This window comes from Aphanizomenon flos-aquae FACHB-1287 (genome assembly GCF_014698755.1).
GTDB lineage: Bacteria > Cyanobacteriota > Cyanobacteriia > Cyanobacteriales > Nostocaceae > Dolichospermum > Dolichospermum flosaquae.
The window spans coordinates 1-52,768 of the sequence record NZ_JACJTO010000032.1; the positions used below are offsets into that span (position 1 = coordinate 1).

Annotated in this window: 46 protein-coding genes and 1 pseudogene; 13 read left to right on the top strand and 34 right to left on the bottom strand. The window is 36.7% G+C overall.

Annotated features, from left to right (window positions below):
• Nucleotides 1–108: 108 nt before the first annotated feature.
• The 14 genes and pseudogenes from H6G44_RS14725 to H6G44_RS14790 all read right to left on the bottom strand — a co-directional run bounded on the left by H6G44_RS14725 (nt 109) and on the right by H6G44_RS14790 (nt 11,946).
• On the bottom strand, nt 109–888 hold the full coding sequence (locus tag H6G44_RS14725) for an FkbM family methyltransferase (RefSeq protein WP_190387257.1): 780 nt from the start codon (nt 886–888) through the stop codon (nt 109–111).
• A 44-nt stretch (nt 889–932) separates the two neighbouring features.
• Nucleotides 933–2,186 (bottom strand): ABC transporter ATP-binding protein, encoded by a 1,254-nt coding sequence (locus H6G44_RS14730; protein WP_190387256.1) that lies wholly within the window; start codon nt 2,184–2,186, stop codon nt 933–935.
• A 21-nt stretch (nt 2,187–2,207) separates the two neighbouring features.
• Entirely contained in the window at nt 2,208–2,663 is a 456-nt protein-coding gene (locus H6G44_RS14735; RefSeq protein WP_190387255.1) for a DUF29 domain-containing protein, read from the bottom strand.
• Between the two features lie 91 nt (nt 2,664–2,754).
• A complete protein-coding gene (locus H6G44_RS14740) occupies nt 2,755–3,393 on the bottom strand; it encodes a hypothetical protein (protein ID WP_190387254.1) in 639 nt (212 codons plus the stop codon).
• Nucleotides 3,383–3,868, bottom strand: a complete 486-nt coding sequence (locus H6G44_RS14745; RefSeq protein WP_190387260.1) for a DUF29 domain-containing protein — start codon at nt 3,866–3,868, stop codon at nt 3,383–3,385. The genes H6G44_RS14740 and H6G44_RS14745 overlap by 11 nt, the downstream gene beginning before the upstream one ends.
• 43 nt (nt 3,869–3,911) lie before the next feature.
• The gene (locus H6G44_RS14750) at nt 3,912–4,724 is read right to left on the bottom strand and encodes a Uma2 family endonuclease (RefSeq protein WP_190387253.1); all 813 of its coding nucleotides are present in this window, start codon (nt 4,722–4,724) and stop codon (nt 3,912–3,914) included.
• 70 nt (nt 4,725–4,794) lie between these two features.
• Nucleotides 4,795–5,544 (bottom strand): Uma2 family endonuclease, encoded by a 750-nt coding sequence (locus H6G44_RS14755; protein WP_190387252.1) that lies wholly within the window; start codon nt 5,542–5,544, stop codon nt 4,795–4,797.
• A gap of 83 nt (nt 5,545–5,627) precedes the next feature.
• A complete protein-coding gene (locus H6G44_RS14760) occupies nt 5,628–6,464 on the bottom strand; it encodes an ABC transporter permease (RefSeq protein ID WP_190387251.1) in 837 nt (278 codons plus the stop codon).
• Nucleotides 6,465–6,558: 94 nt separating this feature from the next.
• Nucleotides 6,559–7,011 (bottom strand): DUF29 domain-containing protein, encoded by a 453-nt coding sequence (locus tag H6G44_RS14765; protein ID WP_190387250.1) that lies wholly within the window; start codon nt 7,009–7,011, stop codon nt 6,559–6,561.
• 105 nt (nt 7,012–7,116) lie between these two features.
• Nucleotides 7,117–8,103 (bottom strand): GDP-mannose 4,6-dehydratase, encoded by a 987-nt coding sequence (locus H6G44_RS14770; protein ID WP_190484370.1) that lies wholly within the window; start codon nt 8,101–8,103, stop codon nt 7,117–7,119.
• Between the two features lies 1 nt (nt 8,104).
• Complete coding sequence (locus H6G44_RS14775; RefSeq protein ID WP_190387248.1) at nt 8,105–8,530, bottom strand: hypothetical protein; 426 nt, start codon at nt 8,528–8,530, stop codon at nt 8,105–8,107.
• Between the two features lie 182 nt (nt 8,531–8,712).
• A pseudogene (locus tag H6G44_RS14780) lies at nt 8,713–10,013 on the bottom strand (glycosyltransferase family 4 protein).
• A 176-nt stretch (nt 10,014–10,189) separates the two neighbouring features.
• Nucleotides 10,190–11,470: a competence/damage-inducible protein A gene (locus tag H6G44_RS14785; RefSeq protein WP_190387247.1), complete on the bottom strand. Its 1,281-nt coding sequence runs from the start codon at nt 11,468–11,470 to the stop codon at nt 10,190–10,192.
• 176 nt (nt 11,471–11,646) lie between these two features.
• Nucleotides 11,647–11,946 carry a 30S ribosomal protein PSRP-3 gene (locus tag H6G44_RS14790; RefSeq protein WP_190387246.1) on the bottom strand — a complete coding sequence of 100 codons (300 nt, stop codon included), beginning with the start codon at nt 11,944–11,946 and terminating at the stop codon, nt 11,647–11,649.
• Between the two features lie 217 nt (nt 11,947–12,163).
• On the opposite strand from H6G44_RS14790, the gene H6G44_RS14795 reads away from it, so the two are divergent.
• Entirely contained in the window at nt 12,164–12,964 is an 801-nt protein-coding gene (locus H6G44_RS14795; RefSeq protein WP_190387245.1) for a tetratricopeptide repeat protein, read from the top strand.
• 1 nt (nt 12,965) lies between these two features.
• Here the strand turns inward: H6G44_RS14795 and H6G44_RS14800 are convergent, their stop codons facing one another.
• Nucleotides 12,966–13,499, bottom strand: coding sequence for a dihydrofolate reductase (locus tag H6G44_RS14800; RefSeq protein ID WP_190387244.1), 534 nt, complete (start codon nt 13,497–13,499; stop codon nt 12,966–12,968).
• A gap of 16 nt (nt 13,500–13,515) precedes the next feature.
• Complete coding sequence (gene era / locus H6G44_RS14805; protein WP_190387243.1) at nt 13,516–14,490, bottom strand: GTPase Era; 975 nt, start codon at nt 14,488–14,490, stop codon at nt 13,516–13,518.
• A 362-nt stretch (nt 14,491–14,852) separates the two neighbouring features.
• Here era and H6G44_RS14810 point away from each other — a divergent pair, with 362 nt between their 5' ends.
• On the top strand, nt 14,853–16,226 hold the full coding sequence (locus H6G44_RS14810; RefSeq protein ID WP_190387242.1) for a carotenoid oxygenase family protein: 1,374 nt from the start codon (nt 14,853–14,855) through the stop codon (nt 16,224–16,226).
• A gap of 34 nt (nt 16,227–16,260) precedes the next feature.
• On the opposite strand, the gene H6G44_RS14815 is transcribed toward H6G44_RS14810, so the two are convergent.
• Both H6G44_RS14815 and H6G44_RS14820 read right to left on the bottom strand, forming a co-directional pair.
• Entirely contained in the window at nt 16,261–17,100 is an 840-nt protein-coding gene (locus H6G44_RS14815) for an alpha/beta hydrolase (RefSeq protein WP_190387241.1), read from the bottom strand.
• 153 nt (nt 17,101–17,253) lie between these two features.
• Nucleotides 17,254–19,119 (bottom strand): tetratricopeptide repeat protein, encoded by a 1,866-nt coding sequence (locus H6G44_RS14820; protein ID WP_190387240.1) that lies wholly within the window; start codon nt 19,117–19,119, stop codon nt 17,254–17,256.
• Between the two features lie 151 nt (nt 19,120–19,270).
• Between H6G44_RS14820 and H6G44_RS14825 the strand changes: the two genes are divergently transcribed.
• Nucleotides 19,271–20,827 carry a DEAD/DEAH box helicase gene (locus H6G44_RS14825; protein WP_190387239.1) on the top strand — a complete coding sequence of 519 codons (1,557 nt, stop codon included), beginning with the start codon at nt 19,271–19,273 and terminating at the stop codon, nt 20,825–20,827.
• Complete coding sequence (locus H6G44_RS14830) at nt 20,757–21,971, top strand: DUF790 family protein (RefSeq protein ID WP_190387238.1); 1,215 nt, start codon at nt 20,757–20,759, stop codon at nt 21,969–21,971. Before H6G44_RS14825 ends, H6G44_RS14830 begins: the two co-directional genes overlap by 71 nt.
• A gap of 57 nt (nt 21,972–22,028) precedes the next feature.
• On the opposite strand, the gene H6G44_RS14835 is transcribed toward H6G44_RS14830, so the two are convergent.
• Complete coding sequence (locus H6G44_RS14835) at nt 22,029–23,687, bottom strand: DUF3352 domain-containing protein (RefSeq protein WP_190387237.1); 1,659 nt, start codon at nt 23,685–23,687, stop codon at nt 22,029–22,031.
• 563 nt (nt 23,688–24,250) lie between these two features.
• On the opposite strand from H6G44_RS14835, the gene H6G44_RS14840 reads away from it, so the two are divergent.
• The 3 genes from H6G44_RS14840 (at nt 24,251) to H6G44_RS14850 (ending at nt 30,131) form a co-directional block, all read left to right on the top strand.
• A complete protein-coding gene (locus H6G44_RS14840) occupies nt 24,251–26,824 on the top strand; it encodes a M1 family metallopeptidase (RefSeq protein ID WP_190387236.1) in 2,574 nt (857 codons plus the stop codon).
• A 204-nt stretch (nt 26,825–27,028) separates the two neighbouring features.
• On the top strand, nt 27,029–28,363 hold the full coding sequence (locus H6G44_RS14845) for an AAA family ATPase (RefSeq protein ID WP_190387235.1): 1,335 nt from the start codon (nt 27,029–27,031) through the stop codon (nt 28,361–28,363).
• A 25-nt stretch (nt 28,364–28,388) separates the two neighbouring features.
• Complete coding sequence (locus tag H6G44_RS14850) at nt 28,389–30,131, top strand: tetratricopeptide repeat protein (protein ID WP_190387234.1); 1,743 nt, start codon at nt 28,389–28,391, stop codon at nt 30,129–30,131.
• Between the two features lie 52 nt (nt 30,132–30,183).
• Here the strand turns inward: H6G44_RS14850 and H6G44_RS14855 are convergent, their stop codons facing one another.
• From H6G44_RS14855 to H6G44_RS14870, 4 genes are all read right to left on the bottom strand, one after another.
• Nucleotides 30,184–30,582: a type II toxin-antitoxin system VapC family toxin gene (locus H6G44_RS14855; RefSeq protein WP_199291837.1), complete on the bottom strand. Its 399-nt coding sequence runs from the start codon at nt 30,580–30,582 to the stop codon at nt 30,184–30,186.
• A complete protein-coding gene (locus H6G44_RS14860) occupies nt 30,583–30,879 on the bottom strand; it encodes a hypothetical protein (protein WP_190387233.1) in 297 nt (98 codons plus the stop codon).
• Between the two features lie 40 nt (nt 30,880–30,919).
• Nucleotides 30,920–31,612, bottom strand: coding sequence for a Uma2 family endonuclease (locus H6G44_RS14865; protein ID WP_190387232.1), 693 nt, complete (start codon nt 31,610–31,612; stop codon nt 30,920–30,922).
• A 69-nt stretch (nt 31,613–31,681) separates the two neighbouring features.
• Entirely contained in the window at nt 31,682–32,101 is a 420-nt protein-coding gene (locus tag H6G44_RS14870; protein ID WP_190387259.1) for a hypothetical protein, read from the bottom strand.
• A gap of 328 nt (nt 32,102–32,429) precedes the next feature.
• On the opposite strand from H6G44_RS14870, the gene H6G44_RS14875 reads away from it, so the two are divergent.
• The 3 genes from H6G44_RS14875 to gloB all read left to right on the top strand — a co-directional run bounded on the left by H6G44_RS14875 (nt 32,430) and on the right by gloB (nt 35,505).
• Nucleotides 32,430–34,106, top strand: a complete 1,677-nt coding sequence (locus H6G44_RS14875) for an ABC1 kinase family protein (RefSeq protein ID WP_190387231.1) — start codon at nt 32,430–32,432, stop codon at nt 34,104–34,106.
• A gap of 46 nt (nt 34,107–34,152) precedes the next feature.
• A complete protein-coding gene (locus tag H6G44_RS14880) occupies nt 34,153–34,533 on the top strand; it encodes a hypothetical protein (protein WP_190387230.1) in 381 nt (126 codons plus the stop codon).
• A 198-nt stretch (nt 34,534–34,731) separates the two neighbouring features.
• A complete protein-coding gene (gloB, locus tag H6G44_RS14885) occupies nt 34,732–35,505 on the top strand; it encodes a hydroxyacylglutathione hydrolase (protein WP_190387229.1) in 774 nt (257 codons plus the stop codon).
• Nucleotides 35,506–35,656: 151 nt separating this feature from the next.
• On the opposite strand, the gene H6G44_RS14890 is transcribed toward gloB, so the two are convergent.
• From H6G44_RS14890 to H6G44_RS14900, 3 genes are all read right to left on the bottom strand, one after another.
• Entirely contained in the window at nt 35,657–35,905 is a 249-nt protein-coding gene (locus tag H6G44_RS14890; protein WP_190387228.1) for a FitA-like ribbon-helix-helix domain-containing protein, read from the bottom strand.
• 132 nt (nt 35,906–36,037) lie between these two features.
• Entirely contained in the window at nt 36,038–38,563 is a 2,526-nt protein-coding gene (locus tag H6G44_RS14895; RefSeq protein ID WP_190387227.1) for a nuclease domain-containing protein, read from the bottom strand.
• Nucleotides 38,564–38,577: 14 nt separating this feature from the next.
• On the bottom strand, nt 38,578–40,599 hold the full coding sequence (locus H6G44_RS14900) for an AAA family ATPase (protein ID WP_190387226.1): 2,022 nt from the start codon (nt 40,597–40,599) through the stop codon (nt 38,578–38,580).
• 427 nt (nt 40,600–41,026) lie between these two features.
• On the opposite strand from H6G44_RS14900, the gene eno reads away from it, so the two are divergent.
• Nucleotides 41,027–42,316: a phosphopyruvate hydratase gene (gene eno, locus H6G44_RS14905; RefSeq protein WP_190387225.1), complete on the top strand. Its 1,290-nt coding sequence runs from the start codon at nt 41,027–41,029 to the stop codon at nt 42,314–42,316.
• A gap of 129 nt (nt 42,317–42,445) precedes the next feature.
• Here eno and argC read toward each other — a convergent pair whose 3' ends face one another.
• The 5 genes from argC to H6G44_RS14930 form a co-directional block, all read right to left on the bottom strand.
• Nucleotides 42,446–43,504 carry an N-acetyl-gamma-glutamyl-phosphate reductase gene (gene argC, locus H6G44_RS14910; RefSeq protein ID WP_190387224.1) on the bottom strand — a complete coding sequence of 353 codons (1,059 nt, stop codon included), beginning with the start codon at nt 43,502–43,504 and terminating at the stop codon, nt 42,446–42,448.
• Nucleotides 43,505–43,829: 325 nt separating this feature from the next.
• Nucleotides 43,830–46,109, bottom strand: a complete 2,280-nt coding sequence (locus H6G44_RS14915) for an ATP-dependent helicase (RefSeq protein ID WP_190387223.1) — start codon at nt 46,107–46,109, stop codon at nt 43,830–43,832.
• Nucleotides 46,110–46,126: 17 nt separating this feature from the next.
• Nucleotides 46,127–46,324 (bottom strand): type II toxin-antitoxin system HicA family toxin, encoded by a 198-nt coding sequence (locus H6G44_RS14920; RefSeq protein ID WP_190387222.1) that lies wholly within the window; start codon nt 46,322–46,324, stop codon nt 46,127–46,129.
• Between the two features lies 1 nt (nt 46,325).
• The gene (locus H6G44_RS14925; RefSeq protein WP_190387221.1) at nt 46,326–46,571 is read right to left on the bottom strand and encodes a type II toxin-antitoxin system HicB family antitoxin; all 246 of its coding nucleotides are present in this window, start codon (nt 46,569–46,571) and stop codon (nt 46,326–46,328) included.
• A gap of 302 nt (nt 46,572–46,873) precedes the next feature.
• Nucleotides 46,874–47,950, bottom strand: coding sequence for a RuBisCO accumulation factor 1 (locus H6G44_RS14930; RefSeq protein WP_190387220.1), 1,077 nt, complete (start codon nt 47,948–47,950; stop codon nt 46,874–46,876).
• Between the two features lie 324 nt (nt 47,951–48,274).
• Between H6G44_RS14930 and ilvA the strand changes: the two genes are divergently transcribed.
• Nucleotides 48,275–49,801, top strand: a complete 1,527-nt coding sequence (ilvA, locus tag H6G44_RS14935) for a threonine ammonia-lyase, biosynthetic (protein WP_190387258.1) — start codon at nt 48,275–48,277, stop codon at nt 49,799–49,801.
• A 64-nt stretch (nt 49,802–49,865) separates the two neighbouring features.
• Here the strand turns inward: ilvA and H6G44_RS14940 are convergent, their stop codons facing one another.
• Entirely contained in the window at nt 49,866–50,327 is a 462-nt protein-coding gene (locus H6G44_RS14940; protein WP_190387219.1) for a pyridoxamine 5'-phosphate oxidase family protein, read from the bottom strand.
• A gap of 242 nt (nt 50,328–50,569) precedes the next feature.
• The gene (locus tag H6G44_RS14945) at nt 50,570–51,472 is read right to left on the bottom strand and encodes an alpha/beta fold hydrolase (RefSeq protein WP_190387218.1); all 903 of its coding nucleotides are present in this window, start codon (nt 51,470–51,472) and stop codon (nt 50,570–50,572) included.
• 205 nt (nt 51,473–51,677) lie between these two features.
• Between H6G44_RS14945 and H6G44_RS14950 the strand changes: the two genes are divergently transcribed.
• Nucleotides 51,678–52,544, top strand: coding sequence for a shikimate dehydrogenase (locus H6G44_RS14950; RefSeq protein WP_190387217.1), 867 nt, complete (start codon nt 51,678–51,680; stop codon nt 52,542–52,544).
• 12 nt (nt 52,545–52,556) lie between these two features.
• On the opposite strand, the gene H6G44_RS20545 is transcribed toward H6G44_RS14950, so the two are convergent.
• The gene (locus H6G44_RS20545; protein ID WP_313885308.1) at nt 52,557–52,742 is read right to left on the bottom strand and encodes a zinc ribbon domain-containing protein; all 186 of its coding nucleotides are present in this window, start codon (nt 52,740–52,742) and stop codon (nt 52,557–52,559) included.
• Between the last annotated feature and the right edge of the window lie 26 nt (nt 52,743–52,768).

The window sequence follows — 52,768 nt, forward strand, 5'->3', positions numbered from 1 at the left end:
GTTGTAATTGCAATGGTCTTTGAGTTATTTCTTCATAGGTTTCCTTGGCAATTTCTTGTGCTAAAACTGCACTTTTATCCGCAGGAGTAACAATCAGTTTTAACAACTTCAGATATCACTTTTAGATGATACATAAATACCATCAATTTGAAGGACTTTTCCATCAACTCCACTATGAATTTGTCCTAAATTTCCTTGATACTTAAAACCTAAATCCGTCAAAATCTTGTGCATATCATCGAATAATAATTGATTTTCATATAAAATTTCTAACGATAACTCAACTATTAAAATATCTGCTTTTTTAATTGTTTCTAAACCACCTGAAATAACTTTATCTTCAAATCCTTGAACATCCATTTTGATTAAAATGGGTTTTTCTAAAATCATCTGATTGGCAACTTCGTCTAAACGACAAATATCAATTTCTTGTATTGATCCTCCTTTTGAAAATGGAAAAGCTTCTTCATGTAACTGCTTCATAGGCAGTAAAGATGAAGATTGAGAAAAATTACTGCGATTAATATTGATTTTGCCTGAAGAATCTCCTAGTGCTATATTAAATGACTGAAATTTATCAATACTTGAACTATTAGCTACTAACTTCTCATGACAATCAGGTAACGGTTCAAACGAATAAATCATTGCTTTTGGCAGGATTTGATTTATATATTTTGCAAATTGCCCTTCATTAGCACCAATATCAATTACTGTTTTAATTCCATAATTTTCCAGCCATAATGTTTTTTGCCTTTCTGCTCTAATAACATATTCACTTTTAGATAATTCATATCCCATCAAACGTAAGGATCTCAAAATTAAAGACTTTATAAAATTTACGGGTTTCATTTGTTTAAAATTCACGCTAGGTATAAAAATCTCAAACATATTTTATATGTTTACTTTAATTAAAGTATTAGTCTTTACTTTAACTAGGACTGGAATGCAAGATGTATCCTTTCTAAAGGGATTTCTATAGAACCTCGTCCCCAAGATTGAGGAAGCACACAGCTTGCACCATTTATTGGAGAACGAACTATTTCTAAATATAGAGCGTTATCAATACGATCAAGATATTCAAGCATTGGTAAAGCCAAATCTAAACCTATATAGTAAGACCCAATAGCAAGTTGATTAATAGGAAAAGAGAAAGAAACAGAAGTTAACCCTTCTTTTAATTCAATTATTTGACTAGGATGATACACTCCTAAATTACCAAAGCCTACTGGTATACCCATAGAATCATAAAGTCTCATTTCTATGGAAACCTCACAGACTTTTTTGCTGTAAATACCAACATTGATTTCGACTTTTTCAGATTCAATCATACTGTTATGAACAATCTTTCCGTATGTTAATGTTGGGTTGCCATTTTCCTGATTTGGGCGAACAAATGAGTCTGATACATGGGTATCTTCTAAGTAAGCCTGCACAACTATGGCAGTATTTTTGTCTAGAGCAATACTACCTGACTGAAGAAGAATACATCGTGAGCATAGCGATTGAATTGTACTCATATTATGACTAACAAATATAACCGTTCTTCCTTCCTTCCCCACATCCTCCATTTTCCCCAAACACTTCTTCTGAAACGCTGCATCCCCCACCGCCAAAACCTCATCCACAATCAAAATCTCCGGCTCTAAATGCGCCGCCACCGCAAACGCCAACCGCACATACATCCCCGAAGAATACCGCTTTACGGGCGTATCCAAAAACTTCTCCACCTTCGCAAAAGCGACAATCTCATCAAACTTCCGTTTAATTTCCTCCTTACCCATTCCCAAAATTGCCCCATTGAGAAATATATTTTCTCTCCCCGTCAATTCTGGATGAAACCCAGTTCCCACCTCCAATAAACTCGCAACCCTACCCTTAATTTTAATACTCCCTTTTGTCGGTTCTGTAATACGGCTTAAAATCTTCAATAGTGTTGATTTTCCCGCCCCATTGCGCCCAATAATCCCAACTCTGTCACCTTGTTTAATATCAAAAGATACATCCTTTAAAGCCCAAAATTCCTCAAAAGCAGGATTTTCATTCTTAGCTTGAGGATTTAGTAAACTACCAATAGATTTAACTTTATTAGTAATTACATCCCGCAAAGAAGTATAGCGTTCCTGCTGTTGATGTCCAATAATATATTTTTTACCTAGATTTTCAACGCGAATAACTGTATCAGACATAGTTTATTAGTAATATTCTTTTTATAATGGCAACCATTCAGGATTGAGAATTTCTGTTAAAGAATAAGGGCAATTTTCGGGGAAGATTGCCGGAGATAATTCAGATTTACGAATTGCATTATTTCTAGCTTTAATGTAAATCTTATCTAGGATTTTTGCACAATGATTATAAAGAACTTTAGACTCCAATAATAAATCTAATTCAGACCTAAAATTATCAATTTCTTCAATCCATCCTTTAGCACAATAGGATTTCTCAGTTTCCCAATATTGATAAAGAAGTAAGTGTTTAATAAGTTGTCTCAAATAACTTTCTACTTTACGCCTTTGTTCGTTTCCCAATGCAGTAATTTCCTCAATCAAATGTTCCCAGTCAATATTTTCTAAATCCCGATTTTGTAGTTGGTTAAGGGTAATATCTAACCATTCAGGATAATCTTGTTCATAAATCTCATAATTTGCTTGTGTAGGTTGCATTTTACTTACTCAGCTACAGTTTAAATATTGATATTTGGTTGACAGAAATCTCTAGAAATTAATTCCCTGTTCTGCTAGTAACTAGCTTAATTTAGATAATTCCACTGATTTGTTTTAGATTCAACTCTAACTCTGACTTAATTAGACTCACAAATACACTAATAATTTTTTCTGGTTGATTTATATAATACTCATCTAAATCAACTACCACTAGATTACCAGTTAATTGTAAGAATACCCATTGATTACCATTCGTAACACAACCATAAATATTTTCAACATTATTTCCCTCTGATTGATTTAATTGAGCAGCAGCAATCATTTCTGCAATACATTGAGCGAATCCTTGTTTCAGATTATCATTTTTTGCCTCCACCAAAGCAATCACAGGAGATGTTACATATAACTGTTGAGATGATAGACCAATTAAGAAATCGCAAAATCCATTTAAACCTTGCTCAATATTAACATTAAAATCAATTCCTGAGAATAAACTAATTTTATTATCTAATAATCTTCTGACTTCAATTAAAACAGGCGCAATAATCATTTCTGATTTGGCTTTCTCTGTACTAATTGCTTGCGCTAAGGGAATATTATTTTGTAAGTATTTGATAAAAAAAGCATCAACTGTCAACTGGTCGAAAGCAGTGAAAACATTTGTTCTTTCTTCAATATTAATGCCAAATATTTTAGTGATTCTGTCTAAAGTAAAGTCACTATAAGCCATTTTTTATAACCTTAATAGCTCTCTCAAAATCATCTGTAGTGTTACACAAGAACTCAGGATTTAATATTTCTTGTATATCATAAGGACAAATTTCTGAAAACGTACTTAATACTAAACCTGTTTCTGCCGATACTTCTCTTCTCGCATTTCGATAAGCTTTGGGTAAAATATCAGGAATATATTGTTTTAAACTTGGTTTTTCATTGAGTAAATCCTGTAAATTATCTCTCTGGTTAGCAATAGTGGTAAACCAACCAATAGAACGTTTAGAAGATTGATATTGCCATTTTAGTAAATGAGTTAATAAAATTATTAACCGATTTTTTAACTCATTTTTTTCACTAATGCCCATACTATCTAACTCTTCTGCCAAATTCTCCCAATCTAAAGCTGTGATATCTCGACTGGCTAAGGCTAATTTTTGTTGAGTTAACCAATCCATGAAATCTGTTTCGTAGAGAGGTGATTTAGGCATAAAATTAGTAATAATGACTTTCAGACTGGACAATTTTTCAACTCTATTGATCATTAGGTAAGCTGATACCTTGTGCCAATAACAATTGTCGTAATTTAGCTACTTCTAATTCAGCTGAATCTGCCCGTTGCTTTTCTTGTTCTGCCCGTTGCTTTTCTTGTTCTGCCCGTTGTTTTTCTCGTTCTTCTGGTGTAGGCAACCAGTTATTATCTCGATCATACCAACGTAACCATTGTCTAGTTAGTCCTTGATATTCTCCCTCCCATAATCCTAAACCTAACTCAGCTTCTTCCAGCCATACCCCTAATCCATTCATAGAGAGCGGTTGATAACGGTTCATTACCAAGCCAAAACAGTGAAACTCATCAGTATAACGGTTATAGACAAAATAATAGGGGATTCTGAGAATTTGCTCATATACTATCCATTTATTGGGAGGTTGATTAACTTCCCGCAAACTTCTCCCCAAATCTTCCGCTTCTGTACCCGGTGATATCAACTCTACTACAACAAAAGGATTAGTTCCCTCCTGCCAAGAAACGTAACTCAACCGCAGTTCTTTTTCTTCATAGAAACGGGATACTCCTAATACCCCAAACCAATCTGGTCGTTTATACCATTGTGTATGCTTGCTGTCATAATATAAATTCAAGTCACTACCTGTAAATACATTATCTTCTGTATAAGAAGGCGGACGAAAGGTGCTACGCAATAATTCTGGTTGTAAAAGGTGAAATTCGTCTGGCAACCCTGGCTCCTCTGGATCTTCGCTAGGTAAATCATACATCGTTGGCAGTGTTTGTTGAGGAGGTAATGGCTCATAGCTAGGTTTGCTATACACATCACTTTGATACATTGTTAATTATCTCCTGTATTTAATCGCTAAATTAGTAATGATTACCTTCGTACCGAACAATTTTTCAACTCTATTGATCATTAGGTAAGCTGATACCTTGTGCCAATAACAATTGTCGTAATTTAGCTACTTCTAATTCAGCAGAATCTGCCCGTTGTTTTTCTCGTTCTTCTGGTGTAGGCAACCAGTTATTATCTCGATCATACCAACGTAACCATTGTCTAGTTAGTCCTTGATATTCTCCCTCCCATAATCCTAAACCTAACTCAGCTTCTTCGAGCCATACCCCTAATCCATTCATAGAGAGCGGTTGATAACGGTTCATTACCAAGCCAAAACAGTGAAACTCATCAGTATAACGGTTATAGACAAAATAATAGGGGATTCTGAGAATTTGCTCATATACTATCCATTTATTGGGAGGTTGATTAACTTCCCGCAAACTTCTCCCCAAATCTTCCGCTTCTGTACCCGGTGATATCAACTCTACTACAACAAAAGGATTAGTTCCCTCCTGCCAAGAAACGTAACTCAACCGCAGTTCTTTTTCTTCATAGAAACGGGATACTCCTAATACCCCAAACCAATCTGGTCGTTTATACCATTGTGTATGCTTGCTGTCATAATATAAATTCAAGTCACTACCTGTAAATACATTATCTTCTGTATAAGAAGGCGGACGAAAGGTGCTACGCAATAATTCTGGTTGTAAAAGATGAAATTCGTCTGGCAACCCTGGCTCCTCTGGATCTTCGCTAGGTAAATCATACATCGTTGGCAAGGTTTCTTTTGGGGAGACGGGAGGATTAGTTTGATACATTTTTATCTCCTTTACTTGAAATTCCGATAGCGTAGCGATAGCCATAATTACTAATCGCCCAGAATTTTTTTAAGTCTAACAAACTAAATCACATCTGCAAATGTCCGTTCCATCTTGCGGAAATACCAAATTCCACTTACTAATAATAAAAACACTAATCCCATGGAGAGCAGAAAACCGGGTAAATATAACTGGGAATTCCCACCCAAAATTGCCCACCGAAAACCGTCAATCACTCCCACCATTGGATTTAAGGAGTAGAGAAACCGCCACTTTTCAGGAACAATAGTGCTACTAAATCCTACGGGTGAGATATATAAACCAAACTGCACTATAAATGGCACAATAAACCGGAAATCTCGATATTGCACATTCAAAGAAGCTAACCATAAACCCGCACCTATTGAAGCAGCAAAAGCGACACCGATAAATAAGGGCAACGTTAAAATTCGCCAAGTGGGGATAAAGTTATACCAAGCCATTAAAGCTAACAAAATTATCCCAGAAATCATAAAGTCTACGAAGCTGACTACTACCGCGCTAGTGGGTACTACTAATCTAGGAAAATAGACTTTTGATAATAAATTGGCATTGCTAATTAAACTATTGCTACACTCTGAAAGGGAATTGGAAAAGAATTGCCAAGGCAACATGGCGGAAAATACGAGAATGGGATAGGGCGCACCTTCAGAAGGTAATTTTGCTAATTGCCCAAATACAACTGTAAATACTACCATTGTTAAAAAAGGACGAATTAGCGCCCAAACAATACCAATGGCTGTTTGTTTATATCTAACTAAAATATCTCGCCAAGCTAGGAAGTAAAATAGTTCTCTATATCGCCATAAATCTTGCCAGTATTGCTTTTCTGTCCGCCCTGCTTCAATTATCAATTCTGAAGGAGAAGTGGTTTCTTTCATGATTTTGACTTAGCTAACCTCGCATTTACAATCATTCTCACGATATCCTGCATTTTATATTTATGTTTCTGTTGATAAGTTAGATTTATTTTGATTATGGCAACCATTCAGGGTTGAGAATTTCTGTTAAAGAATAAGGACAAGTTTCAGGGAAGATTTCTGGAGATAGTTCAGATTTACGAATGGCATTATTTCTAGCTTTGATGTAAATTTTATCTATAATTTTTTGACAATAATTATAAAGAACTTTAGATTCTAATAATAAATCTAATTCCAGCCTAAAGTTATCAATTTCTTTTTCCCAACCCCTCCCTGACCAATCTTTTTCTAATTTCCAATAATTATACAATAGAAGATGAATTAAAAGTCTTAGTAAATAACTTTCTACCTTTCGCCTTTGTTCGTTTCCCAAGGCAGTGATTTCCTCAATTAAATGTTCCCAGTCAATATTTTCCAAATCCCGATTTTGCAGTTGGCTAAGGGTAATATCCAACCACTCAGGATAATCTTGTTCATAAACCTCGTAATTTGCTTGTGTAGGTGGCATTTTACTTACTCAATTACAGTTCTTCGTTAGTCCACGCAGGTTGACTTTGCTTGTGTAGTAGCGAATTTTAGTCACCCAAAACTTTGAAAACATCCTTTGACCATTTTAGCAAAAGTTCCCGATTAGATTAGATTTCTTTGATTCTAACCTCGCTTTTACCATCATTTTCACCACCTCCTGCATTTTATACTTAGCTTCCCATCCTAATTGGATTTTTGCTTTATTGGGATTACCTTTACCTATAGCTAAATCTGTAGGTCTAAACAGGCTACTATCAACAACTACATGATCATGCCAATCTAAATTTACAGATGTAAATGCTGCTGCTACAAAATCTTCTAATGAACTACTTTCTCCCGTGGCAATTACATAATCATCAGGCTGTGCTTGCTGCAACATCAAATACATGGCTTCCACATATTCCTGAGCCCAACCCCAGTCCCGCTGAATTGACATATTACCTAAATATAATTTTTCCTGACTACCCTGTGCAATACGACAGGCAGTAGCCACAATTTTTTGTGTGACAAATCTTTCTGGACGCAGGGGAGATTCATGATTAAATAAAACACCGGAACAGGCAAATAAACCGTAAGCTTCTCGGTAATTAGCCACTTCCCAAAAAGCGGTGGCTTTAGCTACAGCATAAGGACTTCTAGGACGAAAGGGAGTTGTTTCTTCGGCCGCTATATTGCCGGTATCACCAAAGCATTCACTAGAACCTGCATTGTAAAATTTAATGGGCGCGCCCAAAAAGCGAATGGCTTCTAATAAGTTAAGTGTCCCTGTCGCTATACTTTCTAAAGTTTCTACTGGTTGTCCAAAAGATAAACCTACAGAAGTTTGTCCTGCTAAATTATAAATTTCATCTGGTTGGATTTTTGTGAGTACCTGTAAGACACTACGGAAGTCAGTCAAGGACATGGACTCCAGTTTTACTTGATCTTTAATACCTAAGTAAACTAAATTCTGGAAAGGTGAAATTTGGGCATCTCTAGAAGTTCCACAGACTGTATAGCCTCGCTCAAGAAGTAATTGTGCCAAATAAGCTCCATCTTGTCCAGATACTCCACAAATGAGGGCTTTTTTCATATCAATTCATTATTGAGAAGTCTTTAACACTATTACCACCAGGTGTCCGGGATTGCCTATAGGTAAATTCCCCGACTGATGGGTTACGATCAGGATGAATCACTCCTGTTGCTTGTTGCCAAAGTTCAGCAGGGGCAACAGATAAATCATATTTAGATCCCTGTTTACGCAAATGATACCATGTTGTTTCTTGGCACTCTTCGCACCAAAAAGCCTCTAACCACTCACCCTGTAAAGAAACTGTGGTTTTAGCTGCTACTAAAAGCATCGCTTCCCTTCTGGGAATACCTCGCGCTTGTAGTTGTCCAGGTTGTTCGGCAAATAGTCCGTATTTCTGGCTAACACTATCTATATAACAGTTATGTATAGGACAATGGATAGCTCTCCTTTGAGAACGTTTCCGATTTCGATCACACCTTTTCTGCACTTTGGCCTCCTGATCAGTAAACAATAGATCATTGTAAGGTTGCTTGGGAGGGACTGAGATCAATAAGACCATCAAAGCCCAACTCCTAATTTAATGTCGTCTGAGGTATTAAATTTTGTTAACTTGGTTGTATTAAATTTCCTCACCCTGTTTACATACTAATGCTGATTTTGGTCAACAGTTCAATTTATAGCTTGTTCTAGCGCCTTGATGTATTGTTTAGCTATAATTTCCAATGTAAAATGTGACTGTAAATATTGGCGGGAAGCATTGCCCATTTTTTCTGCCAGTTGGCGATCGCTTTTCAACTTGAGAATAAACATAGATAAACTGTTACTATCCCCATTGTCAACGCTGGCACCAAACCCACCATCTGCTACTAGCTGGCGCAAGTAGGAGTTTTTTGGGCAAATAGCTCCTATGGGTCTTCCCGCAGCTAAGGCTGGATAGAGTTTGCTGGGGGTAATTAGGCTTTCAAGACGTGCCTCTATACTAACCAATGACAAATCACAAGCCGTTAGGGAATACGGTAACACATTCTTATCTTGATAGGGAAGAAAGAGAAAGTTTTTTAGTCCTAAACGGTTGACATTTTCCATAAAACTTTCTCGTTTTGGTCCACCACCAATAAAAACAAATTGAATCGGTTCATTTTTCAATTGTTGAGCAGTTGCTAAAATCGTGTCCATATCATGACACCTACCCATATTCCCAGAATAAAGAACTGTAAATTTACTGTCTAAGTTATGTTCTTTAGCGAACCAATTATCTTTTTTGGCAATGGGTAAAATGAAATCCGGATCTCCCCAACTTTGAATTACGGATACCTTATCGGCTATCTGTGGGCAGATTTCTACTACTCTCTCCTTCATGGTAGGACTCAGAACAATTATACCCTTGGATTTTTGCCAAATTTTCCGGTTGATTGTCCACCAAAACTTGGCTAACCAGTGATTTTTATTAACTACTCCTAAAGCGATCGCAATATCTGGATAGATATCATACATTAGGCATACGTACGGAAATCCTAATAATAAATGACCGAGATATCCAGCTATTGATAAAAATGGCGGGGCTGAGGTTAATAAAACTACATCATTTCCTTTGACATTTTTAATAATGTGAAGAAACGACCTCAATGTAAATAAAATCCCATTTATAGCCTTACCACGAATCCTCCCGGACCAAACTTGGGTAGATCGAGATCTTTGAATGTTAATGTTGCCCAGTTGCTCTAATGCTGGAGCTTGATCATTAGTAAAAGCGTACCCTGGTTGTCCTGTGAATACTCTAATCTTAACACCTTGTTTTTTAATTGTTTGACTAGCTCTTCGATTAACTGTCCTGTAGCAGCATAGTCTGGCGGAAAAAACTCAGTAATTATGGACAATTCAGTTAACTTATGATACATACTCCTGTCAGTTTCCCATGACCCAATCTCCCTTGGTGAATAGGATTTTATAAATTCATGATTATTTTGCATTGTTTTTTTGGCATTATGCTGGGTTTTTTGCCTGTTATTATCTTCTAGAGGTGAATAACAATAACTTGAAATTTTTGGCGTTTCCTGACATTAATTTTTCTGTTATGATTTGACTCTCAACATTTACCCAGAAAACTTATATGGAATCAAAAGTAAATAATTGTTAAGTTACTTGATCACAAAAATCCTGGGTTTAATTTTTTAAAGATTGTACTCAGTAACCGTCGCCGTAAATTATCCAAGGCTGAATTTCCCCCCACATAACGAATTAAAGACCGTCCGCGAATTGTTCCCAAGTGATGTTCAAAACTGGTTACCTCATCTCCCGGTCCAGCTAATCCAATATAGACTAAACCTACTGGCTTGGTTTCTGTTCCCCCGGTTGGTCCGGCAATTCCTGTAATACTCAATCCCCAAGTGGTTGAGAGACGATTCTTGACACCAGCAGCCATTTGTTCTGCAACTGTTGCACTCACCGCGCCAAATTTCTCCAAATCCTCTGGGTTAACTCCTAATAATCCAATTTTTACAGAATTGTCGTAAGCAATTACTCCACCCCAAAAGTAATCAGAACTACCAGGAATTTCTGTTAACATTTGCCCTAGTCCTCCACCTGTGCAAGATTCCGCTATTGATAGGGTTTCTCCTGAAGATCTTAACAAATTACCGACCACGGAGGCTAAGGTATCATCATTAGCTCCATAATAATCTAAACCTGCAATTTCTATGAGTTGTTTTTCAATAGGTGTAATTAAAGCCTCTGCTGTGGTTGAGTCTGTAGCTTTAGCTGAAATTCGTAGTCTGACTTCTCCCTTACCTGCATAGGGGGCGACTGTGGGATTAGTTAAGTTAAAATAAGGGGCTACTTTTTCCGCTAAGGCTGATTCCCCAATTCCCCAAAATCTTAAACTGCGACTATAAATAATTTCTTTTCCCCAACCTTGACTTTTCAGAAAAGGTACGGCGGTTTGAGTCCACATTTGATACATTTCGCTGGGGACACCGGGGAAGGTGAAAATCGTTAACCCAGGACGAGGTTGCCAAATAATACCGGGGGCTGTTCCTGTGGGGTTGGGTAAAATTTCCGCACCTTGGGGTATTAAGGCTTGTTTGCGATTATTTGCAGACATTACTCGTCCCCGTTGGGCAAATTTTTCGGCGATATCTTCAATAATATCGGCTCTTTCTTTTAAAGGAACGCCAAAAAAATCAGCGATAGTTTCGCAGGTAAGATCATCGGGTGTTGGCCCTAAACCACCTGTAAAAATGAGAATTTGTACTCTGGAAGCAGCAATTTCAATAACTTCTTTTAGTCTCTCTGGATTATCCCCGACTACGGTTTGATAGTAGTGGGGAATGCCTAACTGTGCTAACTGTTGGGCAAGATATTGGGCATTGCTATTAAGAATATCTCCTAGTAGCATTTCTGTACCGACACAAATAATTTCCGCAGTCATGAGTATTACATGGGGGTTAGAACTGGGATTTGATACTAAAGCGTCCGAGATTTACGCTTAGTAGGTATTAAAAGTAAATGCGTTAATAATATAGCTAAGTTTTAGCGCTGATAACAAGTGATAATTGATAATTATCACTTATCACTTGTCAATTACCCATTAGTAAATTGAAGTCATCAGGCGCTACCTGTGAAGGCAACTTCTGGAAATTTCAATTGTGCTTCTGTCATGGGACGTTTTCTGCCTTCTTCTTGCCAGTAGTTAATCACTTCTGTGGCTTTGTTGAGCAACTCTACCCGATCCAAATCATTAATCCAGTGTTTGGATTCTAACTCTTTTTTTAGCTCTTCCCAGGCATCATTTCTAGGCCAGAAAAAGTATTTGGTTAGGGGGCTAGAACCTTTACCAACAACCTGATCTACTGCTAGGGCAACGTTTTCGTCTAACCAGAGAATTTTCAAAATGAATTTGGTCAATTACACCTCCGGGGAATATCCGGGTTTTACTTGCTTTGCGACCCCTCATTTTAACTTAATCTTTGACTAATTGACCAATGAGTAAAGAAATTTGCAAATCTTCTTTGTAAGCGGGAGTGAGGAGTTGAGAGGTCTGAGTTTTATTATATCCTCATGACTGTGGCGGTTGGTTGATCTGCTATATCATTAATTTTGTTGCATATCACGTCAGAGTTAGATGATCAAACTAATTGGTATTTTTCTGGGTCTATTACTGGTTTTTGGCTGGAATGCACCAGTTATGGCAGAGTCTCAACCTATTACCGCTCAAGAGTTGCAAGCAGGGGATGAATTAGCGACTAAGGCTTTTGCAGCTACGAATCAAGGTGATTTTGCGAGTGCGGAGGCTTACTGGACAGAAATTATTGAAAAATTCCCTACTAATGCCGGAGCATGGAGTAATCGGGGTAATTCCCGTGTCAGCCAGAATAAGTTACAGGCAGCATTGATAGATTATAACAAAGCCATAGAACTTGCTCCCAATGTAACAGATCCTTATTTAAATCGGGGAACGGCCTTAGAAGGTTTGGGAAGATGGGATGAGGCGATCGCTGATTATAATCATGTATTAGAATTAGATCCGCAGGATGCTATGGCCTATAATAATCGTGGTAATGCTAAGGCAGGTTTAGGGAAATGGCAAGCAGCGATTCTAGATTACCGAAAAGCCACGGAATTTACCCCAAATTTTGCTTTTGCTAGGGCTAATTATGCCCTGGCTTTATACGAAACTAATCAAAGGGATAAAGCTATCCGGGAAATGCGGAATATAGTCCGTAAATATCCCCAATTTGCTGATATGCGGGCGGCTTTAACGGCGGCTTATTGGGTGACAGGAAGTAAGGGAGAGGCGGAAAGTAATTGGGTAGCAGCTTATGGACTGGATAACCGTTATAAAGATATGAACTGGGTAATGAATATCCGTCGCTGGCCGCCGAGTATGGTGGCTGCTTTGGATAAATTTTTAAAGTTACAATAAGTTATCCAATTATCGGAGGTGACGTTACCTCGTTAACGCGCCTTTCAATTTCTACAAATTTAAACTGAAAACCATTTTCCTGCATTTTCTTTTCTTTTATGAATTTTCCAAAATCGGCAAATTCGGGGAAGTATATGTCTCCTACAAAATTACCTTCAATAATAGTTAAATAAAGTCGATCAGCAAATTTGATTGCTTCAGTGTAAATCTGTCCACCACCTGCGATAAATATTTCTTCTGTTTCACTCATTTTAGCCCATGCAATTGCTTCTGGTAATGAATGCAAAACTACACAACCAAAGGCTTGAAAACTGGGATCTCTGGTAAGAATAATAGTTGTACAATTGGGAAATGGTTTAGTTAAGGTAGAATAACTTTTGCGCCCGATAATTACCGGATGTCTCAGGATCTTTTGCCGATAATAAAGTTCATCACTGGGAATATTCCAGGGACTACCCGAATGAATATGTTTTCTTGTTGAGTCTGCTAAAATTCGATTTTCAGAAATGGCAGCAATGAGACTAATCAAAGGCATAATTTACCCCTATTTATTATTCTTCTACCCGATAACCTAGTTCTGCTAACCGCACCCGTGAATGTCGCCATTTGGGTTGAACTTTCACAAATAATTCTAGATAAACTTTCCCAGTAATTAGCTTTTGAATTTGTTGTCTAGCTTGACTACCAATTGATTTGAGCATTGTTCCTCCTTTACCAATAAGAATCCCTTTTTGAGAATCTCTTTCAACATGGATAGTGGCGAGAACACGGGTGATTTTTGGGCTTTCTTCGACTAAATCAATGGCGATCGCTACGGAGTGAGGCACTTCTTGACGGGTTAATAATAATATTTGTTCTCGAATCAATTCACCCATGATAAACCGTTCTGGCTGGTCTGTTACTAAATCTGGTGGATAGTAAAATGGACCTGGTTCAATGTGACTAATTAATAAGTCCTGAAGTTGTAATAATTCCGCGCCGGTTTTAGCGGAAAATTTGACATTTTGCCATTGATAGTTATTAGCTAGTTGAATGTAACTATCATCTATTTTTTGAGCGTCTTCTGGTTGTTGATCAATTTTGTTAACCCCTAAAATTACGGGTGTTTGACTATTAATTAGTAATTCTGCAACATAGCGATCGCCTGGACCACAAGCAACAGTACCATCAACAACAAATAATATCACATCTACCGATTCAATGGCAATTTTCGCATTTTTTACCAGCACTTCCCCTAATTGATGATGGGGTTTATGAATACCTGGTGTATCTACAAAAATTAACTGGGCTGTTTCTGTAGTTAAAATCCCCTTTAAGCGATTGCGAGTAGTTTGGGATACGGGGGAAGTAATGGCTATTTTTTGGCCAACTAATTCATTCATTAAAGTGGATTTACCGACATTAGGACGGCCGATAATACCGATAAAACCTGATTTAAATCCCGTAGGTGCTTGAGGAATCATTGCCCCACCGAAATCAGTAAAAATATTATGATCAATATTAGAGACTTGTGATTCTACTTGCATTGTTTACAGTTATAATTAAGATATTATTTGGACTTTGATGAAAATTCTCTTGCAATTTTGGGCATTGGATGAGATCCAGTAATTCCCGGTGTTATGAAGTACATATCTAGAGGGCAAGATGCCCGCACCACAAGAGTTTTAAATCATGTTTCTTACTAAGATGCAAAGTTAGAGATAGTAAATTTTCTATTTTTATACTTCAATTTACTAACGCCTAAATTAGAGCTAAATTAATTATCGCATATTTATGGAAGCGATAAAAAATGAGAAAGTAATATTCTACTGTCTTTCTAGCATTAATAGCCAACCATAAATTATATTAAATAAATACAGTATCTTTGTCTAGCTTGCTAACTATAACTATGGCATCAACAGCGGTAAATCCTTATTTAGCAGGCAACTTTGCCCCGATAAACACAGAAATCAGCACTGATACCTTGGAAGTAATCGGAGAAATCCCTCCAGAATTATCAGGGATGTTTGTCCGTAATGGTCCAAACCCCCAATGGAGTCCCATTGGTCAATATCACTGGTTTGATGGTGATGGAATGTTACATGGTGTACAAATTAAGGACGGTAAAGCCACTTATCATAATCGCTATGTGAGAACTAGGGGATGGAATATTGAACATGAAGCGGGTAAGGCTATGTGGAGTGGAATTTTAGAACCACCCCAAATGGACAACCCTCACGGACTGTTCAAAAATCGCGCTAATACAGCCCTTGTGTGGCACAATCAACAGCTTTTAGCACTGTGGGAAGGAGGTGCACCCCATCACATCAGCGTTACTGATTTAGCAACTATTGGGGAACATACTTATAATAATAAACTAGTTTCGGCCTTTACTGCCCATCCGAAGGTAGATCCTGTGACTGGGGAAATGATGTTTTTTGGTTACGGTTTTAGACCACCTTATCTACAATATGGCGTAGTTTCTGCCCAAGGGGAGTTGTTAAGAACGATACCTATAGAAATACCCACAGCGGTAATGATGCACGATTTCGCCATTACGGAAAATTATACCATTTTCATGGATTTACCTCTGACTTTTAGTATGGAACGAATGCAGCAGGGAGAACCGATGATGATGTTTGAAAAAGATCGTCCCAGTCGTTTTGGTATAATGCCTCGTCATGGTGACAACAGCAATATTCGCTGGTTTGAATGTCCTCCTTGCTACGTCTTCCATACCCTCAACGCTTACGAAGCTGGAGACGAAGTGGTACTTATTGCTTGTCGCATGAATTCTACTAATGTGCTTGTTTCTGACGATACATACAGTCAGGAAAAAGGAGACATTCCTTATTTACACCGTTGGCGTTTTAACCTTTCTACAGGTGGAGTTACTGAAGAAAAACTAGATGATGTACCTGGAGAATTTCCTCGTGTCAATGAACACTTATTAGGAAGAAAAACTCAATATGGCTATGTAGGAAAAATGGCAGATAGTCAAAATCCCTTATTTTGTGGTGTAATAAAATACGACTTTGAAAGCGGTAAATCCCAAACCCATGAATTTGGTAAAAATCGTTATGGGGGAGAAACTGTATTTGCACCTCATCCTCGTGCTACTACTGAGGATGAAGGATGGTTAGTAACATTTGTTTATGATGAAAATTCCCAAAGGTCGGAACTTGTAGTTATTAATGCCCAAGATGTTACAAGGGAATCTGTAGCGCGGGTAATGATTCCCCAGCGTGTCCCCTACGGATTCCACGGTATTTGGATTTCCTAATTAAGTAGGTTGGGTTTCCTCGTGTCAACCCAACCTACATATAGATAATTTTCCGATTTTTCTCAACTAAATCAGCAAACTTTTTTAACATTTCCCAATATTTTTCACCTGCAACAAAGGATAAATCGTTATGGCCGGCTTTTTCTACCCAAAAAGAAAGTTTTGGAGATGATACAGCCGCAAATAATTTTTCTCCATGACTAAAAGGAATAATTTCATCAGATTTACCATGAATGATCAAAACTGGACATTTTACTTTCTTGATTTTATCGAGATTAGTAAATTTATCAAATGGTAAAAGTGGGACAGGAACAACTACTCGAAAAATCGAAGTAAAGCTACTTTCAACTATTAACCCAGCTACAGGTTTTTTAGATGCTAAATCTACTGCTGAACCACCACCAACGGAACGCCCAAAAACTATAATTTGTTGAGGAGAAATCTTTAAAATTTGGGTTAAATAATTGTAAGCAGTATCAATATCTTGATAAGCAGCTTTTTCTGTAGGAGTTCCTTCACTTGTTCCATAACCGCGATAATCATAAGCAAAGACACTAAAACCCAAATCTCGGATTTTTTCTAATTGTGGTTTTATATATCCCAAATCTTCAGCATTACCATGAGCATAAAGAATGGTATATTTAGCTTGAGAATTTGGTAAATAAATTGCAGAAATATTTTTATTCTCTGCGGTTTTTATCTTGAGAATATCCTGATTATCTTGATAACTAGATGGTTGCGGTAGAAAAATCATGCTGTCAGCGCGGAAATAAACATAGACAGCAAAGAATGCGTAAATAAAAATGAGAGATTTTAACATTCTTTTCCAAGTTAAATCGCCAATAAGCAATTTTTTTAATTGCTGTTTATCCATGATAGAGAAATAATAAATTACGGAGATTTTCGGGTAAATTTCCTAGGTTGGGCTGACGCAAGAAAACCCAACATTATTAATCTTTTTGTTAATTAATCCTTTTGTTGGGTTGCGCTGTTGCTTAACCCAACCTACAATTTTATTAACATCAAATTACATATCTTCTTGATATTTTACTAACAAGTTAGGAATATAATCATATCCGTCAACGCCAATAATGGCAATCATTTTAGGGCGATTTTCTTGTAGTAATAATTGAAATTTGTCTGTACCAATTTGTCCCCTAATAATTGTTAGTAAACTAGCGGGTTGTCGCCATTCATTGGAGGCAATTTGCTCTAAAAGATACATCCCTAAACTACCAGTATAAACTGCTTTTTCATAATTGGCTATAAGATAATTAGCTTCAGCTAAATATGCTAAATTTCTGCCTTGTAAATACAAATCACCAGAAACTTGAGCAGTTCTAAAGGCATTTTCTAAATATTTAATTGCTGTGGGGTATTGTGCGGTGACTAAATAAGCAATTCCTAGACTACTAAAACATAAAGCTTGACTTTGTAAATCGTTTAATTTTTCTGCGAGTTTTAATCCTTGTTCTAAATAGTTAATGGCTGATTCATAAACTTCAAGTTCACTAATTTCTGTTTGCTTGGCTTGCATAACTTCACTATAACCTAAATTTACTAAAGCATTGGCTTCTCCAGTTTTATCTCCTGTTTGTCTGCTGTAAATTAATGCCCTTTGACTATAATTAATGGCTTCACTATAGTTTTGCTGTTGTACATAGGTTCGGCTGAGGTGGTTAAGATTGGCAATTTCACAGGTTTTATCTTCTGCCTTTCTGGCTATTTCTAAGGCTTGTTGGTGAAAATCAAGGGAACGATCATATTTGCCTAAACCTCGCTGGGAATAACCCAATAATGTCAAAATCCGGGCTTTTTCCTGAGTACCTGCTGCTGAACTTAAGGGGGCATCTAAATAATCTAAAGCATCTCGTAAATAACTACCAGAAAATGAGGCAAAAATCCCACCGTAGAGAGGAAAATAAGGACGTTGGGCAAAGGTTCGCAAAATTTGCAGCATGATTTGCGTTGCACTATTACTATATATTATGGCTTGATTTTGAAAACCACTGGCTAATTGACTCCAAATTACGGCAAAGGTTAAAAATGTGGAAATAGATAATTTTGGACCGGCTTTAATATCATAAGCTTGTTGATAGCGAAGCGCTCCGTAGGAATCAAACCAATTAATTAAACCTCTTTGTAAAAGCTGTAAAACTATTGTTAATTCTACCCAATTACTCAAACTAATTTGCTGTTGTTTTTGGGCAAATTCTAAAGCTGATTGTTCTACTGCTAGGGTATGAAAAAATGCTTGGGGAATTTCACTATTGACTATTTTTGCCCAACTTGTCCAAGGGCTATTTTCTCCGGGTACACCCCCAAATCCCAAGGAATTTTTTTGTTCATACATCCAATTCAGTAAATTTGCTTGGATTCTTTGCCAAGAAATTATACCATTATTAATACCGTCAGCAATTTGTTGAAAGTCTTCGTTAGCAGTAGCAAATTGTTGAAGAGATTTAGCTAACTGTTGAAGTTGGGATAAATTTAAAGGATACTTTTGATTAGGATCAGTAGCTCGCCATAAAGCTGTTAATCGCTCATCTGCGGTGGCTGTGGTAATTTCTCGCATAGATAGGGATATCGCTTCAGTGGCTTTATTTTGTTCTTGCCACCGTTGCCATTGAGTTTGAATCGTTTTAGCGGCGCGTAAACTGCGGGTAGCTTTGGCTGTTTTGAGTTCGTCCGTTTCCGAGTCTACCTGAGATTGTATAGCATTGAGGCGATCGCTCAAAACTAATTCAAATACCTCCCCTGTCCCGGAAGTGATACCTTTGAGCAACATTTGATAAACCTGCTCTACAGAGCTAATTTTACCCTTGAGAGTGGTTTCGATAATGTCGTTAATTAAAGCTAGATAATGGTCGCGTAATGGTAAAGAGTCTGACACTTTAGTTAATAGAGAAGATCACAATAATTATCATTGTAGCCATAGCATATAATTATGAGATTGGGGATTAAAAGCAATTGCCACTCCCGGACAAATGGACGGAGATTGTCAAGGGTAGTTAAATCCCTGTCACCGTATTCAGAGAAAATAAATGGGTCGTCATCCCACCTTAACTTTTGATCGTGGTACATTAATTTTACATCCACCACCACGAAGTAAAACTTGGATAGATTATGCAGTTTGGGATGATAGAATCGAAAAGTTTCGGATTCCCGCTATTAGATACCGGTCCTTAGTTGAAGCATTGCAAGTAGAAGCAACGGATTTTATTGATGAAGCTAAGGCTTTTTATCCTGTGGAGTTGGTTGCGAGTTTAGAAATGACTCCCTATCCCCACCAAAATGAGGCGTTAGCGGCTTGGAAACTCGCAGGACGACAGGGGGTAGTTGTATTACCTACGGCGGCGGGAAAGACTTATTTGGCGCAAATGGCGATGCAAGCTACACCGCGCACGACGTTAATTGTCGTACCAACATTGGATTTAATGCACCAGTGGTATGCTCACTTAGTAGCGGCTTTTCCTGATGGGGAAGTAGGTTTACTGGGGGGTGGTTCACGGGATAGAACCGCGATTTTAGTTGCTACCTATGATAGTGCGGCAATTCACGCGGAAAGTCTAGGTAATAAATACGCTTTGATTATTTTTGATGAGTGTCACCATTTACCTACAGGTTTTAATAGAGTAATTGCAGAATATGCGATCGCCCCCTATCGTTTAGGACTTTCTGCTACACCAGAACGCACAGACGGAAAACACGCAGATTTAGATATTCTTATTGGTAAGGAAGTTTATCGCAAATGTGCTGAAGATTTAGCTGGTAAAGCTTTAGCGGCTCATGAAATTGTGCAAATTAAAGTTAAATTATCCCCATTAGAACGAGAAAAATATAGTCAATTAATTCAAACTCGCAATGATTTTTTAAAGCAATCAAAAATATCTTTAGGAAGTTTGCAAGGTTGGCAAATGTTTGTACAAATGAGTGCGCGTTCTCAACCTGGACGTAGAGCGATGTTAGCCCATCGTCAAGCCAAAGAAATCGCTTTAGGAACAGATGGGAAAATTCGGGTACTTGTAGACTTATTAGCTACCCATTATCCCGAAAGAATTTTAATTTTTACTGCTGATAATGCCACAGTTTATCGCATTTCTCAAGACCTATTAATTCCAGCAATTACTCATCAAACACCAGTTAAAGAAAGACATGAAATTTTAACTAAATTCAAGGAAGGTGAATATAATACTTTAGTGGCTTCTAATGTCTTAAATGAAGGTGTGGATGTCCCCGCAGCTACTATTGCCATTATTTTATCAGGAACAGGTTCAACCAGAGAATATATTCAACGTTTAGGGAGAATATTAAGAAAAGGCAACTTAGCAAATAAACAAGCAATTTTATATGAAGTTATAGCCGAAGATACCAGCGAAGAGGGAACTTCAGCCAGACGCAGAGGAGAAAATCATAGCCAAGAAGAAAAACCACAAAAAGCGAATTTACAAGTTATTTATAGTAGTGAAAAGAAAAGAGATTTAAAAGCAGCAGAACAATTAGAAATTAATTATTCAACAGAAAAGAAAGATGTTACCAACAGACCTACTGATACACCGCCAAAACGGCGAAGAGATTATCCCAAAAAGACTGAAACTTGATCAAAAACATTTGAATCTAGCGACGGAATTAATTAGTTTTTTTGAGGAAGCCGTGGGGAAAACTCAAGGATTACTAGAACGTCAGTTAGCAGACTTTGAAGGAGATACAACAGATTACCGCATGAAACGGGGTTTGGCTTATATTCTCAAAAGTAGTTTTTGCACCTTTGAAATAGTTAGTCCCCTCGAACCACCCATGTTAAGAGCAAAAGTATTTGCATTAGCAGCAAAATCCGTTTCTAGTCGAGAAGCAACTGATATTATTTTAAATAAAATTGCTGATGATTTAAGCCAAGAACTCAACCAGGAAATTTTACCTATTCAAATCCGCAATGGACTTTATGCTGATTTATTAGAAAATAAAATTTTAACTGCTTTTGATACTCCTAAACCAGAAGAAGTTTTACATCGTTATAATTTATCTCAAATTCAAGGAGTTTTTTACAAAGCTAGTCAATTAGTATTAAATGCTCATCGTAATGTTCCTGGAGAATATAAACTTTTATTTCGTTATTTAAAGCTATTTCAATTAATGGCTTATATTGAAGGTGATGCCGAGCATGGTTTTACAATTAGTGTAGATGGTCCGACAAGTTTATTTACCCCCAGTACCCGCTATGGTTTAGCCATAGCCAAATTAATTCCCGCTTTACTTCATGTGACAAAATGGAGTTTGTCAGCGACCTTACAAACCCGTGATTTTTACACAAATGAATGGAAAACCGGACGTTTTACCCTTAATTCTGAATGCGGATTAGTCTCTCACTATCCCCCTGGTAAACCCTATGATAGTATGTTGGAGGAATCTTTTGCGAGTAAATGGGATGCCTTAAAGAGTGGTTGGATTTTAGAAAGAGAAGTGGATTTAATTCCTATTCCTGGTAGTGTGATGATTCCTGATTTTCGGCTAGTTCACCCCGACGGGCGGGTGTTTATTTTAGAAATTGTTGGTTATTGGCGACCAGAATATTTACAAAAGAAATTTGCTCAAGTTAGACGGGCAAATTGTGATAATTTGATTTTAGCAATTTCCGAAAGATTGAACTTAGAAAAAGCCGGAATCAAGCTAGACAACTTACCCGCGAGAATAATTTGGTTTAAAGAAAAACTTATACCAAAATCCGTATTAGCCGTCATGGAATGAGTTTATATCTCACCCCAGGACTGGAGCACCTCTGCTTGAAAAAATTCATCAAGAATATTATTTCCCTTTACCAGATTTCAGAGACAACAACATTTCCATTTGCGTCATTGATTGACTAGGACTATTAATAGTCACACCAACACCGCGAATAGAATCAAAAATAGCTGTAGCGTCCGCAGATAAAGGCTGACTTTGAGCCGATAAACGCTCAATTATAGTTTTAGTTTTGTCCATATCTAAATAGAAATAACCACCATTAGGTTTTTGTAGAGAACCCGTGATATTTTTAAAATTATCACTTTGATCAAGTGCTGCACCTTTGCGATCTGCTAGTGTTTCCGCAATGGGTTCACCAATAGCTATAAATACTGTATTATCATTGAGCCAACCATGTGCCACCAAAGCGCCTTGTTGGGGAATTTGCCATTCTGTGACATTTTTACCACCAATGGTTTTTTGAGCGACATTCAGCTGTTGCTGTTTAGCAAAATTATCGAGTTTAGTGAGAGTGGCTTCGGCCGTTTTGCGATCGCTCGTATCCAATACTAACGCACCCCCAAAACCCACCCTAGCTAACAACCCTTGATTAGATTGAATTGCACCTAAGCCAAATTCTCCATTCATCCAACTAAAAATATCTTTATCTAAATCAATTTGCAGGGTTTTTGATTGAGTTCGTGCTTGTTGTATTCCTTGATTTAATTCAGGATAATCTTTAGACTGTTCCACAAAAGTTTGCCAACTTTTACTAATCCCCTGTCCACTGATTAAACTAACTGTTTCACTAGGAAATTGTCCTATTACCTTTCCCGGAGTGGTTTGATATTGAAATTTATTCAATTTCGGATCTAAATTCACAATGGTTTTAAATCTCAATCCCTCATCATCTATTCCCACACTTGCTATAAGTGATTTAACTTGCTTAATTTGTGCCAGAGTTTGTGGGGGTAATTGTTGAGATTGGGGATTGGAAGCCGTTAATTTTTGTACCATATTGGCATAATCAGGCACATAAATTTGCGCTAAACTATTCTTAATATCCACACCCTTGGTAAGAATATCGTATGCACCTTCTTTAGTTGCAAAAGAAGGTTCACCTTTATAGGTATCAATGGCTTTTTCTACAGATTGTTTATTTGATGTTAAAAGTAAATGGTCATTATTTAAAACAGTTGTATATATCGGTTTCCCTTGACCTATAGATTCGATAATTTTTTGACCTTTGTAGTCCGATTCCTGATTTTTGATGTTTTTTTGGTCTTTTAATTTATTGGCAAATTTCAGAGCAGCTATTTTGTCTTTAATACTTACCACTAACAAATAATTTGGGTTTTCGGGTGAGCGAAAGTTATCCTGGGATACTTTTTTTGCATCTGGTGGTAGGGCTGCAATCATTATACCACCAGCCCAAGGCTTGATATCTGCTTCGTAAGAAATCTGAGTATTATTCAACATTTGTTGGTTGAAATTCTCAAACTCTTTTGTCAGTAATTTCCGTGCTTCTGGCGTACCAAACTGCTGTAACTTATTCCAGAACTCAGGATTAGTGTCAATATAAGTTGCCATTAATGCAGTTCCAGGTACTAATTTAGCACTAGTTAAAGGGTTAGAACTAATCGGACTACCTTTGAGATACATATAAACTGCTAGACCTCCTGCTATGATTACAGCAGTACCAATCACAGGAATTAAAAATGATGATTTCTGGTCAGACATTGATAAATGATCCTTATTTGTGTAAATGTTGTAACAGATTTTATGAAATATTTATTGGTGAGTGGGAGAATTTATTGATAATTCATGACAAACAAGTATATTCTAGGGATTCGTTAGTTTAGTAGAGCTAATTTCACAGCATTTACTGATAAAATTCACGTATCATTCAAGAATTTATTCTCGTCTAATATTTGTAGTTGGCTCTAAATAATACTACACCATGTCAGGGCGGAATCCGCAAATGATCTCTTAATTCTTCAAAAAAATAGTCAATTTGTCACCTTCAAGTTATTCTAAAACTATATGGAAAATTAGCGGTATTTGTACTCAATAAAAATTGATCACGGACCAAGATCCTCTTGAACCGAGGCAGAAAAGAGTCCGATATCTGGAGTTTTAAGTGTAACAGTAGTAGCTAAATTAGCTGTATTAATCTGTAGATCAGATAGTGCCGACGCTACCAGGATCAAGCAGTCAAAAGATGTCATACTACGCTACACTTGTTTATTTGCATGACTTACATCCCAGTAAATGTTTTAGGATTATAAGGCTAGTAATAATCAATGTCGCAGTTTTATTTTGATACCGAAAAAACCGGACACAAACGGTTTGAGTTACCAGGGGCAAAACCACACTATAACCCTGACCGTCCTGGACAGGTAGAACATATATTTTTGGATATCAGTTTGGATATTCCTGCCCAAAAGTGCTACGGAAGTTGTAATATTCGTCTATTGCCAGTTCGGAATGGCATTGAGCGCTTGACTTTGGATGCTGTCAATTTGAAGATTGAGGCTGTACAGGTAAACGAAGTTGCAGAAAAGTTTGAATATGATGGAGAACAACTTTGTATTAACCTGTCACAACCAACCGAAATTGGTCATCGCTTGTTAATTGCGATCGCTTACTCTGCTGAAAAACCCCAGCGAGGTATTTACTTTATTCAACCAGACAAACACTACCCCCACAAACCCACCCAGGTCTGGACTCAAGGAGAGGACGAAGATTCTCGCTATTGGTTTCCTTGTTTCGACTACCCCGGTCAATTATCAACCTCAGAAATTCGCGTCCGTGTTCCTCAACCGTTGGTAGCTATCTCCAATGGTGAACTGGTTGACACCATAGCAGAGGCAAAACATACAACCTACCATTGGTCACAGCAACAAGTCCATCCTACTTACTTAATGACTTTGGCTGTTGGTGATTTTGCGGAAATTCGGGACGAGTGGCATGGTAAACCCGTTACCTATTACGTCGAAAAGGGGCGAGAAGCAGATGCTAAACGCAGTATGGGCAAAACTCCCCAAATGATCGAATTCTTGAGCGAAAAGTATGGTTATCCTTACGCTTTCCCCAAATATGCCCAAGTTTGTGTAGATGACTTTATTTTTGGAGGAATGGAAAATACTTCTACCACTCTATTAACTGACCGATGTTTATTGGACGAACGAGCTATATTAGACAACCGTAATACTGAAAGTTTAGTCGTTCACGAACTGGCACACCAATGGTTTGGGGATTTGGTGGTTATTAAACATTGGTCTCACGCTTGGATTAAGGAAGGTATGGCTTCTTATTCTGAGGTAATGTGGACAGAACGGGAATATGGCAACCAAGAAGCCGCATATTACCGATTATCGGAAGCGCGAAGTTATTTTAATGAAGATAGTAGTCGCTACCGTAGACCTATGGTAACTCATGTTTACCGAGAAGCGATCGAACTTTATGACCGCCATATTTATGAAAAGGGATCTTGTGTTTATCACATGATTCGGGCAGAATTGGGAGATGAGTTATTTTGGCAAGCTGTGCAAACTTTTGTCCAGGACAATGCTCACCAAACTGTGGAAACTATAGATTTATTAAGAGCCATTGAAAAAGCCACTGGACGGAATTTAGCTTTCCTTTTTGATCAATATGTCTATCGTGGTGGTCATCCTGACTTTAAGGTAGCTTATTCTTGGGATAATGATGCAAATTTGGCAAAGGTGACTGTCACTCAAACCCAAGCTAAAGCTGAAAGTAAGGATTTATTTAATCTGAAAATTCCCATTGGTTTTGGATACAAGAAAAATCCACAGCTAATAAATTTTACAGTGCGGATACATGAAAAAGAACAAAGTTTTTACTTTCCTTTATCACAAAAACCTGATTTTATTAGTTTTGATGTGGGGAATAATTACTTAAAAACTGTTACTTTAGAATACCCAATTTCTGAATTAAAAGCCCAGTTAGAATTTGATCTCGACCCGATTTCTCGCATTTATGCGGCGGAAGCTTTAGCGAAGAAAGGCGGATTGGAAGCAACTCAAGCTCTCTCCTTAGCTTTGAAAAATGATTCTTTTTGGGGCGTTCGCGTTGAAGTAGTTAAACAATTGGCAGAAGTTCAATTAGATCAAGCCTTTGATGGTTTAGTAGCTGGTTTAAATGATCCTAGCCCCTTTGTGCGTCGAGCGGTGATTGGTGTTTTATCACAAATCAAAACTCATAATAGCTATAAAGCTGTAAAAGGTTTTGTGCAAGATGGAGATGCAAGCTATTATGTAGAAGCTGCCGCTTGTAGAACTGTTGGAGCTATAGCAGCGGCGCATTTAGAAGATAAACCCCATGAAGATAAAGTAATTAAACTGCTAAAATCTGTATTAGAGGAAAGAGCGGGTTGGAATGAAGTTGTTCGCAGTGGGGCTGTAGCTGGTTTATCTGAATTTAAATCTTCGGAAGCAGCTTTAAATTTACTGTTGGAATACACAAAAATAGGTATACCACAACCCTTACGACTCTCCGCAATTCGCGCTTTAGGCAAAATTTCCACTGGTCAAACTCCGGCTAATATAGAAAGGATTTTAGATCGATTATCGGAAATTGCCAGAGAGACTTTCTTTTTAACTCAGGTAGCAGTTTTAACAGCTTTGGGACAAATGGAAACGCCAAAAGCGATTGGTATTTTGCAATCTTTAGCGAATCAAACCGCAGATGGTCGTGTTCGTCGCTACGCTGAGGAAGAAGTTAGTAAGGTGCAAAAGAATATAGGCACAGACAAAACTCTAAAGCAGTTACGAGAGGAACTAGATCAAATTAAACAGCAAAATCAGGAATTGAAAAGCCGTTTGGAAAATCTAGAAGCCAAATCAAAGTAAGTAAGCTGTTAACCAGCTAAATTCTACAATCCTGATGTAGCTAAATCTTGTGGTGCGGGCATCCTGCCCGCTATAATTATGGTTAGGTGGTTATTACTTTAAGTGGTGTAACTTTCTTTTTCTCAATCAGGATCACGAAAATGGCAAAGAATCAACTAAAATTAAACTTGACTCCTTGAGATTCCTAAATATATTACTTTATCTATGAATCAATCTAACTTTCAACGTGCCAATACTCTAAAATCTGCTTATAATGCTTGCACTTTAGGACGATTAGACGGTGAACGAATAGAACAATATTATGTTGATTTATCAGCAGTCCGTAAAATCTCAGGCATTGATCATGTAACTACAATTTTAGAATTTCAAGAAGAAGGAAGTTTCAGCACTATTTTATTTGCTGGATATCGTGGTTGTGGTAAAAGTACCGAATTAAAACGCATTCAAAAAGAATGTGAAAAAAGTTATCATGTTATTTATATAGAAGTAGATGAAGAAACAGATATTAATGATGCTAACTATACAGATTTATATTTAATTGTGATCAAGCAAGTTGAATTTACTTTGCGGAAATTAGGGTTAAAGTTTGATCAAAAGTTATTAAATAATTTTGAAGCATGGTTTAAAGAAATTACAAAAGAAAGTGAAAGTTTAGAAAAATATGCCAGTGTGGAAGCCAGTTTAGAAGATGGTGCACCATTTATTGCAAAATTAATGGTTAAGCTATTGGCGCAAATCAAAGGTTCTGATAAACAAAAGAATACAATTCGCCAAACTTTAGAAAAAGATGTTTCTCGACTCAAGGCAGATATCAATCTATTACTAGATGACGCTTGTGGTAAATTGAGACAAAAATATCCAGACTCTAAGGGTTTATTAATTATTTTTGATAACTTAGATCGTGTTCCCCCGGCGGTTGCAGATCATTTATTTTTTGACTATCCAGCCCAATTACAAGAACTGCACTGTACAATTATTTATACAGTTCCCATTTCTATTCTTTGTTCACCGAAAAAACCTCTAGCTTTACTTGATGGTGAAGTTCACATTATACCAATGGTGAATATATACCAATTTGATCGGAATGGGCGTGATTTAAACTATGATCAAATTGGATTAGATGCCATAGCAAGTTTAATTGAAAAACGAGTAGATGTTGATGCTGTGTTTAATTCCCGTCAGGAATTGCTGGAATTAGCTAAAGCCAGTGGTGGTTATGTGCGTCAACTAATGCAAATGATGCGAACTAGTTGCATACAAGCTAAAATCAAAAATCATAGTAAGATTGAAACTGAAGATATTGTTTATGCTGTCAAAGAACAACAATTTAGTTTTGAAAGATTTATTCCTGAAGAACATTATCCAGTTTTAGCGCAAGTTTATCTGAATAAAAATGTAAGTAAAGATGATATTGGACAGTTAATGCTGTTTAGTACTTCTGTTTTAGTCTACAATGACGATAACCAATGGAATTATCCTAACCCAGTAGTGATGCAAACTGAATTCTTCAAAAAAGCACTGGCAGATATTACAACCTGATTTTGATGCCGAATTGGGGCAATTTATGGCTCTAAATCAAGATATTTTGGCGGAATTATTGACATTTATAGATTTTTCGGAAAAGTTTACTTTGGGATTTATTGAGATTAATTTTTCTCCTCATGGAGAGTTATTAATTGAGGCATTAAAAACAAATTCCCAATGTGAAGAAATTCAATTTGTAATTCTCAAATTTGCTGATCCTAATTTGCGCTTTTTGCGTGATGAAATTATCAAAGAATTGCCAAAAATCGAAAGAGAAGTAAATAAAAAGTTAGTATTAATTATTCAAGGTTTAGAAAAATCTATTGGTGTGTTTGGTGAATATCCACCATTTTTACAAGATTTGAATTTTGTCAGGGATGCTTATAAAAAAACTGTCCCTTATCCTATATTATTTATTTTACCAGATTACGCTATTAACCGTTTAGCTAAATTTGCCCCTGATTTTTGGGCTTGGCGTTCTGGTGTATTTAGATTTAAAACTTTAGAAAAAACTAAAGAAAATGCGATTACTCAAACTTTACAATCTAATATAGAAATTGATAGAGTAGAACCACAGGAAAAGCAAGAAAGAATTGAGATTTTACAAAGTTTATTGATGGAATATAAGCCTACCGGTGAGCAAACGAATGATGGTAATTTACGCAGGTATAGCAATATTTTATTGGAGTTGGGAACAGCTTATATTAGTCAGCATAAACCGAAAACAGCGAGGGAATATTTAGCAGAAGCTTTACAAATTGCGGAAAAATTAGCAGATGTTAATTTTAAACGTCAGGTTTTAAATAAAATTGGTGATGCTTTTGCTGAGGAAAGGGAGTTTGAAACAGCGATTGATCATTATCAACAGGGTTTAGATATTGCGCGGAAATTAAAGAACCGTGATTATGAAGGTTATGCTTTGTTTAAATTAGGTAATGCTTATTTGAATTTACGGCAATTTTTAGAAGCTAGGAACTATTATCAACAGTGTTTAGCAATTGATCAAGAGTTAGATGATCATCGTAAACAAGCCTCAACTTACCACAATTTGGGAATATTAGCCCAAGAAATGCGAGAATATGCCCAAGCACGGGACTTTTATCAACAAGCTTTAGCTATCAAAATCGAATTTGGCGATCGCTTTTCTCAAGCTAGTACCTACCACAATTTGGGAGCAGTAGCCCAAGAAATGCGGGAATATGCTCAAGCACGGGACTTTTATCAACAAGCTTTATCTATCTTTATCGAATTTGGCGATAGATATTCTCAAGCTAGTACCTACCACGAATTGGGAATCGTAGCCCAAGAAATGCGGGAATATGCCCAAGCACGGGACTTTTATCAACAAGCTTTAACTATCTGTATCGAATTTGGCGATCGCTTTTCTCAAGCTAGTACCTACCACCAGTTGGGAAGAGTAGGCGAAGAAATGCGGGAATATGCCCAAGCACGAGACTATTATCAACAAGCTTTATCTATCTGTATCGAATTTGGCGATCGCTTTTCTCAAGCTAGAATCTACCACCATTTGGGAATGGTAGCCCAAGAAATGCGAGAATATGCCCAAGCACGGGACTTTTATCAACAAGCTTTATCTATCAAATTTGGGGATAGATATTCTCAAGCCTCAACTTACCACAATTTAGGCACTCTAGCAGAAGCACAAGAAGATTATACAGAAGCTAGAACAAATTTACAAAAAGCGTTAGAGATATTTATTGAATATAAAGATGAATATTGGGGGAATATTGCGAGGGAGAATTTAGAGAGATTACCAGAGTGATGTTAAAAGATAGAGTTCTCAGATTCATTCATCTTTGTGGGATTAACAGCTATTATTTCCGAGTAACGATATTAAATGTCAGAATGTGAGTTATCCCATGAACAAGCATTGCAGCTACAAGTCTCGCATCATGCACATTAATACCAATAACAGAATAAGTAATAACAAGCCTTTCCCATTCGGAATAAACTGCTTCGGTATCTAAAGCAAGATGAAAAATAGTTTTTAATCTTTGTATTTCTACTTCTGCTTCTATTGCTGTACGTCCTAATCCATTTCTCTCAATGGGACGAGTGTAAACATTCCAAAACTCAATTAAGTTTTGCGGGACACTATGTAATGTTTCGCCCTGACCTAACAATTTATTGATAGCATTGACAGCATCACTATTCATAGGATGAGATAAATCAACGCTACGTAATAATATATTTGTGTCTATAAGATAAGGCATTTAACCCCTGTCACCATAAATACTCTCTCGGCTGATTGCTTCATCAGAAAGGGTTGGTAAATTCAGATTTCTATGACTCTCTACCCATGCTTGAAATGCAGCTATCCGTTTTTCTGGAGTAGCAGTTTCATTAATTGGTCGTTCTTGTTGCGGTTCTACCAATTGCGTTAGTATTCTATCTAAATATGGTTTAATTTCTTCAGGATTACGGTTGGTTATATCAGCCAAAATTTGAGTGATTGTTTCCAAATCCTGCTTATGTGATTCTTGGAAAAAATGCAAAACTTCTGTATTCATAACTTGAGTTATTTGTGAATATTTGGCTTAAATTATATCATCAACCTGATAAACGCTGTAAAAATTCCGTGTGTTCTGGTGAATTTAATCCTGTTTGCAATACTTCTAAAACCTTAACCATATCTCCTGCTAATAATGCGGTTACAGATAACCATAATCCCGGCATAACTTGACTTTTAATAATTCCCTCTGTATCAGGTTTCAATAATATATATTCACTGTCATGTAACCCAAACCAATCTAATTTATTTTCTAAACTCTGCCAAACAATATATTCTTGAATGCCGTTCCGTTTATAGGCTTTTTTCTTATCATATAAATCATAAGCTGCACTGCTGGCGGCAATTTCCGCGACTAATTCCGGTGCGCCTTCAATATAATCATCATCGGTAATTCGAGATTTTCCACCTAAACTTGCATCAATTAATAAAACTCCATCGGGTTGAGGTTCATTATCTTGATCTAATCTGATGGTAGGTTCTATTCCTAATTTAATTCCGGGGGTATGAATACGATAATTCCACAACCAACCGATTAAATTGCTATGGGGTTCTGCATGACGTTGAAAGCGTAAGGGTGAGGCCACGTAAACTACTCCTTCGATTAATTCAGCTTTTTTAATATCGAGACTTTCAGCATAACGACGTTCAAATTCATGGCGTGATAAGCGATCGCCATTTTCTAATGGTAGAATTTGAGGAGTTGGGTTAGTTTGTGGCCGCTGCATTACCATTTGCTATAGCTCCAAGAATTAATTTACACAATCAGCAGAGGACGGGAAAACCCGCCCGTATATAATCAATTATGGTGCTGGGGGTAAAGTTCCACCACTAGCAGCCGGGGGTTCAGTGTAATCGCAAAAGATATTTACGCCTATTTTCAGGATATATAAAACTATAACGGTCGCAATGGCAGGATCAAGAGGTAAACCACTGGACGAAGCTAAACCCACTAAGGAAACTATAACACCAGTGAGTAAAGGAGAACTGCCCGGATTTCTGGTATATTCCTTGATTTGACCACGAAACCCGTCATCACCACAAAGTTCATTTCGCAAGGCTTTGAGAGTGATTTGTAAAAGTGACTTATCTCCCCCCATCATAGCTTGACCATTTTTTGCTTGCCATAAATCCTCAAAAGCCCTTTCCACGTCGCCATTGTTCCTTTCTAAATGATCCATTGCTTCCAGTCCAGGGTTATAATCAGGCATTAATTCCCGCATAGCTTGGATTTCATTACTAGTGATTTGCCTAACTGATTCAAAATTTTTACTGAGTGGTGACAAAATTAACTACATTATGGAAAAGGTTTAGTCATTAAGAAATGATAAAATACCCCAAATACATACAAAAAGTTTGTACTTTTATGAAGTATAATTAAGAAAAAGAGCAATGAATCTAGCTAAATAGGCTTATTTCTTCACCTATTGTCCGCTAGATTCGGTTAAAGTTTTTTCTAAACTAAAAACTGCCATTTTCCTGTGCCAACAACTAAGTTAGCATTCAGGATCAAGGCGATGGTGTAAAATTGTTGGAGAGGCAAATAAAGGCGTGGGTCAGTATCAATCTACTAAATTAAAGCAGTACAATCCAGAAACTATCGCTCGTTACTTTCGTTACCGTCCCTGGTTAGCATGGGGACGACTACTGAGAATAATCTGGTCTTTTGCTGGATTTATATTTAGTCTCAAGTGGGACGAATGGCAAGACCAAGTAGAGGAAAATCAAGGAAAACGCGCTACCCAGTTGCGGACTCTACTGACAAATCTCGGTCCGACATTTATTAAGGTTGGTCAAGCCCTTTCGACTCGTCCCGACTTGATTCGTAAGGATTTCTTAGCAGAACTGGTAAAGCTCCAAGACCAGTTACCAGCTTTTGATAGTGATCTAGCATACCAGATCATTGAAACGGACTTACAGCGACCCATTAGCAAAATTTTTCGGGAACTTTCCCCTCAACCGATAGCAGCGGCTAGTTTGGGTCAAGTATACAAAGGTCGCTTACTGACTGGGGAGGAAGTGGCTGTTAAGGTACAGCGCCCTAATCTTCGTCCGTTACTAACAAAAGACCTGTATCTTATGCGTTGGGTTGCTAGTTGGCTTGCTCCCTGGCTACCACTGAATCTCGGCCACGATTTAACTTTAATTGTAGACGAATTTGGGACAAAGCTATTTGAGGAAATTGATTACATCAATGAAGGACGAAATGCGGAAAAATTTGCCCATAATTTCCGTAATGACCCGCAAGTAAAAGTTCCAAGTATTTATTGGAATTATACTAGTAATCATGTTTTAACCCTGGAATGGATTAATGGTTTTAAACTCACAGATACTCACAATATTCAATCCGTCGGTTTGGACCCAGAAAAAATTATTCAAGTAGGTGTAACTACTGGGTTACAACAACTATTAGAGCATGGTTTTTTTCACGCTGACCCTCATCCGGGTAATTTGTTCGCTATGTCTGATGGTCGCATGGCTTACATTGATTTCGGTATGATGGACCAATTGGAGGAAACAACTAAAGAAAGTTTAGTTGATGCTTTAGTGCATTTGGTAAATAAGGATTACGCCGATTTAGCGGTAGATTTTGTCAACTTGGGCTTTTTAACGGCAAATACTAATATTGCTCCTATTGTTCCTGCATTGGAAGCGGTATTAGGAAATGCTATTGGCAAAAATGTCCAGGATTTTAACTTCAAAACTATTACTGATGAGTTTTCGGAATTGATGTATGAATATCCTTTCCGTGTACCGGCAAAGTTTGCTTTGATTATTCGTTCTTTGGTGACACAAGAGGGTATTGCGCTGAGTTTAAACCCCAATTTCAAAATCGTAGAAGTGGGTTATCCTTACATAGCACGGCGGTTATTAACTGGGGAATCTCCCGCATTACGACGACGGCTCTTGAATGTGTTGTTTAAAGATGGTAAATTTCAATGGCAAAGGTTAGAAAATTTGATTACCATTGCTCGCACTGATAGTCAATTTGATGTTTTACCAACGGCAAAAATGGGGTTAGAATTTATTCTTTCAGAGGAAGGTAAATTCTTGCGTCGTCAGTTGGTTTTAGCTCTAACTGAAGATGACCGTTTACACACAGAAGAAGTCCAACGTCTGTGGGATTTAGTTAAGGATGATTTACCGCCAAATCGGTTAATAAATGTGGCAATTAGCCTGTTAACAGAGTTTTCTAAAGACAGTGTAGCAGCTATTTTAGCAAAGTAATTTGTTAGCAAATAAAAATGAATTTTAATAACAACCAGGAGTTTTAATGTACTATTACCCTTTACAACCGCCTTACTTTTTACTATTAGTTGGTTTTCTCACTGCTTTTACTTCTGGGTTAGCTTTATCTGGAACATTAAAGGTAATTGTTCAGGAATGGCCGCAGGATAAATCAGCTAAAGAAAAGACTAATACCCGTTCTTTTTATAAACAATTATTAATGCCATTTGTGGGTATTACTGGTGGTTCTTGTTTATTTCTTTGTTCTGGTTTTGAGATATTTGGTTTTCCTACCAATATGGCTTTAAGTATTGGTTTACCCATGAGTTTACTAACTTGCTTTTTTGTTTGGAGACAGTTGGGAGGTTTACTTGATTATGTGAAAAGTGAGGGAATGCAGTCTTTAGATTTAGATTCTTGGTCTTAGATATAATTAATTAGGGGGCAGAAATTGCACCCCTAAATTAATTAAACTGGGTTAATATATTGATATAAATCATTACTAATTTAAGTTTTTATTTAGGCACATTGTCTGAATCAGAATGTTCATAATTAAAGGATTAACAGGATGAAAACAGTTATGTTATTACCAATTACTAAATAATTTTTGTGGGAGAAAAGACTAATGCAAATCATTCGTTTACCGGTACTTTCAGATAATTATATATTTTTACTACATGATCCACAGAAGAATATTGCGGCTGTTGTTGACCCTGCGGAAGCACAACCAGTTTTAGAGGAATTAAGAAAAATTAAAGCTGATTTAGTGGCAATTTTTAATACTCATCACCATGGCGATCATGTGGGTGGAAATACACAGTTAATTAAGGTATTTCCTGATGTGAAAGTTTATGGAGGTGCAGAAGATCGGGGGAGGATTCCCGGACAACAGGTATTTTTACAGGAAGGTGATTGTATTCAATTTAGCGATCGCACTGCTAATATATTCTTTTTACCTGGACATACCCGCGCTCATATTGCTTACTATTTCCCCCCACAAAGCCCAGGAGAGTCTGGAGAATTGTTTTGTGGTGATACATTGTTTGCGGGGGGGTGTGGTCGTTTATTTGAAGGGACACCGGAGCAAATGGTAGATTCTCTAAGTAAACTCCGAGCTTTACCTGATCATACTCGCGTTTGGTGCGCTCATGAATACACTTTAAGTAATTTGCGTTTTGCTGTAACTGTAGATGCTGAAAATGCAGACTTACAAAAACGCTATCAAGATGTTAAAGCTCAACGAGATAAATTAGAACCAACAGTTCCATCAATTTTAGGAGTAGAAAAGCTAACAAATCCTTTTTTACGTTGGAATGAACCATCACTACAAGCAACAGCAAAGAGTAAAGATAAAATCCAAACCTTTGCCCGAATTCGGGGAATGAAGGATAATTTTTAGTGATTTTGATATAAAACTCTTGTGGTGCGGGCATCTTGCCCGCAAAATATGTACCTCATAACACCCGTAAGTGCCATATGTAGAGGTTTATGATTCCTAGACCTCTATCAAAAATCTATTTATTAATGCCACAGTATAATTGATATCACAATCAAATTAGAAATGCTCTAATTTGCTTATGGGAATGATATCCTTTATTATCCAAGGACTCTTTTACCTGTGCTGCTAATATTTCTAGGGGAATTAATGTTTGTTCCTGAAAGTTTTCTTGGATATTTTTGGTAACAGCTTGTGTTAAAATTAGTTTTAACTCAGTCTCTAGAATCCGTCCATGTTGTTCTGCTTGATATCTGAGATTTTCGACTAGGTTGGGTTCTAAGTTATCTAGAATTATTTTCATATTTCATACATAGCTTGGGATAGGTTTATATTATAGCGTTTTTCAGGGTTATATATCAGGGTTTATTCGTCCTGAATATCGGCAATTTGCAGATTTTTCTGTAGCTTAAAACACAGCAATTACTAAGGTGCGTCAGATGTCAAAAATCTGTTTATCTGCAAATGCCATACCGCAATTGGGACAATGAATATCAAAGCTACTCCAAACAGATGTTTTATGATAGTCCCAATAATAGCCATGTTTAAATAATTTTGTTGAACAATTCCAGCAATAGTTTATGTGTGTTTGATGTCCACAAGTTCTACAGTCTGCTGTGTATTTTTTTGCATCTTGTTTTGGGTGAAGATCTACGCTGGTACTACCACAATTCAAACAAAATAAATCATTAGTAGGTTTTGGATCTTTTGTAGTTCCATTGTTTGCATTTTTATTACTTTCTAAAAGATACTCAAAAGCCATTCCAATTAATTTTTTTAGGTTATCTGTAAAATTTGGTTTGTGCGTAATATATCCATATTTGTGAAATGGAAATGTAGGTTTTTGATCTTCTTCTTCACCAAAATAAATTTTATCACCTCCATGATTTGTCATTTTTACTGGTTTCTTTTCACCAGTTAAATCATTACAGGGGTGTAAGATAAAAACATAATAATCCGTGTCGCTATATTTATCATTTAAATTTTTGATCTCATAATTCAAAGATTTTTTGTAATTATAATTTTTAAATTTAGCATCAAGCACAAGATAAATTTTTCTATCATTAATGGATATTTCCAGGATAAAATCAGGTCTTTTATTATTTGGGAGTGTTTTTTGATAATATAAAGTAATTGTTCTCCCATTCAAGTCTCCTTTAAAATTAATAGTTACCTGATTATTCAAGTTATTATTTTCAGGATTAATAACTTTTAGGAGTGTACGAATATCCTGTGATTTGTATTGAAATCCGTATGGTTCTTTTAATGTCTTAATTATAGAAACTAAACACCATAATTCATAAATTTGAGGTATTTCTCTCATACCATAAGTTGTAGCTTTTTCATAAAGATCAAAAACTTCCAAATCTATTCCCTCAGATTTTAATATTTCTTTATATGAATTTAAAGCGTTTCGATAACTTATATTTTGAATAAAAGTCATTGAAGATGTAAAACCTTGAATATTTTGCCATTTAATAGTTTTAAAAAATGTCTTTCTTATTCTTTGTTCTATTAATGGTAATAATTTTTGTTGTTCTTTTACAAATTCATCTAAGTCTTTAATTTGCTTTTCAAGTTTTTTGATATCATTCTCTAGAGTTTTGACTTGATTTTCTCTTTCTTTTATGTCTTTTTGTGTTAATATTTGAACCCAATTATTTGATTCTAATTTTTGTTTATTATTGAGTCGTTGATTTAATATATTTTTTTCAACTTCTATCAAATAGGGTTCTATCTTTTTTATTCCCGTTATCGTGAACTGTGGGTAAGTCTTTCCTTTATCCACTCTAATATCACGATCTTTTATAAAAGAAAATTCAAATGTATATTTTTGTTCTTCTTCCAAATAATTTAAACACGCATAAGGAAAGTTGATTAGACAAAATGGTGTCTTATCGGTTTTGCACCAGAACCCACTATTGGATTTTTTATGTTTATATTTAATGTATATACTTAGGGTATAAAATTTCTGTTGACTATCAAATGGCATATTACGACTAATGTTTTGCCATTCTTCCTCCATATTTTGCACTTTTTTTTCTTGTAATAAAATTTCTTCTATAATTTCTTCCTGATTAACTTGAGGATTAGGATCATTTAAAACTTTAATTTTAGCCTTTTTATCATTTATTTTAAATTCCAAAGATTCTAACTGTTTGCTAGTATAATTAATATTATTTGAAACAATTTTATATATACTATTTAACATCAAACATAAATAGCGATTTTCATAAATATCGTAATTTTCAATAAATGTTTTTGAAGGTAAAACCCTAGCACTACCACCAATACTTACTAATTTTCTGTAAGTTTCAGCAATAGGTTTTACTTTCTCTATTTTGGCAATACCTTTTGAGGTTAATAATTCAGATTTAGGTTTTGTTTCAATTGCATCATAAGCTTTTAAAAAATCAATAATTGACTTACTTTCTGAATAACGGAATATTTTATCATAGTATTTTAACTCTAATCTACTAGAAGTTATTTCTGATTTTTGGGAGGTGATTAAATTCCATAATTCACCCTCAAAATCATTTTTAAGTTGTTCAAAGTCAAAATCCAGAATATTGCTATTTATATCAATTGAAATAAAATTGTCTAAAATGCCAATTTCAATTTGACCAATTGTATTTATAGAAGGACAATGATGATATCCAATTCCCCTTTGTCCTATCTCCCATTCTCTTTTAATTATCCATAAATCATCTTTCAAATTAAAAAGAGACTCATGATATTTGCCGTCACTACCTTTTAAAAAGGGTGTGTGCGGTGTTTTTACACAAAATTGAAAATACTTACCATCCTCTTGAGTATAGAGAACAATATCATATTCATAAGTATTTATGTTGGCAGGTTTTATTGTTGGTTTCAATGGCCTTGCGCTTTTGGTGATACTTAAATATTTGTCGCGTGACTCCCATTCAACAGAAATCATTAAAACTTCAAAATCTTTCATCATGTCTTTCCTTTATATTATGCAAAAAAGTTAATTTCAGAGTCAATTTGAGGGTTATTTTTGGCTTTTTTTATCATTTCCGACATAAAAGCATCGGAGACTTTACCTATTTCTTCACTACCGTCTGTTTTATGGTAATAATCTTTAAACAGAGTTTTGAGATGAGAAACGAGAAGTTCTAATATCTCTAATTTACTACTACCATTTTGGGAAACTTGGCTACTATCAAAGGAAAAGCGAGGTAGGATTTTTTGAATAATGATTATATTTAGGGAAATTTTATCATTATTATTGTAATTTTCATAAACTTGGTGATTAAATTTAGCATAGTTCAGTGATTGACGAATAGACCTAATACCAAAGTCAATATTTAAAGGTAACAGAAATTTTTCATTTATTTCTTTTAAATTCATACTAATGTAGGAATCATCCATTGCAGGGTATTCTTCTCTTTGAGAAAAAACAAGTGGGTTAACATAAACTGGTGCTAATTTCCGATCATATTCTGAACTTTTAAAAAATGTTTTTACCTTTGCTTCATAAAGTAGTGGATTTTCAAACTTGACAATGTGTACACGATCTAATATCTTAGGTGAAAAGTAATTTGTGGTTTCATCAACATTAATAGCACCAATAAACCTGACATTATTCGGTATCTTGATAGTAGATGGAAATTTCAAAATATCCATTAAACGTCTTTTGGTTTTGGTGTGTAATTGCAAAAGCGATTCTTTTTCATTGTTACCAAAAATTTCTAAAAAGCGCGTTCTTGCCTCATGATTGTTTAAAAAGTCCTGCCAAGATTTTATTTCAATATCCTTAGCACTGTTTTCAAGCAGGTTTAATAAAGTTTTAAATTCTGATATGAATAATTCTTCTTCATGTTTGGCATATAATTCAATTTCTGGTTGATTACTGCGTTCTTCTAATTTTGAAAGAAAATCTGCAAAGTAATATTCAACTCTTGCTAAATTCATCTCATCTAGGCAAATGAGATATAATTGATCTGGATTGTGAATAGCCTCTACTATTGCTTCTGTGAAAGGTGTGGGCAGAAAAGACATCTGAATAGGGTTATAATATCCCAGCAAATCATCTGAACTTGTCCAATTAGGTTTAACAGGTATAATCTTGGCAACTCCACCCAATGCTTCCGCAAATGCTTTGACAATTTGGGTTTTACCCGAACCTGACAAACCACTCAAAACAATTAAATCATTTGTTCTTAATAGGGTCAAAAAATTTCTGATCTGAAATCTTGTATAAATCAGATTTTTCTGATGAAATAAATATTGATGTACATGATCTGCTAATTTTACAAAACTACTTTCTAATTCGTTTTCAAAACTTAAATAATTACTAGGAATAACGTATTTTTCTCTGAATAGTGAAATATACTGTCTTTCCTCCTCCTCGTTCAAAAACTCTAATTTTCGGCAAATATTAATCCTTTGCTGGAGAATTTTTATGGTGTTTTCCATTTCCGTTTTTTGATTTTTTATTTTGTCAAGTTGTATTTTATTGAACTCTATTTTTTCACTTAACTCCGATATGAAACTCTCATTTTTTGAAATTTCAGTGATTTTTTGAGCGATTGTTTCCTCCCAATATTTAATTGTCTGATTTAGTTCGTTAATTTCATAATTCTTTTCCTCTATGGCTTTGACAAGACTATTTAATTTTTCTCCCTGTTGAACTCTATCAACAGTAGTTTTTAATAAATAAGGATTGTTCCTGTTTCTCCTTTCCTTCAGGTTTTTTTCTAATTCACACTCAAAATAATACCGTTCATCTTTTTCTAATTCATAAGGATCGTAAATAAATACATAATCAATATGATCACCATTAGGATATTTTATTTTTCGTCCGTTATGATCAAGAACAGATTTAAAATATCCATAACGACTACCTGGGTTTACGGTTAGGAATCCAGATAATACAAGAGATGAAATTTGATTGTATTCAAGAATGTCCTTAATCAACTCACTATCAGATTTTGCTAGTAGTTTATTAAATTCCTGTTCATCATTTTCAGTCATAGGCTATTTGATGGTAATTGCGTTTTTATGCTTACCAGCAACTAAGATTTGCTGTAACATTAACTTAGCTATGGATATTGTCAGCGTTAGAGCGTTGTTGCTAAAAGTCTTGATATTAGTTTTTACATTTATATAAAATACAACTATCTGTCCCCTTATGGAACTATACGGTTAAAAGCTTAAAAAAAATTAATCAAGTAGTTAGATGAAGTAATTTATACATTAATTACCATTCTCCAGGTTATGGATAATGCCACGGTACGTGATCAGAAACTTATCAAATTTCCCCTGAGATCATGCAAAGTCGGAAATCTTCTTTAGTCTCAGGCAAAAAATTCTGTTATCGGCATAAGCTAACGATTGGGTTATTAGTAAACTGTAAAAGTTAAACTCCAACGACATACTCAAAATCAAGGACAAACCACCCATGACGAAATTCCTAGATACTGCTATTGAAGCCATTGTCGCCCGCGAAATCCTCGACTCACGGGGTAGACCAACCATCGAAGCCGAGGTACACTTAGCTAATGGCGCTATCGGACTGGCACAAGTTCCCAGCGGGGCTTCTACGGGGTCATTTGAGGCTCATGAATTGCGTGATGGTGATAAAAGCCGTTATGGGGGTAAAGGTGTACTCAAGGCTGTCCAGAATGTCAATCAGGTACTAGCTCCCAAGTTACTAGGTTTAGATGCTCTCAACCAAGAAGCCCTAGATAAATTGATGATTTCCCTAGATGGTTCACCCAATAAGGCCAATTTGGGAGCAAATGCAATTTTGGGCATTTCCCTAGCTGCTGCAAAGGCTGGTGCGGAGTCTTTAGGTATTCCTCTCTATCGCTATTTAGGTGGACCTTTGGCGAATTTATTGCCTGTCCCCTTAATGAATGTGATCAATGGTGGAGCGCACGCAGCCAATAATGTAGACTTTCAAGAGTTTATGATTGTCCCCATTGGTGCTCCTTCTTTTAAAGAAGCTTTGCGTTGGGGTGCGGAAGTATTTGCCACTCTCAGTAAAGTGTTAGATGATAAAGGTTTGCTGACAGGTGTGGGTGATGAAGGTGGTTTTGCACCTAATCTAGAATCTAACCAGGTAGCTTTAGAATTGTTGGTAGCAGCGATTAAACAAGCTGGTTATAAGCCCGGGGAGGAAGTAGCCTTGGCTTTAGATGTGGCTGCTAGTGAATTTTACAAAAATGGCCAGTATGTTTATGATGGTAAACCCCATGCACCAACTGAGTTTATTGATTATTTGGGGGAATTAGTTGATCAATATCCCATTGTATCTATTGAAGATGGTTTACATGAGGAAGATTGGCAAAGTTGGCAATTACTGACTGAGAAATTAGGCTCAAAGGTGCAATTGGTGGGTGATGATTTATTTGTTACCAATGCTACCCGCTTACAAAGAGGTATTGAACAAAAAGCCGGTAATTCGATTTTGATTAAATTAAATCAAATCGGTTCATTAACAGAAACCTTGGAAACCATTGACCTAGCGACTCGCAACGGTTTCCGCTCAGTAATTAGCCATCGTTCTGGAGAAACAGAAGATACAACTATTGCTGATTTAGCTGTAGCTACTCGCGCTGGTCAAATTAAAACCGGTTCTCTGTGTCGCAGTGAACGAGTAGCAAAATACAATCGTCTACTACGTATTGAACATGAATTAGGCGATCGCGCTATCTATGCTGGTACTATTGGTTTAGGACCAAAATAGGCAATTGGTGATTGGTGATTGTTGATTGGTGATTGGTGATTGGTGATTGTAAACAGCATTACCCATGACCCATGACCCATGACCCATGACCCATGACCCATGACCCATGACCCATGACCCATTACCGAATTATGGATAAAACCCAATTTTAGGTAATCCCAAAGTTTCATCCCAATCTAGCATCAAGTTCATACATTGAATTGCTTGTCCAGCTTGACCTTTAATCAAGTTATCAATAGCTGACATGACAATAACACGACCAGTGCGGGGATCAACCTCTATACCAATGTAACAAGTATTACTTCCACACGCCCATTTAGTTTGGGGATAAGTGCCACTGTTACAGATTTTTATCCAGGGAGAATTGCGATAAAAAGCGTTATAGATAGTAATTAAATCATCACGAACTAAACCCGGATCACGCATGGTAGCATAGACAGTAGCTAAAATTCCCCGCACCATAGGGATTAAATGGGGTGTAAATTGGATTGTCACCTCATGTCTAGCCAATTCACTACAAATTTGCTCAATTTCTGGCGTGTGGCGGTGTCTAGCGACGTTATAAGCACCTAGAGAGTTATCAGCTTCCGCTAATAATAGATTAACCTTAGCTTGTCTTCCGCCCCCAGATGTGCCAGATTTAGCATCAATAATCGCTGTTTCGGGAATTATTAAACCTTGTTTTAAAAGTGGTGACAATGCCAGTAAACTGGCCGTAGGATAGCAACCAGGACAGCCAATAAGATTTGATTCAGCAATGCGCGAGCGGTACAATTCCGGTAAACCATAAACCGCTGTTGCTGCTATAGAATGATCGCTTCTTTCTGTACCATACCAAGTCGTATAAGTTTTCAAATCACTAAAGCGATAATCGGCACTCAGGTCAAGTACCTTACAACCTTTTTCTATAAGTTGGGGAGCGATTTTACAAGCTAGTCCATTGGGTAAAGATAAAAATACCACTTCACAACGACTAGCAATAATTTCCGGTTCTACTGCCTCAATAGACAAATTCACTATATTACCGAACTGTGGATAAAGATCAGCAAAGGATTTACCCGCACTACTTTCGCCACCTAAATACACAATTTCTACTTGAGGATGATCCATTAGTAGTCGTACTAGCTGCACTCCGCCATACCCTGACGCGCCAACAATTCCAACTGGTACGCGTCTTAAATTTTCCATAATATTCAATCCTTATCCACTTTTAGCTAGAGAACTACTTAGTAAAGGTAAAATCCAGTTCCTTGATGTCTGAGACATAAGAGACTCATGCAACAATTTTGTCGCCTAATTTTTACTGAATGTGATATTATCATAATAAAGATTTCTACAACTAAGTAAAACTTGATAAACTAAACACTTAATTAGATTAAGTACATTGTCGTTATAGCAATAAGCAAGAGCAAAGAAGTTTTCACTGATTTTATGTTTATTTGCACAATTTGGTTTTATTGTGTTAACTTGGTAAATTGAACAATGCCCTTTTTTAAGAGACGGAAATTCTCATTTATTGGGAAAATTGATGTTTTAAAGCTGTAAAAACTGGACAAGGGGCTGAGATTTGTAAATTATCCGGTTTACTCCAGGTAAAGGGTGCTTTTTTATCCGCTGACATCCATAGAAGTTTTTTGGCTCTAGTCATAGCGACATAAAGTAACCGATATTCTTCAGCGGTTTTTAGATATTTCGATTCTTCCCAAGCTTGGTTAATATCAGGTATGGGTTTTTTGTGAAGTCCGGCACGAATTTGGGCGCGGGCAACTTCTGGTAAGGTAAAATTACCTAAAAATTGTCCTTGGGGGGGGACCCAAAATCTCCCAGGAATTAGGTTTTCATGGAGAAAGGGTAAAAATACATAATCCCAGTCTAACCCTTTGGCTTTGTGCATAGTGATAATTGTTAATTGTCCTTGTTTGGTATATTGTTCTTCTACATTTTCTGGTTCTACTGATTCAAATTTTTCAGAACTGACAATTTCACTTAAAGTTGATATTATTGCCCCCATAGAACTATTACCAAAAATTTGCTGATTTACCCGTTCTGCCAGTTTATCAGCAGTTGCTAATGCTGCTTGATCATATTTTAAAGTTAAGGCGAAAAAAGAAATTATTTGATAAAATGGTAATTCTAAATAAGCCCTAAGTAAACTCCGACAAAAATGAGCCGCTTTTTGCACTATTTCTGTTTGGGGTGTGCTTAAAGGACTGGGATATAAAAATTCTTCCGGTACACTAGCTAGGGTATTAATATCTTGAGTAGGAATTAATTGCCTTGCAACAAGAACATCTAAAGTAGCTTTGAGATAATCAGGAGAATGGGGGCGCTCACAAAATTGTAATAATGATAATATTTCTTGAGGAATATGAGAACGATGTTCTTTTTCCCCCACGTCATAAACTGGAATTTTATGTTCTTTCAATATCGGTTCTAAAGCAGTAGCTAACCATTTTCCTTGTCGATTTTCTCTAACTAATATAGCTGCACAGGATTGAGGATTTTCTGCAAATAATTCAATTACTCTTTGAGAAATTAATTCAACTGTATGATAAATATCTCTAGGAATATGAAGTTCTAATCCTTGTCCTACAGGTTCAGGGTTTCTATTTTCTTGATTAACTGGTTGAATTGTCTGCGTTCTAAATGGTGCTGTTCTATGTTTGATTTTAGCAAAATCCTGATTATTTACCCATGTTAAAGCAAAGTTAGCAGCATCAATAATTATTTGTGTACTGCGTCCAGCTTGGTCCATTTCCGCTAGTCTATTTTGACTTTGACAATCTTCGCAAAATTCCCGAAAATAAATAGGGTCAGCAGGTGTAAAGGTGGAATTAATGGCTTGATTAGGATCACCAACTCTAATTAAATTTAAGGCTGATTTATCTAAATTATCTCCAAATTCTTGACTGGCTAATTTTTCTAATAAATCTGTTTGTAATGGACTAGAATCTTGAGCTTCATCTTCAAAAACAGCCAGAATTTTGTTTTGCTCAATGCGGCAGGTACTGGGGTTTTTTAAAACTTTTAAAGCCCCTAATACCATATCATCATAATCAATAAAATTCTGTAATTGCATGATTTTTTGATATTGTTCATATAATCCGGCCGCAATTCTTAAAATACCATATTTATCTTGAGTTTGTTCACTCCACTTCAATAAATCTGCTGGTGATATTCCTGAACTTTTAGCCTCATGAATTACTGTATGAGCTAAATCTGGTAATATTTCTGTGCGTAGCACTGACTGACGACGGAGTTTTTCGGTTTCTTCTCCATCAAATTGCTGTCCAGTAAGTAAGCTTAGATAAGTTTCAGGATAATTAATTATCCATTGTTCTACGGCTTTGCGGATGAATTTATGACTTTTATTTGGTGTGATTAATGTGGCATTTTCTAACTGTAAACCGGATAAATGAGGATAACGACTGGCAATAATTAAGGCTAAACCATGCAAGGTATAAACGGCAAATCCCGTTTGTGGTAAAGATAATTCTTTTAATTTTACTCGAATTTTAGATTTGATATTGGCAGTTGCAGAACGGGTAAAAGTGACAACAATTAACTGTTTATATTCTTTATTGCCTGTGTTTAAATAATACTCATATTGACGAGCAATAGCGATCGCTGCTGCTGCTGCCATTCCCGTTGATTTTCCTGCTCCAGGCACGGCAGATACGGCTAATGGTCCCCCATGCCAATCCGCCATTTCTGTTTGTCCTGGGCGCAGTTTGGCGCGAATGAGGGCAATATTTTCTCTTAATTTGTTCAGAGGTAATTGGTTATTATTCATTGGTTTTTATTCTCAAATTAGATTCTATCGCTAGGAGTTTGGCCACTTGATAACAAACCCACGCTAATATCACCTTCATGGGGGTTAGGAATGATCACAGTTACCTCATTCCGGCGCATTTGTGGATGTCTCCCACCAGCGTAGGGACCTTCAAAACCCAACTCAAGTAGACGCTTTACCAAATCATTCCCAGAAACGGGTGTTAATCTAGGCATTTTATACAAGCTGTGTAATTTGATTTAAGTTAATATTTTCAATTAGAGGAATATCTAAACCTAAACGTAAACGCAAAGCTAACCAATCACTTAATCCTTCTTTTAACTCACGGCGACAACCTTCTAATGTTTGATAATTTGCCCATACTCCCTGTAAACCTGGAATTTCACCCCAATAAGTACCATCATCTTCAATAATTTCATAAATTGCTAATTCCATTGCTTTATCAATGTAACTTGCCAGCATTTTTACTATTTCCTTATAGATTAAAATCAAGGGTGACTAAATGATATCATAAATTACTTACCTGGGTTAAATATTAATAACTATAAATAAGTTTTTGATCACAATTAAATATTGTCACTTGTCCAGTCACCAAGCATTAATTAAAGGGGTTGTTTCCACAACTCCCTTTCTACTGCGATGCTTTCTCTAGGCTGTGCTGAATTTTACAAAAAATTTAATCTATGTCTTTGGATAGATGACATTGATTTGATTAGCATTGGAAAATAAACATCTTCTCTGTTCTTTTTATTAATTATTCTTCATTATTCGTCAATTTGCCAAGCATCTTTGGTATATTCCTCATCTAATACTTTCTTGGGACGAACTAAAACAATCATTTTTCCTAATAGGGGAATTGCTGGTGCGGTTTCAAACCACTGAAAGTCAATAGTACCGCCATTGTCAAATACAAAGTAGTTAGAAACATCCCATTCTCTTTGTGATCGATCTATAACAATCATGATTGGTTCAATTTTGTTTTGATGGGGATTGGGGAAGATATCACTGTTACCAATGACGACTACAGGATCTTCTGCGTTGAGAAGGATTTTCCAACCTGGTAAAGCTACCCAAGCCTGTTCTCCAGCAAATTTAACGATCCGAAAGGGTGGAATTTCCGTAATAAAAGGTACAGCTTTTAATATTTCTGGTGTTAATGGCAATTCACCGACTACTGGTAAAATCCGGGGTAGGTCTTCGTCAATTTCCAGACGATAAAATGGTAGTATAGGCGGAGCTACTTTGGGAGCAACGCTAAAGTCCATTAAAAGTTGTTCTAATTGTTTTCTAGCTGTTTCGGAATGAACAAAGCGTAAACCCTTAGCAATTAAGCGCGATCTCTCTGAGAGGTCAGATTTTTGTTTAGCATATTTCCAGGATTGATAGGCAATGGCATCTCCCGGATGTTTACTGAAACCTTCTGGTAAATTAGGAAACCAAGAATAATCTTTAACAGCTTTGGCTATATCCCTGACCACATCGGCATCTAGCTTATATTGATAGGTTAAATCGGCAGTGGTAGCACGGTCTTCTTGTGTTAGTCCACGTAATTCATATAACACATCACTACTTTTATTGCTATAATATTTTAATGTTTCTAGTGATGAGCCACATTTTTCCATGGAATTGTAAACCTGAGAGCCGACAATGACCTGATTTTGTTGAATTGGTTCAAATCCTGTGGCTTCAAAGATTTCTTGGGGATTGTAACCGTTTTTTTGCAGGTAAGCTATGGCTTGTCCCCATTCTATCCAAGTTCCCTGTTTTTGTCTCAGCTTGACCAATAATTCTGTAGCTGTATTTTGTTCGGGATTTTGGAGATTGGGCTGTGTTTCGGTCATAATTAAAAAGTGCGCGTTGAAAGTGAATACTGTCTAATGAGTTTGACACCCTGCGGACTGAAGATACGCAGATTTTCTAGTTAATTCTAATTCTATCATGTCGCTTAACATCTTGGTTTTATGCGTTTCCGCTATTGTCGGCCGCTAACTTGCTGCTGTGTCTGGGGATTTTTTTGTCAATTGGCCTCAGTTTTATCTGGGAATAGGGAATAAATTGGTGTGTACTCCACTAGACAAATTAGCAAAAATATTGAACCACAGATAAATCACATTCTCAAAATTAGATTAAAGACCCAACAAGGGGTAGAATTGACAACCAACCCCATGACACCCCCTGATATGTATTGCGACTATCTAGTACAAATCCTCACCGCCCGCGTCTATGATGTAGCCCAAGAAACACCACTGGAATATGCTCCGAACCTGTCCGCGAGACTAAATAACAAACTCCTTCTCAAACGGGAAGATATGCAATCAGTCTTCTCCTTCAAACTACGGGGTGCATATAACAAAATGGTCAACCTGACACCAGACCTCCTGAAACAGGGTGTTATAGCCGCTTCTGCGGGGAATCATGCTCAAGGTGTAGCCCTAGCTGCTAATCGCTTGGGAACAAAAGCAATTATTGTTATGCCCGTGATTACACCCCAAGTTAAAATTAATGCAGTCAAAGCCCGGGGTGGAGAAGTTGTATTATATGGTAATAATTATGATGAAGCCTACACCTACGCGCGGGAATTAGAAGCAGAAAAAGGGTTAACCTTTATACATCCCTTTGATGATCCTGAAGTGATAGCAGGCCAGGGAACTATTGGTATGGAAATCCTGCGTCAATATCAGCAACCTATTCACGCAATCTTTGTGGCCATTGGTGGTGGTGGTTTGATTTCCGGTATTGCAGCTTATGTTAAACGCTTGCGTCCCGATATTAAAATTATTGGTGTTGAACCCGTAGACGCTAACGCTATGTATCAATCATTGCAAGCTGGTGAGAGAGTCCGTTTGTCTCAGGTAGGTTTATTTGCTGACGGGGTAGCAGTGCGGGAAGTCGGAGAAGAAACCTTTCGGCTATGTCAGCAATATGTAGATGAAATTATTTTAGTGGATACAGATGCCACCTGTGCAGCCATTAAAGATGTGTTTGAGGATACTCGTTCTATTTTAGAACCTGCGGGGGCATTAGCGATCGCTGGTGCAAAACTTTATACAGAACGCGAACAAATTCAAAATCAAACCCTGGTCGCCGTTGCCTGTGGTGCTAACATGAACTTTGACCGCTTACGTTTTGTTGCTGAACGGGCAGAATTTGGAGAACGTCGAGAAGCTATCTTTGCAGTCAGAATTCCCGAAGAAAGAGGCAGTTTAAGAAAGTTTTGTGAATGTATTGGTAAACGCAATCTGACAGAATTTAACTATCGCATTGCTAACGAAAAAGAAGCGCATATTTTCGTAGGTGTGCAAATAGAAAATCGCGCTGACGCGGCAAAAATGGTAGAAAATTTTGAATCTCATGGTTTAAAAACCATAGATCTCACAGACGACGAATTAACAAAACTGCATTTGCGTCACATGGTAGGAGGACATTCTCCCCTAGCAGAAAATGAACTCCTTTATCGCTTTGAATTTCCCGAACGTCCAGGAGCATTAATGCAATTTGTCACCTCCATATCTCCTGATTGGAATATTAGCTTATTTCATTATCGCAATAATGGCGCAGACTATGGACGGATTGTAGTAGGAATGCAAGTTCCCCCCCACGAAATGTCAGAATGGCAATCATTTTTAGATACTCTTGGTTATCACTATTGGCATGAAAGCGATAATCCCGCATATAAGTTATTTTTAGGATGATTTAATTTTTAGATCCCCGACTTCTTGAAAAAGTTGAGGATCTGGAGATTTTCGGTATGATAATTTAACGGTGTGATAGTTCTAAAAAATTAATTGTTTGCGGTACAAAACTAGATGAACTTTCCCAATAATCTACTTTATTAACTTTTACTTTTAGTAAAGCAATGTTAGGTTCATCTATACCTTGAGGAAACCAAGTTTCTAATCCTGGTTGCCATTTTGATTGAAGTTGATTACGATCTCTTATTAGTTCGGCTATTCCTAATATAGAAACATATCGTTCTTGATTAGGTGCGGAAAAACTGATATTCACCTGTTGATGATGTTGAATTTCTACGACTTTATGGGAATTAGCTAAAGTAAAAAACCAGAGTGTAGCATCATTATCAATTTCATTCCACATTGACATCGGACGACTATGTAAACTACCATCATTATCAATGGTGGTTAACATCCCACATTCAAGACCTTCAAGTAATTTACGTAATTCCTGAACCTGTGGTTTTGTATGTAAAGATTGTGTCATATAATTCTACTAGGATTTTAGTTTTATGAACATGATTGATATTTTTAGTGTTAAACTTTTTCGATTGATATACGTGAGTCTCAAGACGTAATTATCAAAATTTGTTCCTACCAATTTCTCACTAAATAAATATGTCTGATAACAGATGTTTATTAGATTTATTAGACATTAAATAAATAATTTTGTAGAGACGTTCTAGATAACGTCTCCATTCTTCAAAAATTCTTGTCTTTAATTGTGTCTTAACTTAAACTAGTTGCCCACTCACGTAAATGTGAATTTACTTGTTCGGGAATTTCATCATGGGGACAATGACCCGCTGTGAGAAAATATTCTGTTAATTGGGGATAATATTCATGGAATTTCCGAGAACTTTCTCTAACTCTCATCCAAGGATCTGCTTCCCCCCATATTAACAATAATGGATAAGTTAATTGTTTAAGTAAAACATCAACCTTCTCACCTTGAGGAGTGCTAAAAACAGAAATAAATACATCTATTGCTCCCTCATCAAAAGCAGGACGATAAATTTCTTCTACTAATTGATCTGTAACTGCACCTTTATCAAGATAAACTTTTTCTAATGTTCGGCGAATTACCCACTTTTGGCGCGTATATTGAAATAATAAAGTTTGTAATAATCGCTGTTTAAAAAGCCATTTGGCAGGTTTACCTAAAAGTTTTTGCACAGGATTTGGAGAAGGTTGAATTTGATTTTCTGGTTGAGAAAATGATCCAGCACTATTGATTAATACTAAACCAGCAGCACTATCAGGACATTGAGAAGCAACACATAAACAAGCATAACCACCCAAAGAATTACCAGCTAAAATCGTTTTTCGACAGATAATTTCACTGATAAAATCATGAAGTTGATCTCGCCACAACTTACCGCTATACTGTAAATTAGGTTTGCTAGAACGCCCAAATCCTAATAAGTCAATAGCAAATACTTGGAAATCCGCACTCAGTTCTGTAATGTTCTTACGCCAATGATCCGTAGAAGCACCAAAACCATGTACTAATAGTAAAGGTGGACGGAGAGGTTGTGCTTCTCCCGCTTGCACATAGTACACCCTATGTCCGCGCCATTGCCAGTATTGACCAGGAATTGGATTTGTAGAAGAGTCCGTTCTTGTTTGCATATTGCCAAGAAATATTAAGTTACTGTAAATAATTGTAAATTAAATTATCAGAGAAGTAACTGGCATCCCAAGTAAATAGAATTTAGCTACACAAACAAAATCCGCCCACGGGAACTAATATCTATTAAGATATACAAATCCAGGTGGGTTTTACCCGTATAGATGCGGTTTCTAACTATCTTTTTAGACCTAAAAACTGATAAAAATGATTACCGGAAAAACGAAACTTTTGGGAGTAATTGGACATCCTGTAGAACATTCTCTTTCACCAGTGATGCACAATGCCGCATTAGCTAAACTGGGATTAGACTATGTATACTTGCCTTTTCCCATTTCACCAGAAAATTTAGCAACAGCGATCGCTGGTTTTGCTAGTATTGGTATAGTCGGATTTAGTATCACAATTCCCCATAAACAAGCGATATTACCCTTATTATCCACAATTTCCCCCATTGCTCAAGTTATCGGTGCTGTGAATACTGTTACCCGTCAAGGTGATACATGGGTAGGGACAAACACAGATGTAGAAGGATTTATTGCCCCTTTACAAACAACATATCATCAGGATTGGAGTCAGAAAAAAGCCGTAATTTTAGGAAATGGTGGTGCTGCTAGGGCTGTGGTTGCTGGTTGTATTCAACTCGGTTTGGCAGAAATTCATGTTGTAGGGCGTAATTGGCAGAAATTACAAGCTTTTCGGCAAAGTTGGCAAAATTCACCTTTTGCAGACCAATTTCAGATCCATGAATGGACAGAATTACCTAACCTACTTCATCAAGCTAACCTACTGGTAAATACAACCCCTATTGGTATGTATCCTCATATTAACGACTCCCCATTGAGTAGCCAGGAAATTAGTTATTTGCCACAAGAGGCCATTGTCTATGATTTAATTTATATTCCTAAACCCAGTAAATTTTTACACCTAGCCGAAACACAAGGGGCAATTATTATCGATGGTTTAGAAATGCTTGTACAACAAGGTGCAGCCGCCTTGAAAATTTGGTTACAACGGGAAACAGTCCCGGTCACCGAAATGCGTCAAGCACTGCAAAATCACCTGGGGATTTGAGGGTTGACATACTCACCTGCCTGAAGGCGAGGTGATTCTTGACGCTTCACAGACTGATGCTACCGAGGTAGTCTTACTCTGTCTCTGCGCCCGTTTAGAGTCGTGGCAATACCCTATCCCGACTTTATTTATATTTTTTGCGGCGTTTTCATCTCGGTCGTGTTCAGTCCCACAATTTAGGCACTTAACCGACCGAATTTTTAAATCAAGTTTCCCCCATTTGT

Excerpts from the sequence above, each read along its gene's own strand:
- H6G44_RS14725 (WP_190387257.1), bottom strand. The coding sequence starts at position 888 with ATGTTTGAGATTTTTATACCTAGCGTGAATTTTAAACAAATGAAACCC.
- H6G44_RS14730 (WP_190387256.1), bottom strand. The coding sequence starts at position 2,186 with ATGTCTGATACAGTTATTCGCGTTGAAAATCTAGGTAAAAAATATATT.
- H6G44_RS14735 (WP_190387255.1), bottom strand. The coding sequence starts at position 2,663 with ATGCAACCTACACAAGCAAATTATGAGATTTATGAACAAGATTATCCT.
- H6G44_RS14740 (WP_190387254.1), bottom strand. The coding sequence starts at position 3,393 with ATGGCTTATAGTGACTTTACTTTAGACAGAATCACTAAAATATTTGGC.
- H6G44_RS14745 (WP_190387260.1), bottom strand. The coding sequence starts at position 3,868 with ATGCCTAAATCACCTCTCTACGAAACAGATTTCATGGATTGGTTAACT.
- H6G44_RS14750 (WP_190387253.1), bottom strand. The coding sequence starts at position 4,724 with ATGTATCAAAGTGATGTGTATAGCAAACCTAGCTATGAGCCATTACCT.
- H6G44_RS14755 (WP_190387252.1), bottom strand. The coding sequence starts at position 5,544 with ATGTATCAAACTAATCCTCCCGTCTCCCCAAAAGAAACCTTGCCAACG.
- H6G44_RS14760 (WP_190387251.1), bottom strand. The coding sequence starts at position 6,464 with ATGAAAGAAACCACTTCTCCTTCAGAATTGATAATTGAAGCAGGGCGG.
- H6G44_RS14765 (WP_190387250.1), bottom strand. The coding sequence starts at position 7,011 with ATGCCACCTACACAAGCAAATTACGAGGTTTATGAACAAGATTATCCT.
- H6G44_RS14770 (WP_190484370.1), bottom strand. The coding sequence starts at position 8,103 with ATGAAAAAAGCCCTCATTTGTGGAGTATCTGGACAAGATGGAGCTTAT.
- H6G44_RS14785 (WP_190387247.1), bottom strand. The coding sequence starts at position 11,470 with ATGACTGCGGAAATTATTTGTGTCGGTACAGAAATGCTACTAGGAGAT.
- H6G44_RS14795 (WP_190387245.1), top strand. The coding sequence starts at position 12,164 with ATGATCAAACTAATTGGTATTTTTCTGGGTCTATTACTGGTTTTTGGC.
- H6G44_RS14800 (WP_190387244.1), bottom strand. The coding sequence starts at position 13,499 with ATGCCTTTGATTAGTCTCATTGCTGCCATTTCTGAAAATCGAATTTTA.
- era (WP_190387243.1), bottom strand. The coding sequence starts at position 14,490 with ATGCAAGTAGAATCACAAGTCTCTAATATTGATCATAATATTTTTACT.
- H6G44_RS14810 (WP_190387242.1), top strand. The coding sequence starts at position 14,853 with ATGGCATCAACAGCGGTAAATCCTTATTTAGCAGGCAACTTTGCCCCG.
- H6G44_RS14815 (WP_190387241.1), bottom strand. The coding sequence starts at position 17,100 with ATGGATAAACAGCAATTAAAAAAATTGCTTATTGGCGATTTAACTTGG.
- H6G44_RS14825 (WP_190387239.1), top strand. The coding sequence starts at position 19,271 with ATGGGTCGTCATCCCACCTTAACTTTTGATCGTGGTACATTAATTTTA.
- H6G44_RS14830 (WP_190387238.1), top strand. The coding sequence starts at position 20,757 with ATGTTACCAACAGACCTACTGATACACCGCCAAAACGGCGAAGAGATT.
- H6G44_RS14835 (WP_190387237.1), bottom strand. The coding sequence starts at position 23,687 with ATGTCTGACCAGAAATCATCATTTTTAATTCCTGTGATTGGTACTGCT.
- H6G44_RS14840 (WP_190387236.1), top strand. The coding sequence starts at position 24,251 with ATGTCGCAGTTTTATTTTGATACCGAAAAAACCGGACACAAACGGTTT.
- H6G44_RS14845 (WP_190387235.1), top strand. The coding sequence starts at position 27,029 with ATGAATCAATCTAACTTTCAACGTGCCAATACTCTAAAATCTGCTTAT.
- H6G44_RS14850 (WP_190387234.1), top strand. The coding sequence starts at position 28,389 with ATGGCTCTAAATCAAGATATTTTGGCGGAATTATTGACATTTATAGAT.
- H6G44_RS14855 (WP_199291837.1), bottom strand. The coding sequence starts at position 30,582 with ATGCCTTATCTTATAGACACAAATATATTATTACGTAGCGTTGATTTA.
- H6G44_RS14860 (WP_190387233.1), bottom strand. The coding sequence starts at position 30,879 with ATGAATACAGAAGTTTTGCATTTTTTCCAAGAATCACATAAGCAGGAT.
- H6G44_RS14865 (WP_190387232.1), bottom strand. The coding sequence starts at position 31,612 with ATGGTAATGCAGCGGCCACAAACTAACCCAACTCCTCAAATTCTACCA.
- H6G44_RS14870 (WP_190387259.1), bottom strand. The coding sequence starts at position 32,101 with ATGCGGGAATTAATGCCTGATTATAACCCTGGACTGGAAGCAATGGAT.
- H6G44_RS14880 (WP_190387230.1), top strand. The coding sequence starts at position 34,153 with ATGTACTATTACCCTTTACAACCGCCTTACTTTTTACTATTAGTTGGT.
- gloB (WP_190387229.1), top strand. The coding sequence starts at position 34,732 with ATGCAAATCATTCGTTTACCGGTACTTTCAGATAATTATATATTTTTA.
- H6G44_RS14890 (WP_190387228.1), bottom strand. The coding sequence starts at position 35,905 with ATGAAAATAATTCTAGATAACTTAGAACCCAACCTAGTCGAAAATCTC.
- H6G44_RS14895 (WP_190387227.1), bottom strand. The coding sequence starts at position 38,563 with ATGATGAAAGATTTTGAAGTTTTAATGATTTCTGTTGAATGGGAGTCA.
- H6G44_RS14900 (WP_190387226.1), bottom strand. The coding sequence starts at position 40,599 with ATGACTGAAAATGATGAACAGGAATTTAATAAACTACTAGCAAAATCT.
- eno (WP_190387225.1), top strand. The coding sequence starts at position 41,027 with ATGACGAAATTCCTAGATACTGCTATTGAAGCCATTGTCGCCCGCGAA.
- argC (WP_190387224.1), bottom strand. The coding sequence starts at position 43,504 with ATGGAAAATTTAAGACGCGTACCAGTTGGAATTGTTGGCGCGTCAGGG.
- H6G44_RS14915 (WP_190387223.1), bottom strand. The coding sequence starts at position 46,109 with ATGAATAATAACCAATTACCTCTGAACAAATTAAGAGAAAATATTGCC.
- H6G44_RS14920 (WP_190387222.1), bottom strand. The coding sequence starts at position 46,324 with ATGCCTAGATTAACACCCGTTTCTGGGAATGATTTGGTAAAGCGTCTA.
- H6G44_RS14925 (WP_190387221.1), bottom strand. The coding sequence starts at position 46,571 with ATGCTGGCAAGTTACATTGATAAAGCAATGGAATTAGCAATTTATGAA.
- H6G44_RS14930 (WP_190387220.1), bottom strand. The coding sequence starts at position 47,950 with ATGACCGAAACACAGCCCAATCTCCAAAATCCCGAACAAAATACAGCT.
- ilvA (WP_190387258.1), top strand. The coding sequence starts at position 48,275 with ATGACACCCCCTGATATGTATTGCGACTATCTAGTACAAATCCTCACC.
- H6G44_RS14940 (WP_190387219.1), bottom strand. The coding sequence starts at position 50,327 with ATGACACAATCTTTACATACAAAACCACAGGTTCAGGAATTACGTAAA.
- H6G44_RS14945 (WP_190387218.1), bottom strand. The coding sequence starts at position 51,472 with ATGCAAACAAGAACGGACTCTTCTACAAATCCAATTCCTGGTCAATAC.
- H6G44_RS14950 (WP_190387217.1), top strand. The coding sequence starts at position 51,678 with ATGATTACCGGAAAAACGAAACTTTTGGGAGTAATTGGACATCCTGTA.